The 46,945-nt window shown below is 55.6% G+C and carries 31 protein-coding genes and 1 tRNA gene; 14 read left to right on the top strand and 18 right to left on the bottom strand.

Going from position 1 to position 46,945, the window contains the following annotated elements:
* Positions 1–414 precede the first annotated feature (414 nt).
* The 3 genes from HMPREF3164_RS08410 to HMPREF3164_RS08420 form a co-directional block, all read right to left on the bottom strand.
* A tRNA-Met gene (locus HMPREF3164_RS08410) sits at positions 415–488 on the bottom strand.
* Positions 489–699: 211 nt separating this feature from the next.
* Positions 700–3,885 carry a UPF0182 family membrane protein gene (locus tag HMPREF3164_RS08415; RefSeq protein WP_070450410.1) on the bottom strand — a complete coding sequence of 1,062 codons (3,186 nt, stop codon included), beginning with the start codon at positions 3,883–3,885 and terminating at the stop codon, positions 700–702.
* Between the two features lie 153 nt (positions 3,886–4,038).
* The gene (locus tag HMPREF3164_RS08420; protein ID WP_070450413.1) at positions 4,039–5,232 is read right to left on the bottom strand and encodes a YlbL family protein; all 1,194 of its coding nucleotides are present in this window, start codon (positions 5,230–5,232) and stop codon (positions 4,039–4,041) included.
* Positions 5,233–5,446: 214 nt separating this feature from the next.
* Between HMPREF3164_RS08420 and HMPREF3164_RS08425 the strand changes: the two genes are divergently transcribed.
* Positions 5,447–6,889, top strand: coding sequence for a zinc-dependent metalloprotease (locus HMPREF3164_RS08425; RefSeq protein WP_048752951.1), 1,443 nt, complete (start codon positions 5,447–5,449; stop codon positions 6,887–6,889).
* 154 nt (positions 6,890–7,043) lie between these two features.
* On the opposite strand, the gene HMPREF3164_RS08430 is transcribed toward HMPREF3164_RS08425, so the two are convergent.
* Together HMPREF3164_RS08430 and HMPREF3164_RS08435 are read right to left on the bottom strand one after the other, a co-directional pair.
* The gene (locus HMPREF3164_RS08430) at positions 7,044–7,634 is read right to left on the bottom strand and encodes a M48 metallopeptidase family protein (RefSeq protein ID WP_070450416.1); all 591 of its coding nucleotides are present in this window, start codon (positions 7,632–7,634) and stop codon (positions 7,044–7,046) included.
* A gap of 67 nt (positions 7,635–7,701) precedes the next feature.
* On the bottom strand, positions 7,702–9,648 hold the full coding sequence (locus tag HMPREF3164_RS08435; RefSeq protein ID WP_070450419.1) for an ATP-dependent helicase: 1,947 nt from the start codon (positions 9,646–9,648) through the stop codon (positions 7,702–7,704).
* 229 nt (positions 9,649–9,877) lie between these two features.
* Here HMPREF3164_RS08435 and HMPREF3164_RS08440 point away from each other — a divergent pair, with 229 nt between their 5' ends.
* Positions 9,878–10,873 carry a macrolide 2'-phosphotransferase gene (locus tag HMPREF3164_RS08440; protein ID WP_070450422.1) on the top strand — a complete coding sequence of 332 codons (996 nt, stop codon included), beginning with the start codon at positions 9,878–9,880 and terminating at the stop codon, positions 10,871–10,873.
* Positions 10,874–11,001: 128 nt separating this feature from the next.
* On the opposite strand, the gene HMPREF3164_RS08445 is transcribed toward HMPREF3164_RS08440, so the two are convergent.
* Entirely contained in the window at positions 11,002–15,336 is a 4,335-nt protein-coding gene (locus HMPREF3164_RS08445; protein ID WP_246822655.1) for an ATP-dependent DNA helicase, read from the bottom strand.
* A 207-nt stretch (positions 15,337–15,543) separates the two neighbouring features.
* Positions 15,544–19,062 (bottom strand): ATP-dependent helicase, encoded by a 3,519-nt coding sequence (locus tag HMPREF3164_RS08450; protein WP_070450427.1) that lies wholly within the window; start codon positions 19,060–19,062, stop codon positions 15,544–15,546.
* 106 nt (positions 19,063–19,168) lie between these two features.
* Between HMPREF3164_RS08450 and HMPREF3164_RS08455 the strand changes: the two genes are divergently transcribed.
* The 3 genes from HMPREF3164_RS08455 to HMPREF3164_RS08465 all read left to right on the top strand — a co-directional run bounded on the left by HMPREF3164_RS08455 (position 19,169) and on the right by HMPREF3164_RS08465 (position 22,314).
* Entirely contained in the window at positions 19,169–19,861 is a 693-nt protein-coding gene (locus HMPREF3164_RS08455; RefSeq protein WP_070450431.1) for an exonuclease domain-containing protein, read from the top strand.
* 221 nt (positions 19,862–20,082) lie between these two features.
* Complete coding sequence (locus tag HMPREF3164_RS08460) at positions 20,083–21,426, top strand: threonine/serine exporter family protein (protein WP_013397450.1); 1,344 nt, start codon at positions 20,083–20,085, stop codon at positions 21,424–21,426.
* A gap of 225 nt (positions 21,427–21,651) precedes the next feature.
* Complete coding sequence (locus HMPREF3164_RS08465) at positions 21,652–22,314, top strand: G protein-coupled receptor family protein (RefSeq protein WP_070450434.1); 663 nt, start codon at positions 21,652–21,654, stop codon at positions 22,312–22,314.
* 105 nt (positions 22,315–22,419) lie between these two features.
* Here the strand turns inward: HMPREF3164_RS08465 and HMPREF3164_RS08470 are convergent, their stop codons facing one another.
* From HMPREF3164_RS08470 to HMPREF3164_RS08480, 3 genes are all read right to left on the bottom strand, one after another.
* The gene (locus HMPREF3164_RS08470; RefSeq protein ID WP_246822656.1) at positions 22,420–22,995 is read right to left on the bottom strand and encodes a hypothetical protein; all 576 of its coding nucleotides are present in this window, start codon (positions 22,993–22,995) and stop codon (positions 22,420–22,422) included.
* A 360-nt stretch (positions 22,996–23,355) separates the two neighbouring features.
* A complete protein-coding gene (locus tag HMPREF3164_RS08475; RefSeq protein WP_004005085.1) occupies positions 23,356–24,072 on the bottom strand; it encodes a hypothetical protein in 717 nt (238 codons plus the stop codon).
* A gap of 199 nt (positions 24,073–24,271) precedes the next feature.
* Positions 24,272–24,718: a MarR family winged helix-turn-helix transcriptional regulator gene (locus HMPREF3164_RS08480; RefSeq protein WP_013397454.1), complete on the bottom strand. Its 447-nt coding sequence runs from the start codon at positions 24,716–24,718 to the stop codon at positions 24,272–24,274.
* Positions 24,719–24,840: 122 nt separating this feature from the next.
* On the opposite strand from HMPREF3164_RS08480, the gene HMPREF3164_RS08485 reads away from it, so the two are divergent.
* The 5 genes from HMPREF3164_RS08485 (at position 24,841) to HMPREF3164_RS08505 (ending at position 30,064) form a co-directional block, all read left to right on the top strand.
* Positions 24,841–25,260: an EVE domain-containing protein gene (locus HMPREF3164_RS08485; RefSeq protein ID WP_070450440.1), complete on the top strand. Its 420-nt coding sequence runs from the start codon at positions 24,841–24,843 to the stop codon at positions 25,258–25,260.
* 213 nt (positions 25,261–25,473) lie between these two features.
* Entirely contained in the window at positions 25,474–26,823 is a 1,350-nt protein-coding gene (hemL, locus tag HMPREF3164_RS08490) for a glutamate-1-semialdehyde 2,1-aminomutase (protein ID WP_070450442.1), read from the top strand.
* A gap of 159 nt (positions 26,824–26,982) precedes the next feature.
* Positions 26,983–27,984 (top strand): hypothetical protein, encoded by a 1,002-nt coding sequence (locus tag HMPREF3164_RS08495; protein WP_070450446.1) that lies wholly within the window; start codon positions 26,983–26,985, stop codon positions 27,982–27,984.
* Positions 27,985–28,583: 599 nt separating this feature from the next.
* Positions 28,584–29,312, top strand: coding sequence for a DUF6318 family protein (locus HMPREF3164_RS08500; RefSeq protein ID WP_070450449.1), 729 nt, complete (start codon positions 28,584–28,586; stop codon positions 29,310–29,312).
* A gap of 116 nt (positions 29,313–29,428) precedes the next feature.
* Entirely contained in the window at positions 29,429–30,064 is a 636-nt protein-coding gene (locus HMPREF3164_RS08505) for a DUF1643 domain-containing protein (RefSeq protein ID WP_004005092.1), read from the top strand.
* A gap of 13 nt (positions 30,065–30,077) precedes the next feature.
* On the opposite strand, the gene hemB is transcribed toward HMPREF3164_RS08505, so the two are convergent.
* The 7 genes from hemB to hemE form a co-directional block, all read right to left on the bottom strand.
* A complete protein-coding gene (gene hemB / locus HMPREF3164_RS08510; RefSeq protein ID WP_070450531.1) occupies positions 30,078–31,073 on the bottom strand; it encodes a porphobilinogen synthase in 996 nt (331 codons plus the stop codon).
* 44 nt (positions 31,074–31,117) lie between these two features.
* Positions 31,118–32,020 (bottom strand): uroporphyrinogen-III synthase, encoded by a 903-nt coding sequence (locus HMPREF3164_RS08515; protein ID WP_070450452.1) that lies wholly within the window; start codon positions 32,018–32,020, stop codon positions 31,118–31,120.
* Between the two features lie 4 nt (positions 32,021–32,024).
* Positions 32,025–33,140 (bottom strand): hydroxymethylbilane synthase, encoded by a 1,116-nt coding sequence (gene hemC / locus HMPREF3164_RS08520; RefSeq protein WP_070450455.1) that lies wholly within the window; start codon positions 33,138–33,140, stop codon positions 32,025–32,027.
* Positions 33,141–33,219: 79 nt separating this feature from the next.
* Entirely contained in the window at positions 33,220–34,584 is a 1,365-nt protein-coding gene (locus HMPREF3164_RS08525) for a ferrochelatase (RefSeq protein WP_070450458.1), read from the bottom strand.
* Entirely contained in the window at positions 34,581–35,372 is a 792-nt protein-coding gene (gene hemQ, locus HMPREF3164_RS08530) for a hydrogen peroxide-dependent heme synthase (protein WP_083297372.1), read from the bottom strand. Before hemQ ends, HMPREF3164_RS08525 begins: the two co-directional genes overlap by 4 nt.
* 179 nt (positions 35,373–35,551) lie before the next feature.
* Entirely contained in the window at positions 35,552–37,015 is a 1,464-nt protein-coding gene (gene hemG / locus HMPREF3164_RS08535) for a protoporphyrinogen oxidase (protein WP_048754187.1), read from the bottom strand.
* A gap of 47 nt (positions 37,016–37,062) precedes the next feature.
* Positions 37,063–38,250 carry a uroporphyrinogen decarboxylase gene (gene hemE, locus HMPREF3164_RS08540; RefSeq protein WP_070450461.1) on the bottom strand — a complete coding sequence of 396 codons (1,188 nt, stop codon included), beginning with the start codon at positions 38,248–38,250 and terminating at the stop codon, positions 37,063–37,065.
* 276 nt (positions 38,251–38,526) lie between these two features.
* Between hemE and HMPREF3164_RS08545 the strand changes: the two genes are divergently transcribed.
* The 4 genes from HMPREF3164_RS08545 (at position 38,527) to HMPREF3164_RS08560 (ending at position 43,574) form a co-directional block, all read left to right on the top strand.
* Positions 38,527–39,774: a glutamyl-tRNA reductase gene (locus HMPREF3164_RS08545; protein WP_070450464.1), complete on the top strand. Its 1,248-nt coding sequence runs from the start codon at positions 38,527–38,529 to the stop codon at positions 39,772–39,774.
* Positions 39,775–39,922: 148 nt separating this feature from the next.
* A complete protein-coding gene (locus HMPREF3164_RS08550) occupies positions 39,923–40,150 on the top strand; it encodes a DUF3107 domain-containing protein (protein WP_004005102.1) in 228 nt (75 codons plus the stop codon).
* 426 nt (positions 40,151–40,576) lie between these two features.
* Positions 40,577–42,325 (top strand): DEAD/DEAH box helicase, encoded by a 1,749-nt coding sequence (locus tag HMPREF3164_RS08555; RefSeq protein WP_004005104.1) that lies wholly within the window; start codon positions 40,577–40,579, stop codon positions 42,323–42,325.
* Between the two features lie 7 nt (positions 42,326–42,332).
* Complete coding sequence (locus HMPREF3164_RS08560; protein WP_141744120.1) at positions 42,333–43,574, top strand: DNA-methyltransferase; 1,242 nt, start codon at positions 42,333–42,335, stop codon at positions 43,572–43,574.
* Positions 43,575–43,736: 162 nt separating this feature from the next.
* Here the strand turns inward: HMPREF3164_RS08560 and HMPREF3164_RS08565 are convergent, their stop codons facing one another.
* Positions 43,737–46,880 carry a type ISP restriction/modification enzyme gene (locus HMPREF3164_RS08565; RefSeq protein WP_141744121.1) on the bottom strand — a complete coding sequence of 1,048 codons (3,144 nt, stop codon included), beginning with the start codon at positions 46,878–46,880 and terminating at the stop codon, positions 43,737–43,739.
* Positions 46,881–46,945: the final 65 nt, after the last annotated feature.

The raw sequence follows: 46,945 nt of genomic DNA on the forward strand, positions 1-46,945 counted from the left end.
GAATAAAATACGGAAACACGATTCGCCCGTACACACTCCTACTGGCTTATGTATTTCAGGTTTCCAACGGCGGAACCTCAGAGTAAGCCCTGAGTGAAAGTGGCGGGAATTTATCGCTTAGTAGCTACTCTACGATGATTCAAAATATTTAGCGATTCACCCGCGACATATATAACCATTTATTAATAAATAACCTCGGCATGTTTACCTTATGCGATTAAAGAAAGCAGAGTATCAGCTTTACCTTTAAACAGCATCCGCCTACGTTTTAGACAAACCCAGATATAGGATTATCCTATTCTGTTTAGTTTGCACGTTTCTTCTGGTAGTTACAGCTATAGCTAGGCACAGCACATTGAATCAATGATGTGAAAAAACTCCCGAAGTCATAGTTATGACTTCGGGAGTATTCCGTTGCGGGGGCAGGATTTGAACCTGCGACCTCCGGGTTATGAGCCCGGCGAGCTACCGAACTGCTCCACCCCGCGGCGACTCATACAACTATACATACCGCTCTGCAACATCTCAACTTGAAGCTATCTGCTGAGATAAACACCACAGAAAATCCCAAAGCTGGATGTCTGAACGCCCTTGACTGCTCTCGTAGACGGCCCGAATCAATGATTTGAGATGACGAAGCGGGGCGCCACCCGGATGTGATGACGCCCCGCTATGACCGTCAGACCGCAATGCTACATCTTATTTAGAGGTAGATTCCCCAGAAGGACTCTGCGATGCTGAGGATGAACCGCTCGGCTGTTGCTCACTTCCCTGCTGATCGCCGCCCTGTTTCTGATCCTGCTGTTGTTTATTTTCCGCTTCAATAGCCTTCTGCAGAGAATCGTTCAGACGCTTCTGGGCCTCACCATATGCTGCCCAATCGCCCTTCTTGAGAGCGGCATCCGAATCCTGCATAGCCTTGGATGCATCCGCCAGATGCTGTTTCAGGCTAGCGGACTGGTCTGAGCCAGAGGCTCCAGAAGAGCTGGACGAAGATCCAGACGTCTTCTCCCCATTGCCTTCAGTGCCGGCTCCTGACGGTCCCGACTGAGCATCCATCTTGGCACCGGAAGAACCGTTGAAGACCTGGTTGAGTGCTTCTTCCAGCGTGGGGGCAAACCCAACCTTGTCGCCGAAGCTGACCAAAACTCGCTGCAAACGCGGATACCGTGCATCGCCGCTAGACTGCACGTAGACCGGCTGAACATACAGAATGCCGCCCGCCACCGGCAGAGTAAGCATATTGCCGTTAATGACCTCGGAGGACCCGCGCCGCAGGAGGTTCAGCTGGTTCGAGACCTCAGCATCAGAGTTGAAGATATTCTGCGCCTGGCCAGGTCCCGGAACCACCGATGAACGCGGCAGTTCGAGCAGTCGCAGCTTACCGTAATCCGCGCTGCGTTCGCCGTCCTTGCCGGTACCGGCGTCACCATTTGCAGCGAGGAATCCGTACATCACGTTACGCGAGTTTGAATCACTCTGCTGAGGAATAAAGGTCGACGTAAGCGAGAAATGAGCCTTCCTATCCCCAGGCATCTGGAGCGAGAGGTAATAAGGCGGAATCTGGCGACCGCTATCATTCGTAGGGTCGTTTGGAATCGACCAGACGTCATCGCCCGCGTAGAGGCTGTTCGAGTTCGTCACATGATACTTATTCAGCATCGAGCGCTGAATAGTAAACATATCCGAGGGGTAGCGCACATGGTTAAGAAGCTCGGCGCTCATCTCTTTATAGCTCTTCACGGTTCCGGGGAATACGCCCTGCCATGCCTTCAAAATAGGATCATTTTCATCCCATGCATAAAGGGTGACCGAACCGTCGTAGGCATCCACGGTGGCTTTCACCGAGTTGCGAATGTAGTTCATCGAATTCGTGCGCGGATTCTGATTATTCTCCTGGCTTACACCCTGCGCATATGGGAACTGGTTTGTGGTCGTATAAGCATCCACAATCCACTGCACCCGATTATTGATAATAGCGGGGTACGCTTTGGAATCCACCTTCAAATACGGCGCAGCCTTCTGAACGCGATCTACCGGGTTACGTTCGTACAGGATCTGCGAACCATCACGAACCGCATCCGAAAGCAAAATATCGGATGACTGGAACTTAATCGCATAAGAGAGACGGTTCAGCGTGGAATCCAACCGGGGACCACCGTTGCCGTTGAATGTGTATTTTGCATCCGAAGAATTCGTTTCATCGGCGGACTGCGGACGGTCGAGCTCCAGCTGATCACCGCTGCCGCCCACAATGGAATACTGCGGAGAGCTCATACCGAAGTAAATACGAGGCTCATAGTTTTCAGAAATAACGCCATTCGCCTTGATACCGGACTGCATGAACTTGGGGTTACCCGCACCGTCAACCTGGTTACCGTAAGCTGCAATCACGCCGTACCCGTGAGTGTACACCACGTGGCGGTTATACCAGGAATCATCCGAAGTCTGGGAAGGATTCAGCTCACGGGCGGCAATCACCGTGTCCTGAGTCTTATTGTCTACGGAATAGCGGTCCACCGAGAGATTCGAGTCGAACCGATAGTATGGACGGAACTGCTGCATCTGCGCGAATGCTGAGCTTACCACGTTCGGGTCCAAAAGACGGATGTTCGCAATAGTCTCACTAGAGTTCCCCAAAGCGCCTTGACGAGTATCGATCGTGGCGTCATAGGGAGTAGTCTCTACCTTATCGAGACCGTAGGCGTACCGTGTTGCGTCGATATTGCGTTGGATAAACTGCGACTGTGCAGCCTGTTCATTCGGCACAACCTGGAAACGCTGTACGATCCAGGGGTACAGCCCGCCAGCGACGAGAGCTACAACCACCAGCATCGCGGTTCCCACTAGAGGCAAACGCCAACGATGCGCGGAAGCCGTAGCCAAGAACAACACAGCCACCAGAACTGCGGAAATCGCCAAAATAGAACGTACGGGAATAATAGCGTTCGTATCGGTGTACATAGCACCGGCCCAGCGCCCCGACTGCTGCTGAACTGCGGTGTACCGTTCCAGCCAGAACGCAGCACCGCGCACCAGAAGGAAGGCGCATGCCAAAACCGCAGCATGACGGCGGAACGCGGCGGAAGTTCCTACACCGCCTGGGCGAACCTTAATACCACCGTAGAAGTAGTGCATAATAGCACCGCCAATAGCGCAGAGCACGATAACAGCGGTCAAAAGATTAACCACCAGATTGAGGAACGGAAGAGTGAAAACGAAGAATCCAACATCCAACCCAAATTCGGGGTCTTGAACGCCGAAGTCCTGACGGTTCAAGAAAAGCGCCACGGTTTGCCACTGGCTAATTCCGGCACTCCCAATAAAGAACCCTAAAGCAATTGGAAGAATCACCAAGAGAATCTTGCGGATGCGCTCCATCCCCCGACGGTACCGCGCCATACTATCGGTGAAATCACGCCCGCCAAACATGTCACGCAGAAGGTCTTCGGCTTCCGTATGCTCATGCTCGGTGGTCGTATGGCGCTCATGCGGACCAGCTTTAGAGGTCTCGTGACGAGCCTGTTCCTCAGATTTATCCGCGTTTTTGGCGTCTTTCTTCGCCTGAGAATCATCGTGGTCAGCATGTTTGATGGCATAAGACATCGAAGCCCAGAACGGTACCGCTACGACGAGCGCGGTTACCACAAAGATAGAGCTCTGAAGCAAGATTTCGGTGGTGAAGACGCTGCCAAAACCAAGCTGATTGAACCATAGCCAATCCGTATACACCTGTGTGGCATACACAAACGCCATAATCAAGACTATGACCACCGCGATGGTAATACCCAAAGGACCCGGATAGCGCCGCTTTTTCTTTTTCTGGTCTGCTCCCGCGCGACGGGGAGGCTGAGGAGGTTGATGTTCGTTATCAGATGCCGTCACGGATTCCTCACTTCGTTGGTGGCTGGAACATAGTTAATAAACATTATCTCAAATGTGGCACTCTGACACGGACAGGAGCGTGGGCAAACACGCGGAGAATTACCGTATGTTTACCCATCACCCGACGTGCACGCCTAGATTGCCGAAAACCTTTTACCCGCAGGTGGGGAACTGCTCGGGGGCGGCTCCGTTCTTAATCTTGGTGAGGGCATCCACGGCCTCATCAACGTTATCGACCGGGATTACCTGCATATCACCTGCCGGTGTTTCCCCACGATAGTATTTGAAAACATCGGGGTCAGTTCTGCGGATTTCTTGAAGATCGCCACAGTTTTCGCGCGGTGCCAAAAAGTAGTGGGCACCGTGGCGTCCGGAAGCGATAATCTTATATTTAATGCCGCCGATGGCACCGACTTTACCATTGGCATCTATGGTGCCGGTGCCGGCTATATAGCTTCGGGCTGAATCTTCGTTTCCTGCGCCTTCGGGGGCAAGCAGGCTTTGCTCGGTGAGCTTATCGATGGTACCAAGGGTGAGCATGAGACCCGCGCTGGGGCCGCCAACACCGTCAAGGTTGTAGGTTGCCTCAAAGGGAAGATCAAAGTCCTGTTTAAGCACAATTCCAACAAGCCAGCGTCCCGATTTATCGTCACGCCGCGGCGTGAGAGTAACGTTCTTGTTCTCGCCATTCCGGCTGATTTCGAAGGTGACGGGACGTCCTTCTGAAGCCTGCACAGTTTCGGTGACATCTTTGAGAGTATTGATCTGTTTATCCCCCACTTTGAGGATGTGGTCCCCACCCTGCACCTGCCCCTCAGCGGGTGATCCGGAGGCGGTTTGGAGAACGCTGATCTTCTCGGTCACCGGCAGTTTAAGGTAACGCGCCGCAGCAACTTTCGCCTGGGTTTGAGAATCCGCCATTTGTGCGCTGCTGACTTGGTTAGCTTGCTGGTGGGTAACGTGCGGATAAGTAATTTCGGAGGGAACCACAAGGTAACGGTTGCCGTCCGCAGCCAGCCAACTGTAGAACGCATCCGCTCCGGGGAGAACGGTGTAGGGTCCGCCGGAGACAGATACCGTGGTCATATTCAACTTCCCAGTGGTGGGATAGGTTTGCGTGCCGTTGATCTGGATAATATCTTGATCCTGGTACTGCCCGAGAATATCGAAGAGAGGTCCGGGCCCTTCTTTGCTATATGAGCTGGGCAGCACAAAAGCACCGAGCATCAGCAAACAGGTTGCGGAAGCAGTTAGAAAGCGCAGATTCAGGGGACGTCGTTCTGATAGTGGAGGAGATTCATCGCTCTGCTGATGGGACTTTCTCAAGAAAAATGCACGCTTAGCCATGCTTCTTAGAGTACCCGATATTTTTGTTGGGAACACCACATGATGAGCCGGGGTACACCGCGGCGTCAGCATTGTACGCCGCCAAGGTCATAAGATGGGCTGTGCCTAGAGCGAATACCGCGAAATCACGGCAAACTCACAGGTTTACCAGGTACCCTTTACTAGACGGGTAGGGGCAGACTGTGCCCGCCCTCAATACTGAAAGGTATGTGACATGGCTGAGAACCCCACCAACGATAATTCAAATGACCGAGATCCCCTTGAGGAGTTCCTGAAAAAAATGCAGGAACAGGGCTTTGATCCTAACGCCGAGCAGAACGGCAACGGCACAGCGGATAACCCGTTTGCTTTTCTGAACGGAAATATAAACCCTGAAGATATGAACGCTATGGGTATGTCTTTTGATCCCTCTATGCTCCAGGGTATTTTTGCGCAGGTGCAATCAATGTTTACTGCTGGGGCTAGTGAAAACGGGATTAACTGGCAGGGTGTGAAAGACCAGGCTCGTCAGCTCTTAGCGACCACTGGGGAGGATCCTGCCATCACCGAGTCCTTGAGGGCGGCCACGCGCGATGCCTCTAACCTCGCCGATCTGTGGTTAGACAGCGTCACCATTTTTGAGCGTCACAATATTCCTGTTGAGGCCTGGTCCAAGGCTGAATGGCTCGATTCTTCCTTCGAATCTTGGCGTGATATGGTACAACCCGTAGCGGCTGAGGTAACTCAGGCGATGGTGCTCCCCTCCACCGAAGATGTTCCCGAAGAGCTGGCTCAACTTTTGGGCGGCACCGGATTCTTGAACAATATTGGTTCCATGATTTTTGGGGCTCAGATGGCGCAGGCGCTGACCGAGCTTGCCGGTGAGGTATATTCTTCTACCGATATTGGATTCCCCCTCGCGCCAGGGCGCAGTGCACTTTTGCCCGCCGGTTACACTCAGCTTGCTGAAGATATTGAAGTGCCCGCGCAGGAAATTCTGCTGTACCTGGCGGTGCGTGAGGCAGCGCTGATTCGTCTGCACCGCACAAACCCGTGGCTGCGTGAAGATATTTTGGAGCTGGTAAGCCGTTATGCTCGTGGTATCCGTGTGGATATGAATCGTATTCAGGATGCCGCATCCCAGGTAGATTTGAGCAACCCCGAGGCCGTACAGGATGCCTTCGACGGCGGCTTGTTCAACCCGCAGCGCACCGAAGACCAAGAACTTGCAGTTGAGCGTCTGGAAGCTATTCTTGCCCTAGTAGAGGGCTGGGTATCGTTGGTAGCTGAGCAGGCAACCCAAAACCTGCCTACAGCCCCGCAGCTGGCGGAAACTCTGGTACGTCGCCGTATCGAAGGCGGCCCGACCGAGCGCGTGTTCGAGACTCTGGTCGGCTTGGAGATTCGCCCTCGCTTGGTGCGTGAGGCACAGAATTTTTGGCGCACCTATGAGGAGAAGCACGGATATGAGGCCCGCGATGAACTGTGGGCAGCGCCGGAGACTCTGCCGACCGCCGCTGAGCTTGAAGACCCCGATGCCTATGAAGCACGCCAAAATGAGTTCAAGGTTGAGGATATTGACTTTGACACCGAGCTGCAGAAACTTCTGGACGGTGGTTTTGATGAAGGCGAGTCCGACGGCGGTGAATCTTCCACCGGCGACGAACCTAATACATAACACGCACCACGCTTCGTAATCATGCATTAGACGCTGTGGGCGATTGGGGGATACGCACCGCATCTCATGCGTGATACCAGCCGATGAAATGCTCTGTGGGTTCCGAAGGTTTTCTGCCTTCGGGACCCACATTTGTTGTGGATCATCGCGGTTCTTAGTTGGTGGCTTGCGCGCGTATAAATTCCATACCCGCCAAGAATGCCCGTGCCTTATCAAGGTCAGGGAACCGGGCTTCTAGAGTGCGAAAACGGGCGTTATGGTGAAGTTCCACGAAGTGACAAAGTTCGTGGTAGACCACGGAGTCAACCACGTATTCGGGGGCTCCCTGAAGATCATCGGAAATACGGATGGTGCCCTGAGTCGGTGTGGCGGATCCCCACCGTTTACGCTGGTTCGAGACCCAACGGATAGAATTGGGAAATTTCTCGGGCACGAGCTCGGACAGATACCTTGCAGCCAGAGCACGAGCACGCTCCGTCAAGTAATCATCAGACGCAAAAATGCGGCGCCGCCGAGAAGTCTCCCGCTGTTTCCTTTGCACGCGGGGAATCAGGTTTTCCAGATATTCGCGAATTTGCGCATCCGTACTCGCCCCGGGTACCAACAGGCGAATACTTCCATCTTCCTGCGGTTGGGCGCTGACGGTTCTGCGGCGGCGAGACGAACGCACCACCAGGATTTCCGGGGTGGATGCGGTCGCCGGAATAACTTCGTGGTGCTGTCGGACTTTCTGTCGTGCCATCATATGTTGCCCTATCTGAGCGTTAGGTACGGTGTCTTATGAATGTAACTCTCCGCGAGTGCGCAGGTATTTAGCTGTGTCGGGCGGATTGACGGGACGGGTCAATATCATCCAGGAAGCGGGAACGACGGCGTTTTCCCCGCCCACCGGCGGTCCGTGAATCCGACCATGTGAACCACAGGTATTTGCGGGCACGTGTAATCCCCACATAAAGCAGGCGGCGTTCTTCATCAATTTCGTCGGAGGTTTGAGCGAAGGTAATGGGCATAAGTCCCTCGTTTAAACCGCAGAGAAAGACCGCATCCCATTCCAAGCCCTTCGCAGAGTGCAAAGAGGCTAACGTGACGCCTTCCATGACGGGAGCGTCCTGGGTAGCAAGTCGGTGCGCAAGCGTTGCAACGACATCGTGTACGGTAAGCCGATGCGGAACCGGAGCCCCTGCGGCCTCCGCTTGAGCGATGTCTTCGATGCGGATAGCTTCCAGATGATCAACCATTGAGACGATCGCGGCAAGAGACTCCCATTTTTGGCGTACAGCTCCAGCGGACTGGGGCGCTTTTTCGGTGTATCCCAAAGGTTCCAGCACTTCACGCACATAACGGGGCACGTTCTCGGAACCGTCCGTTGATTTTGCCGACGCTCGCAGGGCAAGCATCGCTTGCTTGATCTCGGGACGATCGAAGAATTGCTCAGCTCCGCGTAACTGATACGGAATACCGCGATCGGCGAGCGCCGCCTCCAGAAGCCCGGACTGCCCGTTAGTGCGGAAAAGCACCGCAATTTCTGATGGCAGAACTCCGTCTTTTTCAAGGAGATCCTGGATTTTTTCGGCAATGCCTTCGGCTTCACGTTCGTCATCCGTATATCCGAACCATTGGCTTTCGGCTCCCGGTCCGCGCTGGGAAATGAGTTTGAGCGGGGGTGCCCAGGAGAATTCGGTGGAGTCTGGGCGTGGACGCCGTGCCGCTAGGAGTCGGTTTGCCAGTTCGACCACTTGGCTGTGCGAGCGGTAGTCTCGGGTGAGCCGTACTGTGTGTGCGCCCCGGTACCGTCGCGGAAATTCCAGGAGGTGCCGACTGGTGGCGCCGGTAAACGAGTATATGGTCTGCGAGGCATCGCCCACGACGCATAAATCATCGCGCTCCCCCAGCCAGGCGTCGAGAAGGCGCTGTTGGAGGGGTGAGACATCCTGATATTCGTCTACCACGAAATGTCGGTATTGTTCGCGGATGGTGGCAGCGAGCGCATCGTCATCTTCGATAATGCCGACGGTCAGAAGCAGAACGTCCTCAAAGTCGATGAGGTTCCTTTCGTCTTTGAGATCTTCGTAGGCGCGGAAGAGCCGCACCATGTTCTGCGGGGTTATTCCGGAGGGCAGGTTGCGCTGGTGCAGGTGCGGCGTGAGGGTGTCGGGGGTGAACAGGCTGACTTTTGCCCACTCGATTTCTGCCGCAATGTCGCGTACAAGTGCCCGGTCGACGCTCATGCGTAGACGCTGGGCGGCTTCGGTGATTAAACCGGCTTTATGTTTGACGATATCGGGGAATGAACCGCCGATAGCGCTGGGCCAAAAATACCTGAGTTGGCGCAGCGCTGCGGAGTGAAAGGTTCGGGTTTGGACTCCTACGGCGCCGAGGGATCGCAGTCGAAGGCGCATTTCTTCTGCCGCGCGGGTGGTGAAGGTGAGAGCCATAACGCGTTGGGGAACGTATTTTCCGCAGGCGATTCCGTAGGCGATGCGGTGGGTGATAGCGCGGGTTTTGCCGGTTCCGGCGCCTGCGAGTACGCGCATCGCGCCGTTGAGTTCGGAGGCGACCCGGCGTTGGTCTTCGTCGAGACCCGCGAGGATGTCTTCGGGGGAAAGCTGGGGCGCAGCGTGATTTTGTTGCGGAGCGGCTGGTGAAGGGACCGGTCGTGCCGGTGCCTGTGGGGTCCGGGGGTGAGCCGGGGACGATTTTTGGGCGGGTATGCCGAAGAGAGCTTGCTGTTTGGATGCTCCGGCGCCCTGTGCTGGCATAACGCCCCTCTCCTGGTGCTCTGCGGGTGTTCAGACGCTGGTTACTATTGTACCTTTACCTTAGATGGGGTCTGTCTGCGGCGGTTAGTATAATCAAGCCCAAGGTAGGAGTATCTTTATTCCGTGTTTATTGCTGCGTGACCCGAGTTTTCAAGGGATCGCACGCGAGAATGTGTGCGAGGGGCGAACGTGCCGAACCTCATGAGGACTCATTTGATACCCTAAGAGGGTGACTTTAACGCCTCTTCAGCTTGCCGCCATTGTGTCAGCGGGTGTGCCGGGAATTTACCCTGTGGGCGCATCCGCCGTTCTTGACGACACCGCCGATTTTGACTCAGCTATTATTGTGGATTCGACCAATCGTCGCTGGCGTGTACGTGCTCCTCGTCGCCCCGATGCCAGCATGCGGCTTGAGGCGGAGCACCTTATTCTTCAGTCTTTTACCCCCGGTCTGCGTGCTCGCCTGCCTTTCCAGGTGCCGACTGTGGTGGGTACTGTGCCTTATCAGGACGGCAGCGTTTTCATTTACACGCATATTCCCGGTACCTCTTATGAGGTTGATGATCTTGCGGCGCAGAACGGGCATATGGCAGATGGTCAAGAGGACCTGGCCGTTTCTCTCGGTAAAATTTTGGCGACTCTGCACACGATGCCGCACGATCTGGTGTTTGAGGCGGGTCTGCCCTCGTATAATTCTGAGGAGATTCGCCGCCGCCGCAGTGTTGAGCTTGAGCGTGTGGCGCAAACCGGCAAGATTCCTGCGGATCTGTTAGCACATTGGCGTTCGGTGCTCTCCCCCGGTTCCACATGGCAGTTCCAGACTCACGTGATCCATGGTGACATGAACTCCGATAACTTGGTGCTTGATGGCGCGAAGATTGTTGAGGTGACCGGTTGGTCTGATGTTCAGGTGGGAGATCCTGCCCAAGATTTTGCGTGGCTGTTCTCTTGTTCCGATCAGGGTTTTACTGACAGTGTATTGGATGCTTACCAGCGGCAGATGCGCCCCGAACCGGATGAGCATTTGATTCAGCGGGCGCACTTCTATGCGGAATTTGCGATTGCTCAGTGGTTGGCGCACGGTGCTGAGATCGGCGATGACGATATTGTGCAGCATGCCGTTGCCATGCTTTTGGATGTGCAGGATGGTCTGCGCGCGACCGGTGGGTTACTCGGGCAAGAAGAGGAAGAAGATATTCCGCAGGTTATTGACGACGAAGACTAGAGTAGAAAACGATAGGTTTAAAGGCTGAGACGCCACCCATCAAGGTGGCGTCTCAGCCTTTATTCCGTTGCGACTAAAGGATATGTTCCGGTTGCGCTATCTACCTCTACCATGATGCATGGGCCAGGCTACCGCGGCCGCCCCGGAAGTTCTTCGCCCCATCCGGCACGGGAGATAATGCGTTCAAGCTGCTGTTCGTTCTGCAGACCACCGGCAATATCGGTGTCCCACACGGTCTGGTCAGAGCCAACATAGTAGAACGCCGCGTGCACACGTTCAGGGTCTATCCCCTGTATCTTAGCGAAGGCAAGCCGATACAATGCCAGCTGGATGCGTTTATGCCGCATCGCGTGTGCGGAGGGTTTACGCCCGGTTTTCCAGTCCACGAGATCCCAGTGTTCCTGCTCCTGGAGGGTGCCGTCGGCGTTAGTGATCTGTTCGGTGCGGCGGAAGACCGCATCAATACGCCCGCGGATGTTCACGCCCGCCACGTGAGTTTCTACCGGATATTCGGCGCGCCATATGGTACGGGAAGCCCATTCACTCTCAAGAAATGTCGCGCGCAGTTTATCAAGGTCGAAACTGCCGTCAAGATCATCATCGCTATAAAGTTCGTCCTGTATATCGAGCATAGGTTCGTCCCCGAAGTACTCCTCAACCCAGGCGTGGAAAAGTGTACCCTGCCGCGCCGCCGCAGATGGCTGCATCGGTACCGGACGCACCAGGCGACTCAGAACCGTCTCTTTATCCTCCGACAAAGCAATGAGGGTGGATGCCGACATATGCTCGGGTTTCGCAGGAACCGCTGGGGTAACGGCGCGCTGTGCCAAGGCAAGAAGCAGATCGACCTCATGCTCCCAATCTTGAATCTGCTGAGATTCCGCTTCGGTAGGGTTGGCAAGTTTATCGAGATCGTCAAGGCTTAACGACCCGCGTGCCACGTTAAGAGCGGCACGCTCCACCCGTGCACGCCGCTGACCGGGTACCGCAATAATGTCACGATTCTCGGTGCGTTCGGCGAGGTCTTTCTCGGATGCCCAGCGGATCACCTGAGCGCCGTCAAAGGGGTCAAAAGGCCAGTCGGCGGTCAGCACGGAGCCCTGCTGCGGGTTATCTTTCACCCACGCCGCCGGTTCCAAGAAACGGTGCACAATCTGCGGTCGAACCCCCGGCTGCTCAGGGCCACGTTTCCCTTCCGCAAGCTGCGCTAAAGGTTCGCGGGCGTAGTGGAAATTCTCGACCGCATCCAGCCCGTAACGCTTTTTGAGCTGTTCCAGATTTTCATCGTATGCCCCTTTGGACTCCTGCGGATCGGGCAGGCCGGGCTCCTGCACGCCGCCCATCAGCGCCTGCTTCACCCGGTGCACCTCAGGCAGATTCAGTACCTCGGCATTTGTGATCGGGTTTCCACCGTCATGCACAAGCGCACGCGCGATCTGCTCATAGACCTCGCTTGTATAGCACTGAGAAGCCGCCGTATCTTCGGGGTCATTAGGAGCGGGAATAACCGGTACAGACGTACCATTTTCTAGGCGTATGCCCTGGGGAATACTGTAATTCTCAAGCCACAAGCAGCGCCCAAAAAGTACCTCAATGCTGGCGTCACGATGCTCAATCGCCCACCCAGAGGTGTAAAAACCGGTGCCCAGATAGCTCGGGTAAAGCCAGGGTGCCACCTGAATACCTTCGTAAGGTTCCTCAGCATCGCCCTGCGCGAATTGCACCAGCTCGTTCCAATAGGGCTCGGGCTGATAGGGGTTTACGTTCGGGCCCACCCATCGGCAATTACTGATGTGCAGCAGCGAGCGGGCGCGGGTCATGGCCACATAAACCAGCCTCCGTCCCTCAAAGCCCACATAGTCATTCGCCATATCTTCGCCGTCTTCAAGACGCGCATTGAGCTCTTTATAGTTCTCTAGGGCGCTCACCTCTTCAGCCCGTTCCAAAGCGGACGGCAGATAGTCGCGGTCACCTCGTAGAGGCCAGGGCAGGCTTCCAGGTTCCAGGCGGTGCCAGGTGTGTGGGCGAGTGGGATATTTATCGCACATGCGTGGCAGATACACGTGATCCCATTCCAGACCTTTCGACGCGTGCATCGTAAGGATTTGCACCGCATCGCGCCGGGGTTCCTCTTCGGCGGGGGTTAGCCCCCGCTCGTGGTTTTGGGCCTGTTCCAGCCAGGAGAGAAAACCCAGCAGATAGCTAATACCGTTGGCAGAGAGCACAAACCGCCGGGCGGTGGGGGCGTCCTCATCGACCTCGGTTCCGTCTGCGCCAGCATAGAGCATCGCGTTGATGCGCGGTGAACTCGCAGCGTAACTTGCGGCGACCTCATGAAAAGCATCCAGATGCGCGCGCGATCCGTAGGCGTCCCCGCCGGGGCGGGCGGCAAGCTCGATATCCAGGAGCATCACACGCTCAATCTCATAGAGCAGGGTGCCAATATCCTCGGTGGTGAACTGACGCAGATACTCAACCTCGGCGGTGAAAGCGTGCAGACGGCGCAAACCTTCAACGCTCAGACGGCGCCGGGATTCGGGGTAATCCGCAGGGTAGATAGGGTTACCGGCCTCATCTGCTGCGGGAAGATGCTCGATCGCTTCAATAAGCGAACCGTATTCGGCGAGGTCTTCCACAGCGTTTTTACGAGCCCGCTCAAATTCTTCGTGGGCGGAACGCAGATTGGCATCGGTATCAGTTTGAGGGCTCGAAGGTACATCTCCGCTCGTCTCCTCAGAGGGCTGCTCGCCAAAGGTTCGTCCCATATTTTTCTCGCGCGTGGTCGTTAGGTAATTCGACCAATCCCCTAGCGCAAGCAGATCCGCTGTGCCCAGCCGCCAACGTGCGCCAGCGAGCAGACGCATCAGGGCGTCTGAACGGTTCGGGTCTGCTAAGACCCGCAGCATCGAGACCATATCAATAATTTCGGGGCGTTCCAGAAGCCCACCCAAACCAACCACCTGCACGGGAACACCCAGGCTCTCACAAGCCTGGCGAATGGGTTCCATCTGCGCCCGGGTACGGGTAAGCACCGCCATCGTGGGCATCTGCGCCGGAGTATCGGCGTAGCGGGCGCGTTCCTGCACGATACGTTCGGCAATGCCCTGTGCTTCCTCGGTCTCGGACCCGTAGCGTGCCAACTGCACTGAACCGAGCATAGCGCGGTAACCTGATTCATCGGGATTGAGGATCACCGAGCGAGGCCGCAGATCGGGCACGTGAGGCGGAGCAGGGGCACGCACCCAATCGGGAATATTCTTGAGTTTAGCGGCGATCAGGTTTGCGGCATCCAAAATAGCGACGTCATTACGCCACGCAACTGTCAAATAAAGAGGCGTTTCATCGCGTGTTGGGAAGTATTGATAAAAACTAAACAGCTGACCGTCGGAGGCACCGCGGAACCCGTAAATAGACTGTTTCGGGTCCCCCACCGCCATTACCGGATGCTCAGGCTGACCGGGACGCCCATCATGCCCGTCGCTAGCGCCATATAAATCGGCGAAGAGTCGCAGTTGGGCGTGCGATGTATCCTGAAATTCGTCAAGAAGCACAACTTTATAGCGTTCCCGCTCCAACTGTGCGGCGGCTGGCACCTCACGGGCGATCCGCGCCGCCAACGCGATCAAGTCGCCGTAATCGAGCACCTGCATACGCGCTTTCACTCGCGCATACCGCTGCACAAGCTTCGCCAAAATAATTTTGGCTTTCAGCCTCTCTATGACCTTTTTCGCGTTGGCACTGGGACCGGGCGAACTGAGTGATTCGTACGCCGCCAGGTGTGCGGAACAAAATTCGATAACCTGCTGCGGGCTTACCAGATGTTCGGCGCACTCCCCCGACAGCTGCAAAAGGCTCTGCACGATCGTACTTTTTGAGGCGACTCCCGAGGCTGAGCTGGCGGCGGGTAGGTCGCCGTCCCAGTACTGCACGATCTGCGCGGCGAGCTGCCAGGCTTGAGCATCGCCAAGCATTTGTGCATCCTGCTCAACGCCCAGGCGCAGACCGTATTCTTTGACAAGATTATTCGCGTATGAGTGGTAGGTAGAGACGGTGGGCTCGGAAGAGCCTGCAAGAAGTTCTTCTTCGCTCAGCTCAATCAGGTTACGTTCGCGCAGAATATTTAGGCGGGTGCGCATGCGATCGCGCAGCTCTCCTGCGGCCTTGCGGGTAAAGGTAACGCCCAGAACTTCATCGGCGCGCACGATTTTATTGGCCACAAGCCACACCACACGATCGACCATCGTCGCGGTCTTTCCCGAGCCCGCGCCAGCGATCACAAGCCGCGGTTCAAGCGGCGACTCAATGATGCGAACCTGTTCATCGGTGGGCGGATTCAACCCCAGCGCGCGCGCGATCTCGTGGGCGCTAAGTCGAGCAGGTTGGTGTGTTGTTCCCCCGGATACTCCGGATGCGCCACGGTCGCCGTCATGCTTGTGCGGCTGAGCCGGTTCAGAGGTAGTCATACGGTACGTATCCATTCCTGACGGGGTGATAGTGTCAGCTGTATCAGATGTGATACAGCCACAGGATGCAGTTTACCACCGACGCAATTCAGAATAGAGGCCGCACGTCACCCTCTAGGCACCACTAACTAGTGTCCTGTGGGAGCCTGTCGTTTCTGCCGGGGTTGTCTGCTCGGCACACCGGCAAGCAAAGGTGCAGTTGCCGAGCTAATCCTGAGTGACCTGGCGTCCCTGCGGGCATAGAGGGCAAATTTCGGGCAGGCGGCAGGTTTCCCCGGGCCGATGCCGCGTCTGCATAACGGCACCGGCGATCAGCTCCGCCGCACGCTGAACCAGCTGAACCGCCCAGATACCGGTTTCCGGGTCGAGCGCATCCTGCTCTTGGGGACGATTCCGGGAAGACGCTGCGGTGCCGTCGCCCAGCTGCACAAGCGCGGCTCCCCCGGATTTGCGCGTGAAAACCTCGAAACGCTGGGGTGCCACTTCGCGGTGCTCAAGCCCGGCAGGAATATTAAGACCGTCAGGCTCAACGCCGAAATCACGGCTCATGGCATCCCCGGCGCCCGCCTCTACCGCTACCTGATAGGCAGCAAGCTGGGCGTGTTCGGCGATCTGGTTTTTATTGGGTTTGGTTTTACCCGTTTTTAAATCGACGATGACGTATCGTCCGTCCTCGGTTTTCTCCAGCCTATCGACTCGCCCAGAAATCTGGGCGTTCACAGTATCGCCAGGAACCAAAACCCGGAAGGCCCCCTCAACACCCACGAGTTCGCGGTGATCACCCGGCATAATCTCGTTGATATACACCGCGAGTTTATCCACCATTTTCTCTGCACGTTCACGTATCTGCTGTCCCTCCCAAGTATCAGGCAGCGCGAGCGTGCTCAGGCGTTCCTCAAGCTGACCGCGCAGGGTCATATAGTCGGCATCCGGGTATTCTTCTGCGATCGCGTGAATGAGCGTTCCCAGCGAGCGTGATGTATCGGTCTGCGCCTCGGCACGAGCCGCCGATACGAACCAGTCCAGGGGCGATTTATGAATCGTCTCGATACGCGAGGGCGATACCGGAACTGTGAGTTTTTCGGGGTCACCAGAGTCAGTCGACAAGCCGTCGCGATACGGATGCGATATAAACGCATTCTGCTCGGTGGAGAGAGGCAGAAGTCCCCACCACTGTTCCGGGGCTGCCCCGGGTGTCCCCGCCTGCGCCAGCCTGTTGAGCTGTGCTGCCGCAGCATTTGCCAGGGCGGGGTCTGTGTCTTGGGCCTGCGCATACCGCCTTAGTTCCGCGACGAGGGCGCGCAGGGTCATGGGGCGGCGCACGTGGGTGATGTCGGCGGTGCGCGCATCCGGCACGAGAATATCGAAAAATTCGCTGGGTGCGTCTTCCGTTGAGCTCACGGCGGTGACAACGAGCCTTTCGTTCGCCCGCGATATTGCCGTGGAGAACATGCGTAATTCGTCGTGCCGCACCGCCCGCACACGGTCGCTCATGCGCACCTGCTGAGCTGCGGCAATACCCATATCGCAGATGTCGGTCAGCTCACCAGCTTTGAGGAGCGAGCCGCGCACCGTCGTATTCGGCCAGGTTCCATCCTGTAGCCCGCAAACGTAGACGGTCTGCCAGTGCCTGCCCGCCGCGAGTGCCGGGGTGAGGATTTCAACCGCATCGTAGCGTTTGCCGCGCGCCGCGAGAGTATCCATGGGAAGGTCTTGGGCATCGATATAGTCGAGGAACAGCTCAGCGGAGGAACCGGGCATCTGGTCGACGAAACGAGTAGCCGCTTCAAAAAGCCCTATCATGGCGTCAAGATTTCGATGCGCCCGCTCGGCTTCCGGCCCGGTCTGCGCGCTTTCGGTCACCCAAATTTTTTCGAGTCCGCTTGCCTGCCACAGCGCCCAAAGTACGGTTTCGGCGTTGGCGCCGCGTTCGGTGAGAGCCTTATGCCCGGCGGCAAGTACACGTGCCACGCGGCGTACCGCCGCACCGATACCTTGCGCCGGAAGTGCCTGCGGGTTCAAGAGGGCGCCCAGCAGAAGATCGTCGCTACAACGGTGCCCGCCCGCTCGCAGTTCTGCGGCGCGAAGCTGCTGACGTAGACGGCGCACTTCCATGCTGGATGCGCCCCCAAGCCGCGAAGTCAGCAAGGTAATCGCGTTGTGAGCGCCGCTGCCGGGGTTTGTGCGATTTTCTTCGGCGAGAACATCGGCTAGGCTTTGCCGTGCGAGTTTTTCGGCCTCGTCATCGGCAGAACGTGTGCCCGCCTCCGTGACAGCTTCGGGGGTTATATTCTCCGTGAGGCTCCCGTCGAAATCGTTATGATCCGGCAGTTTCAGGTAGTCGGCGCTTTGCTGACGGGCATAAACCAGCAGAGAAAGCGCATCCAGGAAAGGGCGTACAGCGGGTTCATCACGCACCGGAACCAGCGCTGCACCCGTCACGGTGGGGATGCCGGATGCCGCCAAGACACGCCGGAACCGCGAAACTTCGGTGCCGCTTCGCACGATAATCGCCGAACGCGCATACGCCGCTCCCCGGTACAGATAGTCCTCAAGAAGGAGTTGTGCTACCTGGTTCGCCTCGTCCTGAGGAGAACCCAGAAGGTACCCGAAAACTCCCTCGGGAAGTTCATCAGAGTGCCGCGGGTCAAGCAGGTCACCATCATCGCTGAGGCGCAGGAGCGCAGATTCCTCATATTTACTCGGTGCGGTCTGCGGTTCGCGCGGCGTAGGTACATTCGCAATCACGGGGAGCCGACGCGCGATATTCTGCCAAGCCAGGGTGATGGGCGCATTCATGCAGTACGAAGTCTTCAGTTCTTCTCGCTGCAATTCCGGGAAAATCTGGGGTAAAGTCGCCGCTAGGTCGGGGCGCGCACCGCGGAACCCCTGCACCACGGTTTCAGTGCAGCAGGTCATCAGTACCCGTGCGGACGGCGCAAATGCAGCCTCCACTGCCTCGCGCTGATCGCCCGTGTATGTGGCAAGAACCTGCCCCGGCTCACGCCCTACTAGGATGCGCATCAGCCGGTACACGGAGGGGCTAAGTTCCTGTGCATCGTCAATCAGGATCAGGTCGAAGCGCGCGCGTTCTTCCCGCAAATATTCGGGGTTTGCCAGCAGGAAGGCGCACGCTTCATGGATTAACGCGGCGGGATCGTAAGCGTTTGGGGCACGCAGACGACGAATCTGCTGGTACTCGGTATAGAGCTGCGCCACCGAATGCCAGGCCGGGCGGTCCAGGGTTTGCGCCAGGTTTTCAAGTTCTTCGGCGGTCAGCGCATATTCGGCAATACGGTCAAAAAAGTCACGAATCTCCTGGCGGAAACCGCGAGTACCTAGAGCCTCATGCAAATCGGCGGGCCAACGCACCGCCGCGCCCTTGCCTTCGCGGTGCCCCGCCAGGATTTCGCCGATCATCACATCCTGCTCGGGCCCGGAAAGCAGCTTCGGAGAGAACTCCACTCCGGGCAAAAGTCCCGACACATGCGCGCGACGCAACAGATCGAAGGCATACGCAGCCCACGCGCGAGTGGGCGCGGTAGACATGCTGCGGTCGATACGCCGTGCCAGCTCATCGCGCACACGAGTAGCACCCGCGCGGGTAGGGGTCAGCACCAAAAGCCGCGCGGGATCGCCCCCGGCGTTCAGAAAATCTACCGCCGCCGTAATCACGCGCTCAGTCTTGCCCGTACCGGGCGCCCCCAGGATGAGTGTAGCCGTCATGGCTTTAAGTTTATCGGGGTTTCTCAGCGCTACGCAGATGTGTCCTCTGCCTGAGAACGTCACGAAGCATCGGGCATTTACACGCGAACTCCGCTAGGCTTGAGCTATGAGCTGGATAGATGCCCCTCGCGCAACCTTCGATTTAGAGACCACCGGTGTCGATGTGACAACCGCCCGCATCGTGACCGCTTCGCTGCTTCTGCTGAACCCGGATGGGAGCGTGCAGCGAGCTGGCGAGTGGCTGGCTAACCCCGGCATTGAGATTCCCGAAGGTGCCGCATCCGTGCACGGTATCACAACCGAATATGCGCGCTCCCACGGGCAACCTGCCCAACAGGTGATCTGGGAGGTCGCGGGTGCGATCGGTTCGCTCTTCCTAGATGGCATACCCGTCATCGCGTTTAACGCCGCCTACGATTTTTCGGTGCTTCACCATGAGATGCTCCGCTATAACATCGCCCACGGCGAGCTGCCCGCCGGGAACATTCTTGACCCGTACGTGATTCATAAGCACGTTATTCCCCGCAAACGTGGCAACCGCAAGCTCGAAACCCTCACCGCCGAACACGGTGTGGTTCTAGAGAACGCCCACACATCTAAGGCGGATGCGCTCGCCGCCGAGCGGCTACTCGTTAAGCTCGCCGAGCGTTTCCCCGAGGTCGCCACGGATGCCGCTGCCCTCCACACGCATCAGGTTCAGTGGTCGCTTGATCAGGCGCGCGATTTCCAGGACTGGCTGCGCACCAAGCCGGGTAAAGAGAACGAGGTTATCGACGGTCGGTGGCCAATACGCCGTTAATTCTCTATCAGCCTCGTTGATTTCGTCACGTTGAACAGACTCTGTTGAGGCTGCTTAACTCCCCTATTCACTATGTATCGCGAAGGTTATCTCGCCGGTTTGCAAAGCGTTCGGCACTATACCTGCGCGCCGCTAACCCCTATGCTAAAGAGGTAGGGCTTCTCGCCCCAAGGTGCAGTGCAGCGCGCCGGTTATGTATCACATCAGCATTCAGAATTGTCATGGAATATCAAGACACCAACACGTACAGTATCTACCTCGGTTCCTCCCGCGAACAGCACAAATATATCGTGTCGCAATCGCAGGTGGTCCTCAAGCTTGGCAGAATCCTCATGAAATCGGGGGCAAGCGCCTACCGTATCAAGGCATCAATGGCGCGTTTAGCGAAGGCCGTGGGGCTACAGGAACATCATGCGCAAGTGACCTTCACAGAGATCGCCACCTCATCATATGCAGACGGTAATTTCCGTACTGAAGTTGCCGAGCAGCGCACGATGGGCATTAACTCCTACAAGATTGACCTGCTGGGTAAGTTCATTTCTGAACTTCCCGATCGCATATCTCCATCTGAGGCTGATGCCGAGATTACCCGCATCGATTCCATGCCGCATCTCTACAAACGCTGGATGCTCTCCCTCGCCTCCGCCATAGCCTGCACCGGGTTCGCCTTCCTGAACAGGGGCGGTCTGGTGGAATGCCTCGTCGTGTTTATTGCCGCTGGCGCCGGGCAATTTTTGCGTTCTACTCTCATGAAGCGCGGCACAAGCCATATGGCGATTTGGATGGCGTGCGGATTTCTTGGGGCAGGAACCTATATTGGAATTATTAGGCTTCTGGTGGCTCTAAACCTCGTGGGAAGCGACCATATGGTGGGGTTCATCTCCTCAATTCTGTTCTTGGTTCCGGGTTTCCCTATGGTGACCGGGATGCTCGATATTTCCCGTATGGATTTCCTGGCCGGTGTTTCACGCCTGACCTATGTGGCGGTGCTTTTGGTGAGCGGGTCTTTCGCGGTGTGGGTTCTTGCCTCGCTCTTCGAGATTCCGCTTTTGCAAAATATTCGCCCGGATATTCCGGTGGGGTTATATATCCTGCTGCAGGTTATCTCATCGGGAGTTGCTGCCGCCGGGTTTGCCATGCTCTTTGCCGCATCTCCCGTGGCGTGCGTATGGGGCGGCGTTATTGCCGCTATCGCTAACCCGGCGCGTATTTGGCTTGTGGAGGCGGGCTGGGCTCCCCATATGGCGGCGACGGTCGCGGTGTTCGGGGTCGGCATTATGGCGGAGATCGTGGCGCCGCTGCACGGGCGTAAATATTCACGTATATCCCTGTCGGTGCCTGCCGTGGTGACGATGGTTCCGGGTGTGCCGTTTTATCTGTCAATGTCGTATTTTTCGGGCGGGAATATGTACGCGGCTACCAACGGTTTCGTGCAGTCGCTCCTCACCTTCTTGGCCCTGGGGCTGGGGCTGGCGTTTGTGCGCCTTCTTTTCGATAAGAATTGGCTCTTTGATCAGGATACTCAGGTGATGAAAAAACTCGATAGCGCATCACATATGCGGTAGATCTTCTGCAATGAATGCGTGACGGCTCGTCGTTTAGGTGGCGGATTCTGCAAGCTTCCGTGACGAGTCAGCCAACCTGTGCCCTATCTCATGTGCTACGTTTGTATTGTTTCAGGGGTTTTGTGCCGCTCACACTCACCAACCAAGCGACTACTCTTCCGGTGTCGCTCGTTTGCACGGCGTATTTTCCTCTCAACCCATTACCGAACGAGAAAGATCACCGTCATGCTACACCGCATTATCCAGCGCCCTCTGAATACTGCCTTTGATAAACTTTATGCACGCCGTGCCGCCAAGTTCCCTATAAATCCAGATGGTGTTTTGCGCGTCAGACATCCGGCCTTGATCCTTATTTCGGTCTTCATCTCGGCTTTGGTGGGCACTCTGCTCACAGCTCTTATCGTGTATATGGTGCTGCATCCAAACACAACGCAAACGCCCCAACAATCACTCTCAATCCTGGGATCTTTTATCCTGTGTGTTGTTATCTTTTATGGCTTAGCCGTTTGGGCTTACCTCAACTATAGAAATATCTACGTTGAGACAGCGCGTGACTATGTAGAGCAACGAAATGCTTTCGGCCGAATCACCCGCATCTATTACAGCGAGGTAAGCGCTTACAGCTATTGGTATGAGTACAACAACAAAATACTGACGCTGTTCTCCTCTGATGGTCGTCAAGTTTCTTTCCGCCCCAAAATATACCGTGGGGAGCGTGTGCTCGCGGTTTTGGCGTTTAGGATGTATAACTCCCGCTGGCCTGACCCGCGAAACAGTAGCGATCAGCACATTGTCGAAACTCAAGCAGCAAACGGTATCGCCGAAAGAGCCCTCTGGAATGAGCATCCGGTCGGTAAGAACCTGTTGATGCCGCAGGACATTCAGTAATTCCGCAGTAAACGGTGGGAGCAGAAATCATCTGGGTTGTTTCTGCTCCCACCGTTTATTGTCACGGGCTATATTCCGGGTGAAATTATCTGAGGCTTGCAGGTTTTACGATGCGCTCCCCTGCGGTGGGTTTTGATTCTGCTGATAGTTGTGGGGCTGCTGCAGGTATCCATAGGGGTTCATCTGCTGGTTCGAGGGCTGCTGACCTGAATTCAGATAGCCCTCTTGAGGATACGCGTTCTGCGGGTATTGTGGCGGCATTGGTTGTTGTGGGACAGCAGTCTGTTCGGGCGTTATAAATCCATTTACTTGAGGGTATTCCATCAAGAAATCGGTTACTTCATATTTGGAGTCTGCTAGTTTCATGATCACAAGTTCATCTTCAGGGTTCTCAAGGTCAGGCCAACGACCAGAACGTGCCCGCGCATAGAGCAAGGCGCCAAAGATTCTTTCTTGAGGTTTGGCCGGAATACACGAGAAAACTGTGTTTCCCCAGGGATCTATCAGATAAAGATCATCGCTAAGGTCTTGAGTAATTTTCCAGTGCTGCCCATTTAAGGTTTGACGTTTCCTTTTGGGACTGTATATATACCCGTCAATAGCTGCAAAGGGAGTAAATTTTTCTTTCCCGAAGACGGTCTGAGTCAGGAACCCTTCAGAGGTTATATCGATATAACTCATATCATGCTGAGCAACGAGGAAAAATAAACCTAATATCAGGATGGGTCCACCATATGCAAAGATTGTTATCTTAATGGTATGCGACCCATCATATTCTCCTGAAAATATGAGTGGAGCAAAATACAGATATCCAATAACTAAAATATAGAGAATATAGTTAGCTCCATGAAAGCGCCGTACGCGGTACGGATGTTTTTTAGACTCCACCCAAGATTGTACCAGCGAGAAAATAAGGTGAATAGAACATAGCGCTGCCACGGCAATCCAGGCAAAAACCATTATAGAAACTCCATATCATCGGTGATATTTCCCTACCAGGATACCCTGAGAGGTACCCAGGTCTCATGCACAGTTCCTCCCTTAAAAATCCTGTCGCCATCGATTAACGGTTAGATACCTGACAACCACATCTTTCGTGTACTCCGCCAGAATTTTTTCATCCTCTGAGTACCCCAGCTGAGGCCATCGTTCCTGCATACCGCGAAACATCAAGCACTGTCCCACATAATCCGGCATGGCCGAATGACGTACCTGTGTCTGAAGAATTTTTTTACCTTCGTGATTGATCACGCGGAGCCTATCGCCGCGGGAAGTATTCACAGCGTGTCGATCTCCCATGGACACGCGAAGGGTTCCTTCGAAATCAAATCGAGCTGGGCGATAATCGTACCCTTTGATATCAGAAAAAGGAATATTATGCACTCGCCCAAAACCACTACGAAAGACAAACCCCGAAGGAACAAGCTCGATATACCGAATCGTGAGACCACGTATAAGGAGAATAATAAAAATAAAGAATGCGAATATTAGGCACATCGGTACAGCAAAAAGTACGATGACTATAGGAGTCCCTGCGCTTGGCGTCAGAATGACAGAAAGAACAAATGCAAAGAAACTGCCAAAGCCCACCAGAAAAATATCAACAATCACTAGAATCCACCACGGGTATCGTGCCCGCCGAAGCATTGCTTCGCTCTCACGTTTAGCTCTCATCCCCAAATAGGTAATATGTAACGCTGCACAGGTAAGCAACACACCACCAGCAATACCTGCACTCACAAAAACTGATGTATTCACAGGTGTACATCCTCCCACGGTCCTTGACGTTCTATAGATTATTTAAATAATTCTTTGGTGAGTGTCTAAATATTCTGATTCTTGCAACTGGTGCTAGAGTCCCCCATTCTGTTCTTTATTGGCATTTCAAGGCTAGCATTACATCTCCTCCAATACGGGATATTTAAGTCTTAGAGGGAAGATTTTGCTCCTCCTTGCATCAGGTCTTTGATCCTCCAGCGTGCAGCCCTTCAATACAGATCGTCAGCAAATCCCATAATTCTTGCCGTTTCGCATCGCTGAGTCCACCCACCATGTGCTGCTCAACATCGCGGATGCGCCCGGTCGCCTGATCGAGCACACGCTCCCCTTCCGCTGTGAGTATGGTCGGTAGCGCGCGACCTCGGGGGGCTTGCTCTGCTCGCTCGATCAAACTGCGTTCTTGAAGCCCTCGCAAAAGCGTATTCATCGTTTGGCGGGTTACGAAAGCCTGCCGCGCCAGCTCAGCATTAGAAGCACCCGGGGTAGATTTTAGAATTTCCAGGCACACGTATTGCGCAACGGTAATCCCAAGCGGGCGCAGAACCTCTTCCATGCGTGAGCGCAGCAGCGATTGCACTTCTTTGAGTCGATATCCAATAAGTTGGTTAAATTCCTCTTGCCTCATGTCAATATTCTGACATATGCTGTTAATGTCAGTGTACTGACATAGAATGACCTTGTAGTTCGGGGCTGTTAGTACTGTTAACCCCGGACTCTTGGCACTCTTCACAGCTTTAGGAGGTTCTTATGCGCTACTGGGTTGGAGTAGCCTCACGCGAGCATGTTTTACTCGGCGTTGCGGGCGGATTCTGCCAGGTTTGCCACGGCAAACAGGCACCGCTGGCACGTATGAAACAGGGCGATTGGATTCTGTATTACAGCCCTAAAACCGGCATGAACTCTGGTGAGAAAGTTCAGGCTTTTACCGCCGTAGGGCAGATAGTGGACGACCGAGTCTACCAGTTCCGCATGGCAGAAAATTTTGAGCCATTCAGGCGTGACGTTGTGTTTCAGGATGCGCCGCATCCGTGTCCGATTGAGGTAGCACGCGAGCACTCCGAATGGCGGAGTTATGCGAAACAGCTGCGGTACGGGCATTTCGAAGTCTCGCACGATTTCTTCGAGCACATTTACCGTTACATGATGGCGAGCAAGCACGAGATATAACCCACGATAGGTGTTAGGCAGCATGCAGAGTTTTACTGTATTGAAGCAAGGTGTGGCGGTCGAACACCTAAAAACTACGCTACTCGGACCTTTATAGTCGAGCGGCAGCTCGCCCAAACTCGTAGGTATTAAGGCAGCGTCTCTGTCCGATAACCGATAACCGCCTATCATGGGATAAGAGACTTTCAGGCGCCCACACACGAAAGGTTACCCATGACCGTATCAACCGAACACCACCTCACACACCAGCACAGCGAAGAGCTTTTTGAACGCTCCCGTTCCGTAATCCCCGGCGGGGTAAACTCCCCCGTGCGCGCTTTCAACTCCGTGGGCGGCACGCCCGCCTTTGTGACCCGTGCATCCGGCCCCTACATCTATGATGCTGACGGCAACGAATACGTAGACCTCGTCTGTTCGTGGGGTCCGGCGATTCTTGGGCACGCGCATCCGCAGGTTGTTGCGGCGGTTCAAGAGGCTGCCTCACGCGGACTGTCGTTCGGCGCTGCGTCCGCACCCGAAGCAGAACTCGCAGAGCTTGTGGTCGATCGCATCAACACCGCGATCCCCGGCGCAATCGAGCAGGTACGTATGGTATCTACCGGCACCGAAGCCACCATGACTGCTATTCGCCTGGCACGCGGCATCACCGGGCGCGATAAAATTATCAAATTCTCGGGCTGCTATCACGGGCATGTGGATGCGCTGCTCTCTGAAGCAGGCTCCGGCGTGGCGACTCTTGCCCTACCCGGCTCGGCGGGAGTGACCGCGGCGACCGCATCCGAAACTATCGTGCTCCCCTACAACGATCTTGACGCCGTGCGCGAGGCTTTCGCCGCGCATCCGGGAGAAATTGCCGCCGTCATTACCGAAGCTGCCCCCTGCAATATGGGCGTGGTGACTCCCGAACCGGGCTTTAACCGCGGTCTGCGCGAAATTACGCAGAGCAATAATGCCCTGTTGATTTTTGATGAGGTGCTGACTGGTTTCCGCGTCTCGTCCGCCGGGTACTGGGGTAAATTTGCTCCCGAAGATAACGATTGGGTTCCCGATATTTTCACTTTCGGTAAAGTGATCGGCGGCGGTATGCCGATCGCCGCACTCGCCGGTAAACGTGAGGTGATGGAGCATCTGGCACCGACCGGTCCCGTCTACCAGGCGGGCACGCTCTCGGGTAATCCGCTCTCGGTGGCATCCGGCATTATGACCCTCAAACTTGCCGATAATACCCTCTACCGCACGCTCGATACACGTTCGGAACAGCTGCAGGCTGCGCTGACGCAGGCACTTACCGATGCCGGGGTGGATCATTCGATTCAGACGGCGGGCAACCTATTCTCGGTTGCCTTTGGTACCGGCGAGCACGGCGTGCACAACTACGCCGATATTAAGGGTTCTGCTACCGCCAAATACACGGCGTTTTTCCACGCCATGCTTGATGCCAGCGTATATCTTCCCCCGAGTGCTTTTGAGGCGTGGTTCCTCTCCGGAGCGCACGACGATACCGCGATGGAACGCATCATTGAAGCGCTCCCGGGCGCGGCACGTGCGGCGGCTAAGGCGTAGCACATCCTCTGCCCCAGCGCTTTCCCACAAAATCTCGTTATAAATTCTGAACTCTGCCCGCCGCCAGCAGCAGCTTCTCAGCTTTGCTGGCGGCGGTATTTTCTGAGATGTTCATCCATACTGTGAGCATCGCAAAAGCGAACAACGTAGAATGCTGTTATGGACTTTCGGGATATTTGGCTTATAGCATTCATCGTGTATTTGGGGCTATGCCTGCTCATTGAGGCGGTCTATCCGGTGCGGGTACGTAAAAAGTATGCGCTCAAAACCGAGCACGCTAAGTGGTTTTGGTCGTATAAACACTTTTTCCTGTACCTTTGGGCATGGATTGTTAACGCGTCCCTTTTCATGCTGTTCTGGGAGTTTAATGAAATACTCCGCCCCATAGCCCTATCTCTCCCGTTCCTGATGGTATATGCAGCGGCACGTATTGGGCGGCGCAACTACCGCATCTTCCACGGCGCTTCTCCAGACGACCGTGCTGTGGGTATGCCCAAAATCTACAGCGCTACCCTGGGTAAGCTCAGCAAGCCCCTACGTACGACGGGTCATCAATCTGGACTAACGCTAGATCATGACCTGAGCACTACCGCGCTGATAAGCAGCCTTATCTTTTTCGCGTCCACTGCCCTGTTTTTGCTTCGGCTGACCGATATCGATTTTGAATACGCGCCGCCGGTTCCCTATAACGCTATTATTCTGGGAATCGGATATATTGCCGGTATCGTCGCGCTCGTCTCGTATACGAACTCGTACCTTGTCTCCACCCCAACTCTTCTGCAGGTTGGCCGGGGACCTTTCCGCAACCCGCGCGATATTCCATACCGCCAGCTGAGGAGTTACCGCGTGGTGCCTCAAGACCCAGATGCCACTGACCCTGATACCAAAGATTTATCGCAGTGGAATCTGGAATTTAAGGTACCTCGGGCCAACAAATATACGAAAGAGCTACGCGACCCCAATCTTGAGTATTTGGTTCGGCAGATTGCCTTCCGCGTGGAGCAAGAACGCTGGGCTGACGATAACTCCCCTGCCGACCGAGAACGGCTCGAAGAATATGGCCGGGATGCGCGCCTCGTGTGCATCACTAAGGGCTATATTCCGGCCGGTAAACACGCGCAGGAGGCGGCAGATCGCGCATCCTTCAAGCAGACACATTAGAGTTTTCCTCACTCTGCTGCACAGGCACAAAGATGGGTTCTCTAATGTCGTGACGCTATCGCAGAAATGCTGGTTTCACGTTTTATGGAGAGCCTATCTTTGAATATTCTTCGCTTTTTGACGATATCTTCTCAACCCAACACTAAAAGTTATGACAGTAAAGTAAATCTTCTACATTTCTTCAACGGTTTTCTGAGAATATTCTATTAAATTAAATATTTTTTACGTAAACTTTGTGATTGGTTCGCACAAAACGTTTATTCGTCGTACAGTTGCACTAGAGGCACTCTTTTGAGGATCTTCTGCCCTGTATTGTGCGTACCGTTTTGCGCATCCGCACCATGAAATGCGGATATAAGACGCGGCTCTCGCAAGGTACTCGGCGAATCCTCAAAGATTGCCTTGACCTTCCCTAAAGAAGATCACAACGTTCTGCGGCTGGGCGCGAACCTTCCGGATCGGCTAATTCAGGCCGGGAGTATGCGTCACACCATCGTCGGTTAGCTCGCCTGCTGTGCAGCGCTGAGGTTCTTCTGTGGGGGGTACATATCACTTCCGATTATTCACCAACCACTACAACTCAGAAAGCCAATTCACCGATGAGCATCAGCAATAACTTCACCACCTGTACACGCCGAGCCGCGTTCGGTTTTCTAGGAGCTTCGTCTCTGGTAGCGCTCTTGACCGCCTGCGACGACGAGGACAAGCCCGGGGCACGGCCCAGCACGACAACCAGCAGCGCTGCCGCGCCTGATACCGAGCCTCCAGAACCTGCCGATTCACCCAGTGCCGCGCCCAGCTCATCCGGCCCCAAGTATTCCGGCAAGTCTAAAGCTCCTGCGGGAGAGTTCCGGGCGGCCGATATTTACGGTCCGGCACAGAATGTTCCTAAACCCACAAATCCACCTGGCTACACCGAACCCACCCTTGACGGCATGATGAAAAGCATGAAGGCATGGACGCAATGGCGCAATTACGGCATGCAGACAGGTGATTACACCGAGGCATATAAGTTTGTGTCTAAAAACCTCGTCGAAGAGATTAATGCTTACAACGCAGATGCAAAACTGTACCACGACGGTGGCTGGATTATCGGCGGTGAGCAGCGCTCTTATGATTTCAGAAATGACCCCGTTCATCAGGGTAACGGCGTGTATTCCTGGGATTTCTTCGTGGGATGGTCCTATATCATCACCGTAGGCGCAGACGGGCGGCACAAGCGCAGCAGGAATACCAACTATGCCGATAATCTTTACACGCTTACCGTTCATTATGAAGAAACAGGTTGGATTATCGACAGCATTACCCGCAAGCAAGCCCAGAAATAACTCTTAGATTTTGCTTTCCTAGCCGTGTTAATCCCCGCCAGTACATTCATGATGAATGCGCTTGCGGGGATTTACCGAAACTGTAGGCTAATACATATACCTAAAAAAGGAACTCGATGGAAATCTCCAAATTGTTGCGCCAGGGCATTTTAGAAGACGGTATTACCTGGAGTTCCGAGCTACTTATAGAAAGATTCCATAGATACCGCTATAGAATTGACAACACTCACGGAACCGGTGAACCCGCTATTTTCATTGGGTTAAACCCAAGTTTAGCCGGAAGCTTTAGAGCCTCCGATCCTACGGTAAAAGCTCTAACTCAGGCTATGCTGGGAACCTGTCGTTTTCTCGATCCCGCGCATTCTGCACCATTGCTGCACGCCCGTACAGTGCTACTTATTAATCTATTTACCTTCGTAGAACCAAATGCACACAATATAGATTATTCCCTAGACCAGCATGCGGTTGCCGAATTAGAGACAGTACTTACCGAATTCCCGCACGCGCCAATTGTCTGTGGCTGGGGCAAAGAGAATAATTCACCTGAGAGCCGGGAAGTGTGGCATCAGCAGATAAGCGAGTTTATCCGGCGGCTCGCAGATCGTGCCTGCTACCGTCTGGAGCTACCATATTCCCATGTTCCTGATGGTTCATTGGATGCGCGTTCCTGGTCACCGCGAGGTATCAACAGTGCCCTCAGGAACTTGCCGTCTGGTACCCGCATGGTCCTTGCCCGGTTTACTCCCCAATAAAGTATCCCTAGGGTTAGCCTTCACGCAGCCAGCGGGCGGCTTCGGCTGCGTAGTAGGTAAGAATCATGTCTGCACCCGCGCGGTGAATCGACCGCAGAGCCTCCAACGCCACGGCACGGCGGTCAATCCAGCCGTTTGCTGCAGCGGCCTCAATCATGGCGTACTCCCCCGACACCTGGTACGCCGCCACCGGGACAGGTGAAAACTCGGCGACCTCACGCACAATATCGAGATAGCTTCCGGCAGGCTTGACCATCACCATATCGGCGCCCTCGTCAATATCGGTCTGCACCTCTAGGAGAGATTCGCGGCGGTTCGCCGGATCCTGCTGATACGTTTTGCGGTTCCCAGTAAAGCTAGACTCCACCGCATCGCGGAACGGACCAAAGAACGCGGAGGCATACTTCGCCGAATACGCCATGATAGAGACGTTCTGGAACCCGGCCTCGTCCAGCGCGGCGCGCATTGCGGCAATCTGTCCGTCCATCATGCCTGAAGGGGACACCGTGTGTGCCCCGGCGCGTGCCTGAGACACTGCCATCTTGCAGTACAGTTCCACGGTTGCATCGTTATCGACAATCATGGTGCCGTAACCGTCATCGACAAGCACGCCGCAGTGCCCGTGAGAGGTGAACTCATCCAGGCAGGTATCAGCCATAATAACAACCTCGTCGCCAAACTCTGCCCGGCAGGCAGCAATAGCGCGGTTCAAAATACCGTTGTCGTCCCAGGCCGCCGAACCTACCTCGTCCTTATCATCGTCAAGCGGAACCCCGAAGAGGTCGATGCATTTAATGCCCGCCTCCACAGCCTGGCGCACGACGGGAATCAGAGATTCCAGAGTGTGCTGGTACTGGCCGGGCATTGAGGAAATTGGCTGTGGTTCGCTAATGCCGCCGCGCACGAAAAACACCTGAATAAGCTGCTCGGGACGCAGCGCGGTCTCGGCGGTGAGGGCGCGCATCGCGGCGGTGGTGCGCAGTCGGCGGGGTCGTCGGGTAAGATTCATCGACATAGCCTTTCTAAAATACTTCTATGTTTAGCGAGATACATCTAGGCTGAATGCAGCAGTTCAATGGCTGCTAGAGCCAGGGCCTCCGGAGTGGGAGAATCGGCAGTCCTATGGCGCAGCCCTAGCTCCTCGCACGTGCGGGCGGTCGTACGGCCAATAGCTGCCACCGGCGGGGTTCGTTCAGGGTTTGGGTTCTCCCCCACCAGTTCTTTGAGCCTTGACGGAGCGGTGGCAATAATAACGTCTACCGCGGCGGAATTTGAGCCAATACCACCGGCAATAAGCTCACGCGCGTTCATACAGGAGATCTCTCCCGCCTCAAGTACGGAGGCGGTCGCCGGCACCATCTCGTAAACCACCGCACGCACAGCACGGAAGCCTAACCTCACTAGCCCTTCACGCAGAGTTGGGCGGGCGTTTGCCCCTTCAAAGACGAGTACATTCGCCTGAGCAGAAAGCATATCGTCCCAGCCCAATGCGGCAGATTCCGGGGTATTCTGCGGCTTACGCAGGCTCTCAGGAATGCCCAGCTCGGGGTTGGCGCCCTCGGTAGGGAATTCTGCGAGCATGCCCAGAGCATCCTGTTTTTCAGGCGTGAAGTGGGGTTCCAAACCGATCTCACGTAGTGCACGTGCCGTTGCAGACCCCACACAAGCGATCCGGGTTCCGCCATCACGCAGCGCCCACGCAAAGGATGTGCCAAAAAGCTCGGCGCAGGAACGCACTGCATTCGCGCTCGTGAAAGTAGCCCAAAGAAAGGCTCCCTCCGCCGCTAAGCTTACCAAGGAAAACAGCGAATACTCAGGCGCAACTGTACGGGGCAGCTGCATGGGCGCAAAATCCACCTGAATCTTCGGAATGCCTCGCTCCGCAGCCAGATCGTTCAAAGCACGCTCAAAAGGCGCGCCTTGAGCCGCCGTGCGGGTCAGCAGAACACGAGCCACGACCCTATTTCACCTCAAGACCGGCAAGGGCTGCGGCACCCATCTGAAGCAGGTCTTCGGCAACGCGAATACCCAGTCGTTCAGCACCGGGAACATCAAGCTCACCGGTGGCGGACGTGTGGCGCAAGCTTTCGGTACCGTCAGGCGATGCGACAACTGCTGTGAGCACAAGATCGCCGTCTTTGACGGTGGCATAGGCACCGATAGGAGCGGCGCATCCGGCCTCAAGACGGCGCAGAAGACGACGTTCGGCAGTGACCTCAAGGTGGGTTTCAAAGTGGTCGGCAGCAATAAGCGCTTCCCCCAGGGTGCGCACAGGCTGGGAAATTTCAGAGTCGAATAAAGTCGCGGTATCGGGGTTAACAAATTCTGTTTCGCGCACTTCAATAGCGAGCGCACCCTGCCCGGGGGCCGGGAGCATGCGGGAGGGGTCAAGGTATTCGGTAATAACGGATTCTTTGCCGAGACGTTTGAGCCCCGAAACGGCGAGGATGACGGCATCGCAATCACCGGTGTTTTCGGTACCGATTCCACGGTGTGCAGCTTCGTCGGTTTCGGCGCTGTCACGCACGACGACTTGGCGGTTTCCGTGTTCTTCGAGCCCTTTCACACGGGCTATGCGAGTGCCCACGTTGCCGCGAATATCGACGATTTCAAGGTCGGGGCGCAGGGTATGTACCTGTGCGGCGCGGCGCGGTGATCCGGTACCGACGCGAGCGCCCGTAGGCAGGGTATCGAGGGTGAGGTTATCGCGCGCTACCAGGGCATCGCGCGGGTCTTCACGTTCAAGAATTGCCGCGATGACGAGCCCGGGGCACGGTTCGGCAGGTAAGTCTTTGAGCGAGTGCACCGCAACATCGACTCCACCGGGGGTATCACCGTCGAGAAGGCGTTGGCGCAGTGCGGCGGCGAAGACTCCGGTGCCGCCGAGGGTTGCGAGCGGTCCGGTGAGCACATCCCCGTCGGTTTTGACGGTGGTGATGTCAAAGGATAGGGTGCGTTCGGCGCCGTGTTCGCGGGAGTGAGTGTTGAACACCTGAACGATGTGTTCGGCGGCAAGGGTGCTCTGGGTGAGCGCTAAGGCTGAGCCTCGGGTGCCGAGAATATAGGGGTCGCTCATGGTTCTCCTCAGGTTTTATGGGTGCCGTATGTGCGGACTCATCAATACGGTTGGGATGAACCCGCACATACGGCAGCGCTTATACGCGCTCATTGCAGCAGGCGCAGTCTTCCTTAGGGGTGTACTCCGCAATTACAGGTTTTTCCTGACCGCGCAGGGGTTTACAGCAGTCAGGGTCGCATTCGTCGAACCAACCGAGTTCGCCGGATATGGACTCCCCGAAAACGCTTTCGCGCCTGTCGTGATCGGATTCTGCGGGCTCGGCCATACGCTCGACAATCAGGCGGCGCAGCGATTCCACATAGGCGGGGTGCACGCCGGGAGTGGGGGTGCGCACCGCCACGATACCGTGGTTACGGCAGGTTTCCATCGCCTCGGTATCGAGGTCCCAGAGGACTTCCATATGGTCAGAGACGAATCCCAGCGGAACCATAATGATGCCGTCTACGTCACCGGCAATTTTATCGATGGCATCGTTAACATCGGGCTCTAGCCAGGGTGTGGAGGGTGAGCCGGAACGCGATTGATAGACGAGCTCCCAGTCGATGTTATCCAGAAGGCTCTCGTCCTGTTCGCGGATCTTTGCAAGAATAGCGCGCGCCACCTGCAGGTGTTTCTCCACATAGGCGGAACCACCCTCGTAGTCGATTCCGCGCGGGCCCGCCTCATTAGCGGCAGAGGTCGGCACCGAGTGGGTGCAGAACATAATGCGAATGCGCCCATTCCCGGCAGCCGCCGTTCCGTCAGCAATGCGCTCCGCTACGGTATTGCGAACCTGTTTCAGCCCGTTCTCTAAGCCCTCAGTAAAGGCCTCAACGAACCCGGGCGCATCGAAAAATTGGCGGATCTTATCAATGCGCATGCGGTCTTGAAGACCGAGTTTCTCCAGCGCCACGCCGTAGTCTTCGCGGTATTGGCGGCAGCTGGAGTACCCGGGGTAGGCACTGGTGGCGAGCACCAGAATATTGCGGTGCCCTTCCTCATAAGCCTGCTGTACTACGTCGGTCACATAGGGTTTCCAGTTGCGGTTTGCCCACACGATCGGAATATGCGGCCCGCGTTCCTGCATGGCTTCTCGAAGTGCTACCAAAAGCGCACGGTTCTGCTCGTTAATGGGCGAGATACCACCGTTTGCGCGGTAGTGGGTGGCGACTTCCTCCAGACGTTCATCGGGTATGCCGCGCCCCGCCGTAACGTTGCGCAGGAAGGGAATCACGTCTTCCTGTCCTTCGGGCCCGCCGAAGGAAGAAAGAATCACCAGGTCATAGGGGGCGGGCACGGCGGTGCGAGAGCGTGTAATACCGCACTCCCCCCGGTACGACTTTAGCGTCTCGGGGGTGAGCACTGCTGGTCCGTTGGAGGCGGTATTTGCGGGGTCTGTAGCGTTCGGGCAAACATCGTCCGGGACGTTCCCGCAGCACCCTGCGTGTACGGTCTCACTCACGCGAGCACCTCGGCGACATCGGCGGCATTGACACGACGACCGGTGTAGAAGGGAATTTCTTCACGCACGTGCAGGCGTGCCTCGGTATTGCGGAAGTGGCGCATCATATCGACCAGATCGACAAGTTCGGGAGCCTCAAGGGCGAGTACCCATTCGTAGTCGTTCAGGCCGAAAGTTGCCACAGTGTTCGCGAGCACCTGCGGGAAGTCGATAGCCTTCATGCCGTGGTTCTTGAGCATTTCGGCGCGGCGTTCGGGATTCATGTAGTACCAGTCGTAGGAACGCACGAAGGGGTACACGCATACCCATGCCTCGGGTGCCTTCTGGCGCGCATAGGCGGGTGCATGGTTGCGGGTGAATTCTGCCTCGCGGTGCACGCCCATAGTCGACCAGACAATGGTGGTCGCGCTGAAGAGCGCGGTACGGCGGATCTTACGCACGGCTGCCTGCAGCTTTTCGGGGGTCGGCCCGTGGGTCCACACCATAACGTCTGCGTTATCGCGCATAGCGGAAACATCGTAGAGCCCGCGCAGCGTTACGCCGTCCGCTTTGAGCTCTTCGATGAGCTGCTCGAACTCTGCAATAGCTTCCGCCGAGGATGCGCTCTCGGGACGCTGCCCGGCACGGGCGAAGACGGTGTACAGGGTATAGTGCAGGGTTTCGCCTTCTTCACGACCGCGTTTGTTCTCATCAGCTGGGGAATGCTGCACGGCATATCCTTTGGGCGCGCCCCCGTACCCGCTTCCATGAGAGCCGTGGGCTGCATTCTGATGTTCTTCGTGAGACATTTTCTTCCTTTCGGTGAAAACCGCCCAAGATTCGCCGGATACGTCGTATTCACCTGCGAGCCTTGACCAGACAGACCTTAGTCTGCCTGCGGTTATGCTCCTCACTCGTGAGGTTTTGTCTTCTGTTTTCTTTGGTTAACACGGTGCCTGCACTGCGCGGGCAGCCGCAAGTATCTTCGTCACTTCGAGGCGCGTTTTTGTGTTATGTGTGCGATGAATTGATCCAGCTGTTCCTGAGTATCGCGCACTACGGCGGCGAGTCCGGAACCTGCGGCCCACGAACCAACCGTGCAGACGGTATCGAGTTCTGCCGCGCGTTCACGGAAAAGCTGCACACGCTCGCGGTATCCGGGCGTTGAGAGAGGCAGCACGCCGTTCCAGCGAACAACATCTGCATCCACCAGATTTTGGGCGGTAATGGGCACGTCGAGCAGTTTCGAGGCGTCGCGCAAGGCGAGGGTGATCAGTTGGTCTTCGTCAAGAGAAACGTCAGAGAAGGTACTCTGCTCTCCCCCGCGGCCGTAGGAAAGTCGCACCACGTGGCGGTTCTTGCCTGCCTCTTCGGCTACCCACGCCCATTTAGCGGTGGCATGGGTGAGTGCTTTGGCGCGCACATTCGTCACGGCTTCGGAAACCAGCAGACCCGTACCACGCGGGTTCGAGTTAAGCGCGGGCTGATCGACAACGAGCGTTACAAGAGCAACCTCGGGACCGGGGTCAATATTAGGCAGAGAACTTCCCTTAATATGCGGTCCGAGCAGACGCGCAGCGGTGGAACCATCGGTAGCAATCACCAAATAATCGGCACCCACCGAGGCAGCTTTCTCACCGTCGCTGCGGCGGCGAATTACCACCCATTCATTAGTGATGGGGTCACGATCCACCGCGATCACGCCGCATTCGGGAATGTACCGCACGGGTGCGGGCATCTTCTCGATAAGCTGTTCGATCAACAGGTGCATGCCCCCAGAAAGTCCGGCGACCTGGGAACCCGCGGGTGCTTGAGCGCGTATCGCGGCGGAAGCGGCAGCTAGGGACTTATGCTTTTTCAGCCCTTCGCGTAAGCCGGGGATAACGGCATCAATATCGAGCATATCCGGGTGGGTCGAGTACACCCCGGAGACCACGGGCGCAACCAAGTTATCGAGTACTTTTTTACCCATACGGGCACGTACTAGTTCACCCAGCGTCTTTGCGTTGGCTCCAACCGAAGCAGGCAGAACCTTATCCATACGGGCGCGGCGCAAACCGCTTTTACCGAGCACACCGGCCAAAGATTTATCGGAAAGATCACCGGGAATGCCCATAATTCCAGTGCTCGGGGTCTTTCGGGCACCCTGAGGCAGATACAGCCATGAACCGTGGGAGTTAGGATGCACAATCTGGTCACCTAGACCTAGCTCTTTGACGAGGTTTGTCACGGTTGGGGTTCGGGTCGCATAGGATTCCGCACCGGAATCTAGCACCAAACCGGCTACCTTATGCGCGCCGAGGGCGCCTCCCAGATAATCATTCTGGTCTAGGACGGTCACGTTCACTCCGGCATCGGTAAGACGACGCGCCGCCAACAACCCAGAAATGCCGCCGCCGACTACGATGGCGCTTGGTGCATGATGATTCTTGTGCTGATGTACCATATTCATCCCCGTTAATGTTTCGGTTCTAACTGCCTCTCTTAAGAGTATCCGTTTTATGGGCGTCGAGTGCGTTGGTGAAGATATGTCACTAGATCGGTGAGCACCTGCGGATCCGTTGTAGGCGGTACCCCGTGCCCCAGGTTCACGATATGGGCGGGGGCGCTCGCCCCGGCGGCGAGTACCTCATCCGCGTGAGCATATAGAGTCTCACGCCCTGCAGCTAAAAGCGCGGGGTCAATATTCCCTTGAAGCGGCACCGCGCCGTTGAGCCTGCGGTTTGCCTCATCAAGGGGCAGGCGGTAGTCCACCCCAATCACATCGGCACCAGCCTCATGCATGGCGGGCAGCAGCTCGGCGGTCCCGGTACCAAAGTGAATGCGCGGCACCCCAAATTCTTCCACCATACCCAGGGCGGTGGCGGAGTGTTCCTGCACATACCGGCGGTAGTCAGCTTCGCCCAACGAGCCCGCCCAAGAGTCGAAGAGCTGCACAGCGGATGCGCCCGCCTCAATCTGTGCCCGCAAAAACTGCCCCGAGGTGCGCGCGGCCCACTGCGCCAGCTCCCCCCAAGCGAGAGGGTCGGCGTGCATCATAGTGCGGGGACGCAGGTGATCGCGGGAGGGACCGCCCTCAACCATATAGGCGGCAACGGTGAAAGGTGCACCCGCAAAACCAATGAGAGGGGTGGAACCGAGCATGTCGACGGTTGCTGCGACTGCCTCACGAATAGGGTCAAGTGCCGTATCGGTCAGTTCGGGCAGGGAACGCACTTCATCAAGCGTGCGCACGGGATGTTCGAGTACGGGACCGCGACCAGGCACAATATCGACATTCACGCCCGCGAGTTTCATGGGGATGACGATATCCGAGAAGAAAATACCGGCATCGACTTTGTGACGGCGCACCGGCTGCACGGTGATCTCGGCGGCAAGTTCGGGTGTCAAACAGGCATCCAGCATGGGAATTCCCTCGCGCGCCTTGCGGTACTCGGGCAGCGAACGCCCCGCCTGGCGCATAAACCAGACCGGACGATGCTCAGACGCGCGCCCGGTGAGCGCCCGCAGCATCGGAGAATCGGCGGTTTGAGCGGCACGCAGCGGGTGGGATGCATCCAGGCGCGACAGCTGCGCCTCGGTCAGCAAATCACGCTGGCGGTCTCTCGGGTGAGCACCCACCGTAGAGCGCGACTGCTGAGAATCTGCACCATTGGCGGCTCGCTGAGGCTGCTGGGTTTCGGTCATACCCTCTAGTTTGACAGGTTTTCGCGCCTGTTTTTATGACACGGTGTCATAAAGTGCTGCTTCATAACCCGTGTAAATTTTGGTGTAGGGTTACCTTATTTTTAAACCTGTTTTAGCTATCTCAAAATTTATTTACCCTAAGTTTTTATACACCGGTCCTTTGCTGGGCCTTGCTGGGCATAGTTCGGGACCTTTTCACACAAACTCACACTATTGGGAGCCAGCTCACGTTAGGTTACACTCACCGACTAAAAATGTGTTTATGATTATTGTCTAGTGGCTACGTACTCATTTGTTGCATCACACAGGATCATCGATCTCACCACCGTCGCTCTACTGAGCAACGGTGCAGCTGGCATACCCGAGCTTTTTCGTACCGAAACCGCGCAAAACTTGGGCGTTACCGGCACTATTGTGCTGGCAACCTGCAACCGCCTCGAAATTTATGTGCAGCTCTCAGTGGCCGAGCATTTAGGTCCCGTTAGCGATATGCTCTACGCCGAGATTGCGCAAAAATCTGAGCTCGATGCAGAGCTTATTGCGGGCAGTTTTGAAATCTACGAAAACCTTGAGGCCGCCAAACATCTCTTTACAGTGGCATCAGGGCTGGAGTCCGCCGTGGTCGGCGAGCGCGAAATCGCCGGGCAGGTGCGCCGTGCACTTGCCTACGCCCAAGAAGAAGGCACGGTTCCTGGGGAGCTTGTACAGCTTTTCGAGCATGCGGCACACACTGCCCGTCAGGTTGGGCAGCACACCACTATCGGATCACAGGGACGCTCAATCGTCTCGGTCGCCCTGGATTTGGCGGATGCGGTCGCTGAGAAAGACTGGAAAACCCGCCGTGCTCTCGTCTTTGGAACGGGTGCCTACGCGGGTGCTACTATTGCAGCCCTGCGTGAACGCGGATGCGAAGACATTTGGGTTAACTCCCGTTCGGGCCGTGCCCCGGAGTTTGCCGCAAAACGCGATGTTCGCGCGGTTCCCAAAGGTGAAACGTATAAGGCCATGGAACAGGCGGATGTGATTGTTGGCTGCTCGGGCGGGTCTGACTCGCTCTCCCCCGCCGAAATTCCACCGGGGCATCATACGATCCTTGATTTGGCGCTCTCCCGAGATTTTGACCCCGCTATTGCGGATCTGCCGCAGGTGGAGCTTATTACCTTAGAGTCAGTGCGCTTGGCAGCCCCCGAAGAAACTGAGGAGGCGGTCGCTACCGCCGAGCGCATCGTCGAGTCTGAGACTCAGGCCTTTGCTGCACGGCAAAAGACCCGCAATATTGATTCGGCGATCGTGGCGCTTCGTTCTCATACTATGGAGGTGCTGGACGAAGAGCTCGATAAGGTACGCAGCCAATTCGGTTGTACAGCCGCCACCGAGCAGCTCGAACTCGCAATGCGCCGCATGGTGAAGTCCCTTTTGCACACCCCCACGATACGCGCGAAACAGCTCGCAACCCAGGGGCGAACCTCCGACTACATTGCGGCGCTCGAAACGCTCTACGGAATCACCATCGACGACCGCTAATTGCGGGATAATCTTCTGCACGCTGCGCTTTATTCCACCGCAGCCCTAAGCCACAGGCGAATCATGCGCGCATCCTTACGGCATCCGCCTGGCAGGCACGGTACACTAAATCCAGAAGAAAACACCGCTGACGGCTTGAAGGGTCATCATGGAAATCAAAATTGGTATTCGTCACATTAGCCGCGAAGTTACGCTCGAAACCAAGGAAAGCGTAGAGACTATCCGCACCAAGGTAGCCGACGCCATTACGAACGGTTCCCTCCTTGAAATCACCGACGATAAGGGAGCAACCACCCTCGTACCCGGTGAGCAGATCGGTTATGTTGAGCTCGGCTCCGAAGAGAAGCGCCGCGTTGGGTTCGGTGTCGGCGCCTAACAGCAGGGGTACACCCAATAATTTTTACGAAGCTCGCATTCATGGTTTTGCCGTATGAATGCGGGCTTCGAGCATTCCTAATGATAGTAGGCATACTCGACATATCGACCTGTAAGGGTGCATCTGACGCCAAGACGGGTTAAGATTTAAGGGTTAAGTGGATGCCCGGTCGTTCTTGATATACCAGACACCGCGTCTTTCCGAGAGCCTGAGTTCTTTTACAGCAGGTACATCTTCAAGAGCTCGGCTTCGGAATATGAATTTCCCGCGATCGGCTTCCTTCACCTAGCGCCAGCCCGGCGTTGTGAACACACCGTGCTCCCCACAGCACAGTACTTGGGCAGCTACACGGCATAACACCTGTGCACACTCACGCACAGGTACGGGTGCGGCGCAAACCGCCCGATCAGGGCAGGAAGATATGAGATGACCGACGCTCAAAACGCGACGACCGATGAGGCCCAGCCTTCCTCAACACCACAGTCTTCCCCCAAGTCCTTTGCCGATTTTGGGGTCCGCCAAGATATTAGCGATGCACTCGCCGCTGTGGGCATTGTGAGCCCCTTCCCCATCCAGGAAATGACCCTGCCGGTCGCACTCGCCGGGCATGACATTATTGGGCAGGCAAAAACCGGTACCGGTAAAACCCTCGGGTTCGGTCTCCCCACGATTCAGCGTGTGGTGGGCCGTGACGACGATCAGTGGGGTTCACTGCAGAAGCCGGGGGCACCTCAGGCACTTATCTTGGTACCCACCCGCGAGCTTGCAATTCAGGTGGGTAACGATTTAGCGGTAGCCTCTAAACTGCGCAATGCTCGCGTGGCAACCCTGTACGGCGGTGTTCCCTACGAGCCTCAGGTCGAGCAACTCACCAAGGGACTGGAAGTTGTGGTCGGCACTCCCGGACGTCTGATCGACCTGTACCAGCACGGTGCGCTCACCCTCACTCAGGTTAAGACGGTGGTGTTAGATGAGGCCGATGAGATGCTCGACCTAGGCTTTTTACCTTCCGTCGAAAAAATTATGGGATACCTACCCACCGACCGCCAGACCATGCTGTTCTCCGCGACAATGCCTGGCCCGGTGATCACGATGGCGCGCAAATACATGACTAAGCCCATGCATATTAGCGCGGCAGACCCGGAAGATCACGCCAAGACCAAGGCCTCGATTCGTCAGGTGGTTTACCGCGTGCACCATATGGATAAGGACGAAATGCTCGGCCGCATCCTGCGTGCTCATGGGCGGGGACGCACCGTGATCTTCACGAAGACTAAGCGCGATGCTGCGCGTGTTGCCGATGAGCTTATTGCGCGCGGATTCGCCGCCGCTCCCCTGCACGGCGACCTCAACCAGGGCGCTCGCGAGCAGGCTTTGCGTGCTTTCCGCAACGGCAAGGTAGATATTCTGGTGGCAACCGATGTTGCGGCCCGCGGTATTGATGTGGAAGACGTGACCCATGTGATTAACCACCGCGTGCCCGAAGACGAGAAAACCTATCTGCACCGCACCGGGCGTACCGGTCGTGCGGGCCACGAGGGTACCGCCGTAACCTTCGTGGATTGGGAGGATATTGCCCGGTGGCGCCTCATTAACGATGCGCTCGATCTGGGCGTTTCCGATCCTGTGGAAACTTATTCTTCTTCTGAGCATCTGTTCTACGACCTGGATATTCCGCCGGGCACCAAGGGTCGCCTGCCGCGTTCCGAGCAGACCCTCGAAGGTTTGGATGCGGAGCACCTTGATGATTATGGCGAATCGCGCTCTTCACGGGGTAGCTCCCGTTCCTCTCGGGGTTCGCGTTCAGGTTCGCGCGGTTCTAAATCCCGCGGCTCCCGCGGCGGTTCTCGCAAGGCAAAGTCCGAAAAGCGCGGGGAGGCTTCATCTTCGAAGGATACTGCGCCGAAACGTGAACGCCGCCCGCGCCGCCGCACCCGACGCGTTGAGGGTGAAGCCGTTGAGACGCGTACCGAGAAAACCGCGGGGAAATCCGCCGAGAAAAAATCGGCTAAGAAATCCGGCTCTGCTAAGGATGGCTCGGTTGAGAAAACAGATTCTCAAGGCTCGTCGCGCCGCCGCAGCCGTCGCCGTTCCGGGAATATGGGCAAGGCAGACTCGACTGCAGCTAAGAAAGCGGGTCGAAAAAAGTCTGATACCGCATCGGGTGAGGAGTAAATAGCGAGTGAGCGAATCAGTATCCTCCGCCGATACATCTGTGCCCAAACGGTCGGGTACCGGCGATGTTCCAGTTTTCGATCCGAATGGTTCATCGCTGGTGGTTCAGGCCGATAATCTGGCGTATCTGAGCGAGCTTCCAAGTGCCTCGTTCACTGTGATCTACATTGATCCGCCGTTTAATACCGGCAAAACTCAAACTCGGCGTACCCTCAAAACTGCCCCCGCTGCAGAAGGCGAAGAACAGGGTAAAGGCAACGGTAATCGTACCGGATTTCAGGGCAAAAGCTACACGAGTGCCCTGCAAACCCTTGCGAGTTATCACGATGCTTTTGAGGACTACTGGGCGTTCTTAGAGCCGCGTATTAGGCAGGCTCACCGTCTGCTCACAGAGGATGGCACCCTCTACCTGCACCTCGATTGGCGTGAAGTTCACTACGCCAAGGTCATGTGCGACATGATTTTTGGGCGCGATTGTTTTATCAACGAGATCATTTGGGCCTACGACTACGGCGCAAAATCGACAAAGCGCTGGCCCACTAAGCACGACAATATCTTGATGTATGTCAAGAACCCGCAGGAATACTACTTCAATGCGGATGCGGTAGACCGTGAACCCTATATGGCACCCGGTCTGGTGACCGAAGAGAAAGCGGCACGCGGAAAACTCCCCACCGATGTGTGGTGGCATACGATCGTTTCGCCCACGGGTAAGGAAAAGACCGGGTACCCCACGCAGAAGCCGCTGGGTCTGCTCAAGCGGATGATTGCTGCTTCATCACGCCCGGGCGACTGGGTGCTTGATTTCTTCGCTGGTTCCGGTACCACCGGTGCGGCTGCGGCGGCATTGGGGCGCAGGTTCGTGTGCGTGGATCAGAACCCGCCCGCGATTGAGGTTATGGCGAAACGCCTGAACGTGGATGCCGAATCGTTTGCCGACTACCGCGGTGTGCCGCGCGGTGCGGCGGTGCTGTTTACTCCGCATCGTCACGTGGGGGTTCGCGGGGGTACCTCTCGGGATGCGCTCACGGCGGCATCGCGGCGCGCGCTGGCGGCGCAGAGTGAGAAGATTCGGGAGCGTGTGAAGCCTATTGACGGGGCGCACAGCCAGTTTGTGCGGCATCCTTCCACCGATGTTTTGGAACGCGAGCTGCGCGCCCAGGCCCGCGAAAAACTGCGTAAAGACCGCAAACGCCAAGAGCTGACGAAGAAACGGAAGCAGGTCAAGGAGACGGCGCCGTCTTCATAGCGGACTGAGCCGACATATGTCGTACACTTTGCTGCATCTTCGTAGGGTTTAACCGTACGATATGCGGCAAAGTGTACGACTTACAGTGATTACTTTAGTTGTCGGCGGCGAGCTTTAGCTGCGAATCTGGGCGCGGATCGCCTCAACAATTTCGCGGTTGGGCTATCCCTCAGATATGAATTCTTCACGCGGGATAAGGTCGCCCGCAAGGATATCGGCAAGTAGTTTTTCCTGCGCTGGTTCCAAATGCACCAGGTGGGTGAGAACGCACAGAAGTTCCTTGAATTCTGTGGTCCATTCACTCGGCCAGCTCTGTTGCACGATATCGTCAAGAGGTGAACTCTTACGACCGATAGGTTTCTTCAAGCGGTACTTAGCCCAAAGACCGATAGTCTGCTGACCTCCCACAGTGTAATCGAAAACCGCTTTTTTGATGTTGCTCCACCGGCTGGCACCAAAATCTATTTCACCGTGATTGTCATCTTCACCCGGTGTAAAGGCGGGTTTCTTTTCGGGCATAGCCCCACGCATACTCTTTTCGTACACGGGCATGGAGTACAGTCCATCAGTCGATTTATCGGTGACCCGAGTCATACCTGGAAGAGGTTCACCGCGTTCACCGTAGGTATGTAGCCACACCACATACTTACCCAGTTGTACCGCGCGAGACCATAGCTCTGCATCTGAGGTGAGCGGTACGCGAATGCCTGCCTGTTGCAGTTCGGTATCGAAGGTACGCACATACCCAGGATGTCCGGTCACCCCTGCCAGGTAGTACACCAGCTCTGTGGGGGCGTGTTCACCAAAGTTTTCAGTGAGTAAGCGTTCTGCTGCGCTCGTGAGGTTAGGCTTGCTAGCGGTATTCAAAGCAGGATGTACTCGGCCGCCGCGATTATTAAAAGCATTCATATCGGGGATAAGGGCACTAAAATATAGCCCTGGTCCTTTTTGAGGATTCCGTGCGTGCTGCTCAACAATAAAGATTTGATCTGGTACGCGGTGTTCCCAGAGTTTGGGGCGTGGAGTGCTCATAAGCCTCGGATCTGACAATAAATACTGTCGGTCAAAAGAACGATAATTAACTTGCACAGATGGCGGCACTAAGCGTAAATCCTGAGCATCTTTAAGCTGCTCTTCCAACGAACGTTCTGTACCTTGAGCAGTATCCTTACCAGGAAGAGAAGACTTACCTTTAAAGATTGAACTATCTCGATTTTCTACAAACTTAATCCGCCGTTTTTCTAGTTCTTCTTCCTTTTGTTTAGGTTGTCTCCGTTTATCTGATTCTAGAGGAGCCTCAGTAATTAAATCATTCCAGCGTTCTTGCAGAACCGACTCTGACGGCGCATAAACCCAGGTTTTATTCGGCTTCACGCCGGGGAATCGACTGGCATAAAAATCAGGAAGTTCAGGATAACTATCCCAATCTCCCACAGTTATTGGCATAAATTTATCGCTCCACCCCGAACGCACATCAGTAAATTCAGGAGAGCGCAGATCTAGTTTCGCTAGTGCCTCCATTTTCTGTTGGAAGGTACCGTGCAAAGCAATATATTTTAGGCCAGCTGGAGTATTTTCGTCAGTATCCGGCTCTCGCACAAAAAGCGCGATAGTGACCGGAGTTTCAATCGCAAAGACAGCATTCTTCTGCGGAGGACGTTTACCTTCCGGAGTCACGTTGATAATCCACCCTCGGCTAGATTTACGGCGAATATATTCGCGCATGCCCGAGAAGCCGGGGCCGCTCAAGTACCCGTCAGCAGTAATGAAACAGACTACACCCGCACGGTTGAGGGTATCCTCGAAATCACGCCGTGAATTCTCAAAAACCTTCCAGAATGCCCAACGCCAAAAATAGACATAAAGATTCTTCAGAACATACTCATATTTCCCCATTCCGGCGGCACGAAAATCATCTAATAGTGGTTTTTCGGCTGAACCACCATCTTCTATCCATCCGCCTTTTCCTTCTGCTTTATCTTTATACGGCGGATTACCAATGCACACTTGAATAGGTACTTCACGTTTTACCCTATTCGCACGATTCGATTGGTCAGCCAGCAGGCGCAGAGTATTCCCTGTCATCGGGCGATTGCGCGCCTTCGGGTTACCCAATGTATTCGTGACATAAAGGTTCAGCCCTTCCTCAGGCAGTTCACCTCCCAGGCCACGCAAAGTTTCTGAGATACGAAGTTCTGCTACCGAAAAAGGACCAGATTGCAGCTCAAAACCATAGAGGTTCTTGGCTAAACGGGTTAGGGCATCCGAGCGGTCGCCGGGGTCAAGGTTCTCGTCATGAGCGACTGCACGCAAAACAGCCAAAGGATAGGTTCCGGTACCCATCGCCGGGTCGATCACTGAGACCCCTTTATCGGCAAACCCGTGGGGTTTATTAAGATACTGGCGTAATACCTGATCGGTGAGTCGAACCATTTGATCGACAACTTCGACTGGGGTGTAGTAACTGCCAGTTTTCTTGCGCTGCTCCGGGTCATAGATACTCAAAAAGTGCTCATATAGATGCAGATAAACATCTGCTTTACCGCCCGAAATGTGTTTCCATGAGGTTACCGAAAGCACTCGTACAATAATCGCAAGTACATTGTGTAAGGCGCTGTCTTCATCAAGATGGTCTGTGAGCAGATTCAGTGCATTACCCAGCAATCCATGATTGGACTTTAGCCTGTTCGCCATATAGTGCAGAGTATTAATGTCGAGTTCTAGGCCTTCCGAAATAGCTACAACAAGTGCAAAGACCACAGTCTGCGCAAAACTGTCAGCAAATTCCTCATCAGTAGCACCTGGAGATAAAGTCTCACGCCAATCGGTGCGTAGTCCGATGAGTGAAGGCGGTACGGGTTCATCGTGCCCTTGGTCTTTTGCCCTCTTTTTAGCGGCTTCATGGACTTTCTTCTGCGCGGTTAAACCCAACAGAATCTCTTCCCGTAGCAAGACGGCTAAAGGTGCCAAGGTTTTCACTAGTTTATCCGCGCTAGTGATGGGGTTAGGCTCCCAGAATAAAAAGCTTTGTAAAATACCCTGTAATGATGGGGTCGCGGTAAACGGTCCCTTATGTTTTACAAAATCGGAAGTGTGAATATAGGCGATTTCGCTCTCATGACCGCTAGTCGTGACCGGTACCAACGCACCATACCGGTAGAGTCTCCACTCGCGACCATTGGTGTAGAGCAGGTTTGGCAGGTTCTTAAGCTTCTGCCACTGTTTATATTCATGACTTTTCTTAGTAAAAGTTGCTGGGTCAATGCTCTTTGAGGGAGCTTTCAGCTCAACGTGACCAACAAGCAACCCATTGACCTTGACGCCAAAGTCTGGGCGGACGGTACCAGATTTTTTGTTACCCCCCCCCCGCG

This window comes from Rothia sp. HMSC08A08 (genome assembly GCF_001808385.1).
GTDB classification, from domain to species: Bacteria; Actinomycetota; Actinomycetes; order Actinomycetales; family Micrococcaceae; genus Rothia; species Rothia dentocariosa.

What these genes read in the sequence shown, in the direction of transcription:
- HMPREF3164_RS08495 (WP_070450446.1), top strand. Translation starts at nt 26,983, where the DNA reads ATGGACTTTCGGGATATTTGGCTTATAGCATTCATCGTGTATTTGGGG.
- hemQ (WP_083297372.1), bottom strand. Translation starts at nt 35,372, where the DNA reads ATGTCTCACGAAGAACATCAGAATGCAGCCCACGGCTCTCATGGAAGC.
- hemL (WP_070450442.1), top strand. Translation starts at nt 25,474, where the DNA reads ATGACCGTATCAACCGAACACCACCTCACACACCAGCACAGCGAAGAG.
- HMPREF3164_RS08470 (WP_246822656.1), bottom strand. Translation starts at nt 22,995, where the DNA reads ATGAGTTATATCGATATAACCTCTGAAGGGTTCCTGACTCAGACCGTC.
- HMPREF3164_RS08430 (WP_070450416.1), bottom strand. Translation starts at nt 7,634, where the DNA reads ATGATGGCACGACAGAAAGTCCGACAGCACCACGAAGTTATTCCGGCG.
- HMPREF3164_RS08445 (WP_246822655.1), bottom strand. Translation starts at nt 15,336, where the DNA reads ATGACTACCTCTGAACCGGCTCAGCCGCACAAGCATGACGGCGACCGT.
- HMPREF3164_RS08485 (WP_070450440.1), top strand. Translation starts at nt 24,841, where the DNA reads ATGCGCTACTGGGTTGGAGTAGCCTCACGCGAGCATGTTTTACTCGGC.
- HMPREF3164_RS08420 (WP_070450413.1), bottom strand. Translation starts at nt 5,232, where the DNA reads ATGGCTAAGCGTGCATTTTTCTTGAGAAAGTCCCATCAGCAGAGCGAT.
- HMPREF3164_RS08460 (WP_013397450.1), top strand. Translation starts at nt 20,083, where the DNA reads ATGGAATATCAAGACACCAACACGTACAGTATCTACCTCGGTTCCTCC.
- HMPREF3164_RS08425 (WP_048752951.1), top strand. Translation starts at nt 5,447, where the DNA reads ATGGCTGAGAACCCCACCAACGATAATTCAAATGACCGAGATCCCCTT.
- HMPREF3164_RS08550 (WP_004005102.1), top strand. Translation starts at nt 39,923, where the DNA reads ATGGAAATCAAAATTGGTATTCGTCACATTAGCCGCGAAGTTACGCTC.
- HMPREF3164_RS08505 (WP_004005092.1), top strand. Translation starts at nt 29,429, where the DNA reads ATGGAAATCTCCAAATTGTTGCGCCAGGGCATTTTAGAAGACGGTATT.
- HMPREF3164_RS08465 (WP_070450434.1), top strand. Translation starts at nt 21,652, where the DNA reads ATGCTACACCGCATTATCCAGCGCCCTCTGAATACTGCCTTTGATAAA.
- hemE (WP_070450461.1), bottom strand. Translation starts at nt 38,250, where the DNA reads ATGACCGAAACCCAGCAGCCTCAGCGAGCCGCCAATGGTGCAGATTCT.
- hemC (WP_070450455.1), bottom strand. Translation starts at nt 33,140, where the DNA reads ATGAGCGACCCCTATATTCTCGGCACCCGAGGCTCAGCCTTAGCGCTC.
- HMPREF3164_RS08435 (WP_070450419.1), bottom strand. Translation starts at nt 9,648, where the DNA reads ATGCCAGCACAGGGCGCCGGAGCATCCAAACAGCAAGCTCTCTTCGGC.
- HMPREF3164_RS08450 (WP_070450427.1), bottom strand. Translation starts at nt 19,062, where the DNA reads ATGACGGCTACACTCATCCTGGGGGCGCCCGGTACGGGCAAGACTGAG.
- hemB (WP_070450531.1), bottom strand. Translation starts at nt 31,073, where the DNA reads ATGAATCTTACCCGACGACCCCGCCGACTGCGCACCACCGCCGCGATG.
- HMPREF3164_RS08500 (WP_070450449.1), top strand. Translation starts at nt 28,584, where the DNA reads ATGAGCATCAGCAATAACTTCACCACCTGTACACGCCGAGCCGCGTTC.
- HMPREF3164_RS08455 (WP_070450431.1), top strand. Translation starts at nt 19,169, where the DNA reads ATGAGCTGGATAGATGCCCCTCGCGCAACCTTCGATTTAGAGACCACC.
- hemG (WP_048754187.1), bottom strand. Translation starts at nt 37,015, where the DNA reads ATGAATATGGTACATCAGCACAAGAATCATCATGCACCAAGCGCCATC.
- HMPREF3164_RS08555 (WP_004005104.1), top strand. Translation starts at nt 40,577, where the DNA reads ATGACCGACGCTCAAAACGCGACGACCGATGAGGCCCAGCCTTCCTCA.
- HMPREF3164_RS08480 (WP_013397454.1), bottom strand. Translation starts at nt 24,718, where the DNA reads ATGAGGCAAGAGGAATTTAACCAACTTATTGGATATCGACTCAAAGAA.